Source organism: Lysinibacillus sp. PWR01 (assembly GCF_043359455.1).
GTDB lineage: Bacteria > Bacillota > Bacilli > Bacillales_A > Planococcaceae > Lysinibacillus > Lysinibacillus fusiformis_F.
In genome coordinates, this window is the sequence record NZ_JBHERJ010000080.1 from 1 (window position 1) to 57,671 (window position 57,671).

At 40.8% G+C, this 57,671-nt stretch carries 58 protein-coding genes and 1 riboswitch; of the genes, 13 read left to right on the plus strand and 45 right to left on the minus strand.

From position 1 onward, the window contains the following. Positions 1–359 precede the first annotated feature (359 nt). On the minus strand, positions 360–602 hold the full coding sequence (locus ACEVFT_RS17555; RefSeq protein WP_205442760.1) for a hypothetical protein: 243 nt from the start codon (positions 600–602) through the stop codon (positions 360–362). A gap of 231 nt (positions 603–833) precedes the next feature. On the opposite strand from ACEVFT_RS17555, the gene ACEVFT_RS17560 reads away from it, so the two are divergent. From ACEVFT_RS17560 to ACEVFT_RS17575, 4 genes are all read left to right on the plus strand, one after another. Further along, positions 834–1,445 carry a class I SAM-dependent methyltransferase gene (locus tag ACEVFT_RS17560; RefSeq protein WP_393950863.1) on the plus strand — a complete coding sequence of 204 codons (612 nt, stop codon included), beginning with the start codon at positions 834–836 and terminating at the stop codon, positions 1,443–1,445. 153 nt (positions 1,446–1,598) lie between these two features. Further along, complete coding sequence (locus ACEVFT_RS17565; protein WP_393950864.1) at positions 1,599–2,780, plus strand: DUF418 domain-containing protein; 1,182 nt, start codon at positions 1,599–1,601, stop codon at positions 2,778–2,780. Next, positions 2,740–3,852, plus strand: a complete 1,113-nt coding sequence (locus ACEVFT_RS17570; protein ID WP_393950865.1) for a sensor histidine kinase — start codon at positions 2,740–2,742, stop codon at positions 3,850–3,852. Before ACEVFT_RS17565 ends, ACEVFT_RS17570 begins: the two co-directional genes overlap by 41 nt. Continuing rightward, complete coding sequence (locus tag ACEVFT_RS17575) at positions 3,849–4,454, plus strand: response regulator transcription factor (protein WP_393950866.1); 606 nt, start codon at positions 3,849–3,851, stop codon at positions 4,452–4,454. The genes ACEVFT_RS17570 and ACEVFT_RS17575 overlap by 4 nt, the downstream gene beginning before the upstream one ends. A gap of 62 nt (positions 4,455–4,516) precedes the next feature. On the opposite strand, the gene ACEVFT_RS17580 is transcribed toward ACEVFT_RS17575, so the two are convergent. From ACEVFT_RS17580 to ACEVFT_RS17620, 9 genes are all read right to left on the minus strand, one after another. Next, positions 4,517–5,602 (minus strand): hypothetical protein, encoded by a 1,086-nt coding sequence (locus tag ACEVFT_RS17580; RefSeq protein WP_393950867.1) that lies wholly within the window; start codon positions 5,600–5,602, stop codon positions 4,517–4,519. A gap of 157 nt (positions 5,603–5,759) precedes the next feature. Beyond that, positions 5,760–6,458, minus strand: coding sequence for an ankyrin repeat domain-containing protein (locus tag ACEVFT_RS17585; protein ID WP_393950868.1), 699 nt, complete (start codon positions 6,456–6,458; stop codon positions 5,760–5,762). Positions 6,459–6,573: 115 nt separating this feature from the next. Further along, complete coding sequence (locus ACEVFT_RS17590; RefSeq protein WP_205442750.1) at positions 6,574–7,260, minus strand: response regulator transcription factor; 687 nt, start codon at positions 7,258–7,260, stop codon at positions 6,574–6,576. Beyond that, positions 7,238–8,716, minus strand: coding sequence for a sensor histidine kinase (locus ACEVFT_RS17595; protein ID WP_393950869.1), 1,479 nt, complete (start codon positions 8,714–8,716; stop codon positions 7,238–7,240). Before ACEVFT_RS17595 ends, ACEVFT_RS17590 begins: the two co-directional genes overlap by 23 nt. Before the next feature lie 167 nt (positions 8,717–8,883). Then, on the minus strand, positions 8,884–10,245 hold the full coding sequence (locus tag ACEVFT_RS17600; RefSeq protein ID WP_205442748.1) for a PepSY-associated TM helix domain-containing protein: 1,362 nt from the start codon (positions 10,243–10,245) through the stop codon (positions 8,884–8,886). A 176-nt stretch (positions 10,246–10,421) separates the two neighbouring features. After that, the gene (locus ACEVFT_RS17605) at positions 10,422–11,441 is read right to left on the minus strand and encodes a 2,3-butanediol dehydrogenase (protein ID WP_393950870.1); all 1,020 of its coding nucleotides are present in this window, start codon (positions 11,439–11,441) and stop codon (positions 10,422–10,424) included. A gap of 15 nt (positions 11,442–11,456) precedes the next feature. Then, entirely contained in the window at positions 11,457–12,086 is a 630-nt protein-coding gene (locus tag ACEVFT_RS17610; protein ID WP_393950871.1) for a TetR/AcrR family transcriptional regulator, read from the minus strand. 87 nt (positions 12,087–12,173) lie between these two features. Next, positions 12,174–12,341, minus strand: a complete 168-nt coding sequence (locus tag ACEVFT_RS17615; RefSeq protein WP_205442745.1) for a hypothetical protein — start codon at positions 12,339–12,341, stop codon at positions 12,174–12,176. A gap of 62 nt (positions 12,342–12,403) precedes the next feature. Continuing rightward, entirely contained in the window at positions 12,404–12,526 is a 123-nt protein-coding gene (locus ACEVFT_RS17620; RefSeq protein ID WP_279381284.1) for a hypothetical protein, read from the minus strand. 30 nt (positions 12,527–12,556) lie between these two features. Next, a riboswitch (cobalamin riboswitch) is annotated at positions 12,557–12,748 on the minus strand. A 776-nt stretch (positions 12,749–13,524) separates the two neighbouring features. Here ACEVFT_RS17620 and ACEVFT_RS17625 point away from each other — a divergent pair. Both ACEVFT_RS17625 and ACEVFT_RS17630 read left to right on the plus strand, forming a co-directional pair. Next, the gene (locus tag ACEVFT_RS17625; RefSeq protein WP_205442744.1) at positions 13,525–13,890 is read left to right on the plus strand and encodes a VOC family protein; all 366 of its coding nucleotides are present in this window, start codon (positions 13,525–13,527) and stop codon (positions 13,888–13,890) included. Positions 13,891–14,133: 243 nt separating this feature from the next. Further along, a complete protein-coding gene (locus ACEVFT_RS17630) occupies positions 14,134–15,489 on the plus strand; it encodes a C40 family peptidase (RefSeq protein WP_393950872.1) in 1,356 nt (451 codons plus the stop codon). A gap of 41 nt (positions 15,490–15,530) precedes the next feature. Here ACEVFT_RS17630 and ACEVFT_RS17635 read toward each other — a convergent pair whose 3' ends face one another. Then, positions 15,531–16,901 carry a UDP-N-acetylmuramoyl-tripeptide--D-alanyl-D-alanine ligase gene (locus ACEVFT_RS17635; protein WP_393950873.1) on the minus strand — a complete coding sequence of 457 codons (1,371 nt, stop codon included), beginning with the start codon at positions 16,899–16,901 and terminating at the stop codon, positions 15,531–15,533. Positions 16,902–17,058: 157 nt separating this feature from the next. Beyond that, complete coding sequence (locus ACEVFT_RS17640) at positions 17,059–18,453, minus strand: Mur ligase family protein (RefSeq protein ID WP_393950874.1); 1,395 nt, start codon at positions 18,451–18,453, stop codon at positions 17,059–17,061. 140 nt (positions 18,454–18,593) lie between these two features. Between ACEVFT_RS17640 and ACEVFT_RS17645 the strand changes: the two genes are divergently transcribed. Beyond that, positions 18,594–19,805, plus strand: coding sequence for an ATP-grasp domain-containing protein (locus ACEVFT_RS17645; RefSeq protein WP_393950875.1), 1,212 nt, complete (start codon positions 18,594–18,596; stop codon positions 19,803–19,805). Positions 19,806–19,881: 76 nt separating this feature from the next. Here ACEVFT_RS17645 and ACEVFT_RS17650 read toward each other — a convergent pair whose 3' ends face one another. From ACEVFT_RS17650 to ACEVFT_RS17700, 11 genes are all read right to left on the minus strand, one after another. Then, positions 19,882–22,074, minus strand: coding sequence for a YheC/YheD family protein (locus ACEVFT_RS17650; RefSeq protein ID WP_393950876.1), 2,193 nt, complete (start codon positions 22,072–22,074; stop codon positions 19,882–19,884). A gap of 79 nt (positions 22,075–22,153) precedes the next feature. Further along, positions 22,154–22,585 (minus strand): hypothetical protein, encoded by a 432-nt coding sequence (locus ACEVFT_RS17655; RefSeq protein ID WP_342443235.1) that lies wholly within the window; start codon positions 22,583–22,585, stop codon positions 22,154–22,156. Positions 22,586–22,735: 150 nt separating this feature from the next. Then, positions 22,736–23,395 carry an HAD family hydrolase gene (locus ACEVFT_RS17660; RefSeq protein ID WP_393950877.1) on the minus strand — a complete coding sequence of 220 codons (660 nt, stop codon included), beginning with the start codon at positions 23,393–23,395 and terminating at the stop codon, positions 22,736–22,738. Positions 23,396–23,752: 357 nt separating this feature from the next. Further along, a complete protein-coding gene (locus ACEVFT_RS17665) occupies positions 23,753–24,094 on the minus strand; it encodes a DMT family transporter (protein WP_393950878.1) in 342 nt (113 codons plus the stop codon). A 14-nt stretch (positions 24,095–24,108) separates the two neighbouring features. Beyond that, positions 24,109–24,432 carry a DMT family transporter gene (locus tag ACEVFT_RS17670; protein WP_393950879.1) on the minus strand — a complete coding sequence of 108 codons (324 nt, stop codon included), beginning with the start codon at positions 24,430–24,432 and terminating at the stop codon, positions 24,109–24,111. Positions 24,433–24,457: 25 nt separating this feature from the next. Continuing rightward, positions 24,458–24,676: a helix-turn-helix domain-containing protein gene (locus ACEVFT_RS17675; RefSeq protein ID WP_205442729.1), complete on the minus strand. Its 219-nt coding sequence runs from the start codon at positions 24,674–24,676 to the stop codon at positions 24,458–24,460. A gap of 11 nt (positions 24,677–24,687) precedes the next feature. Beyond that, on the minus strand, positions 24,688–25,326 hold the full coding sequence (locus ACEVFT_RS17680) for a DUF2975 domain-containing protein (RefSeq protein WP_393950880.1): 639 nt from the start codon (positions 25,324–25,326) through the stop codon (positions 24,688–24,690). A gap of 118 nt (positions 25,327–25,444) precedes the next feature. After that, a complete protein-coding gene (gene opuFB / locus ACEVFT_RS17685; RefSeq protein WP_393950881.1) occupies positions 25,445–26,965 on the minus strand; it encodes an osmoprotectant update ABC transporter permease/substrate-binding subunit OpuFB in 1,521 nt (506 codons plus the stop codon). Next, complete coding sequence (locus ACEVFT_RS17690; protein ID WP_393950882.1) at positions 26,955–27,911, minus strand: ABC transporter ATP-binding protein; 957 nt, start codon at positions 27,909–27,911, stop codon at positions 26,955–26,957. The genes opuFB and ACEVFT_RS17690 overlap by 11 nt, the downstream gene beginning before the upstream one ends. A 92-nt stretch (positions 27,912–28,003) precedes the next feature. Then, positions 28,004–29,800, minus strand: a complete 1,797-nt coding sequence (locus ACEVFT_RS17695) for a vWA domain-containing protein (protein ID WP_393950883.1) — start codon at positions 29,798–29,800, stop codon at positions 28,004–28,006. A gap of 3 nt (positions 29,801–29,803) precedes the next feature. Continuing rightward, the gene (locus tag ACEVFT_RS17700; protein WP_342534364.1) at positions 29,804–30,862 is read right to left on the minus strand and encodes an AAA family ATPase; all 1,059 of its coding nucleotides are present in this window, start codon (positions 30,860–30,862) and stop codon (positions 29,804–29,806) included. Between the two features lie 146 nt (positions 30,863–31,008). Between ACEVFT_RS17700 and ACEVFT_RS17705 the strand changes: the two genes are divergently transcribed. The 3 genes from ACEVFT_RS17705 (at position 31,009) to ACEVFT_RS17715 (ending at position 33,827) form a co-directional block, all read left to right on the plus strand. Continuing rightward, a complete protein-coding gene (locus ACEVFT_RS17705; RefSeq protein ID WP_393950884.1) occupies positions 31,009–32,397 on the plus strand; it encodes a hypothetical protein in 1,389 nt (462 codons plus the stop codon). 130 nt (positions 32,398–32,527) lie between these two features. Then, positions 32,528–33,286: a glucosaminidase domain-containing protein gene (locus ACEVFT_RS17710; RefSeq protein WP_393950885.1), complete on the plus strand. Its 759-nt coding sequence runs from the start codon at positions 32,528–32,530 to the stop codon at positions 33,284–33,286. A 190-nt stretch (positions 33,287–33,476) separates the two neighbouring features. Next, entirely contained in the window at positions 33,477–33,827 is a 351-nt protein-coding gene (locus ACEVFT_RS17715; RefSeq protein ID WP_393950886.1) for a hypothetical protein, read from the plus strand. Here ACEVFT_RS17715 and ACEVFT_RS17720 read toward each other — a convergent pair. The 12 genes from ACEVFT_RS17720 to ACEVFT_RS17775 form a co-directional block, all read right to left on the minus strand. Beyond that, positions 33,824–34,651: a C40 family peptidase gene (locus ACEVFT_RS17720; RefSeq protein WP_393950887.1), complete on the minus strand. Its 828-nt coding sequence runs from the start codon at positions 34,649–34,651 to the stop codon at positions 33,824–33,826. The two genes, ACEVFT_RS17715 and ACEVFT_RS17720, sit on opposite strands and share 4 nt — an antisense overlap. 13 nt (positions 34,652–34,664) lie before the next feature. After that, a complete protein-coding gene (locus tag ACEVFT_RS17725; protein ID WP_205442711.1) occupies positions 34,665–35,432 on the minus strand; it encodes a serine hydrolase in 768 nt (255 codons plus the stop codon). Between the two features lie 7 nt (positions 35,433–35,439). After that, the gene (locus tag ACEVFT_RS17730) at positions 35,440–36,372 is read right to left on the minus strand and encodes a S66 peptidase family protein (protein ID WP_205442709.1); all 933 of its coding nucleotides are present in this window, start codon (positions 36,370–36,372) and stop codon (positions 35,440–35,442) included. Beyond that, on the minus strand, positions 36,369–37,316 hold the full coding sequence (locus tag ACEVFT_RS17735; RefSeq protein WP_393950888.1) for an ATP-binding cassette domain-containing protein: 948 nt from the start codon (positions 37,314–37,316) through the stop codon (positions 36,369–36,371). The genes ACEVFT_RS17730 and ACEVFT_RS17735 overlap by 4 nt, the downstream gene beginning before the upstream one ends. Continuing rightward, positions 37,309–38,382: an ABC transporter ATP-binding protein gene (locus ACEVFT_RS17740; RefSeq protein WP_393950943.1), complete on the minus strand. Its 1,074-nt coding sequence runs from the start codon at positions 38,380–38,382 to the stop codon at positions 37,309–37,311. Before ACEVFT_RS17740 ends, ACEVFT_RS17735 begins: the two co-directional genes overlap by 8 nt. Then, positions 38,375–39,349 carry an ABC transporter permease gene (locus tag ACEVFT_RS17745; RefSeq protein ID WP_393950889.1) on the minus strand — a complete coding sequence of 325 codons (975 nt, stop codon included), beginning with the start codon at positions 39,347–39,349 and terminating at the stop codon, positions 38,375–38,377. The genes ACEVFT_RS17740 and ACEVFT_RS17745 overlap by 8 nt, the downstream gene beginning before the upstream one ends. Then, positions 39,349–40,281, minus strand: coding sequence for an ABC transporter permease (locus ACEVFT_RS17750; protein WP_393950944.1), 933 nt, complete (start codon positions 40,279–40,281; stop codon positions 39,349–39,351). Before ACEVFT_RS17750 ends, ACEVFT_RS17745 begins: the two co-directional genes overlap by 1 nt. Next, positions 40,169–42,175, minus strand: coding sequence for a peptide ABC transporter substrate-binding protein (locus ACEVFT_RS17755; protein ID WP_393950890.1), 2,007 nt, complete (start codon positions 42,173–42,175; stop codon positions 40,169–40,171). The genes ACEVFT_RS17750 and ACEVFT_RS17755 overlap by 113 nt, the downstream gene beginning before the upstream one ends. A 738-nt stretch (positions 42,176–42,913) precedes the next feature. Further along, the gene (locus ACEVFT_RS17760; protein WP_393950891.1) at positions 42,914–43,708 is read right to left on the minus strand and encodes a M55 family metallopeptidase; all 795 of its coding nucleotides are present in this window, start codon (positions 43,706–43,708) and stop codon (positions 42,914–42,916) included. Further along, entirely contained in the window at positions 43,705–44,436 is a 732-nt protein-coding gene (locus tag ACEVFT_RS17765; RefSeq protein ID WP_393950892.1) for a M15 family metallopeptidase, read from the minus strand. The genes ACEVFT_RS17760 and ACEVFT_RS17765 overlap by 4 nt, the downstream gene beginning before the upstream one ends. A 286-nt stretch (positions 44,437–44,722) precedes the next feature. Further along, positions 44,723–45,781: a DmpA family aminopeptidase gene (locus ACEVFT_RS17770; protein WP_393950893.1), complete on the minus strand. Its 1,059-nt coding sequence runs from the start codon at positions 45,779–45,781 to the stop codon at positions 44,723–44,725. A gap of 1 nt (position 45,782) precedes the next feature. Then, complete coding sequence (locus tag ACEVFT_RS17775) at positions 45,783–46,481, minus strand: aspartate/glutamate racemase family protein (protein ID WP_205442695.1); 699 nt, start codon at positions 46,479–46,481, stop codon at positions 45,783–45,785. Between the two features lie 225 nt (positions 46,482–46,706). On the opposite strand from ACEVFT_RS17775, the gene ACEVFT_RS17780 reads away from it, so the two are divergent. Then, complete coding sequence (locus ACEVFT_RS17780) at positions 46,707–48,104, plus strand: alanine/glycine:cation symporter family protein (protein ID WP_205442691.1); 1,398 nt, start codon at positions 46,707–46,709, stop codon at positions 48,102–48,104. 41 nt (positions 48,105–48,145) lie between these two features. Here the strand turns inward: ACEVFT_RS17780 and ACEVFT_RS17785 are convergent, their stop codons facing one another. The 3 genes from ACEVFT_RS17785 to ACEVFT_RS17795 form a co-directional block, all read right to left on the minus strand. Continuing rightward, on the minus strand, positions 48,146–50,107 hold the full coding sequence (locus ACEVFT_RS17785) for a methyl-accepting chemotaxis protein (protein ID WP_393950894.1): 1,962 nt from the start codon (positions 50,105–50,107) through the stop codon (positions 48,146–48,148). Positions 50,108–50,273: 166 nt separating this feature from the next. Further along, entirely contained in the window at positions 50,274–51,953 is a 1,680-nt protein-coding gene (locus ACEVFT_RS17790; protein ID WP_393950895.1) for a methyl-accepting chemotaxis protein, read from the minus strand. 155 nt (positions 51,954–52,108) lie between these two features. Further along, on the minus strand, positions 52,109–52,930 hold the full coding sequence (locus ACEVFT_RS17795) for a hypothetical protein (protein WP_393950896.1): 822 nt from the start codon (positions 52,928–52,930) through the stop codon (positions 52,109–52,111). Between the two features lie 95 nt (positions 52,931–53,025). Here ACEVFT_RS17795 and ACEVFT_RS17800 point away from each other — a divergent pair, with 95 nt between their 5' ends. Next, entirely contained in the window at positions 53,026–53,532 is a 507-nt protein-coding gene (locus ACEVFT_RS17800) for a delta-aminolevulinic acid dehydratase (RefSeq protein ID WP_393950897.1), read from the plus strand. Positions 53,533–53,574: 42 nt separating this feature from the next. On the opposite strand, the gene ACEVFT_RS17805 is transcribed toward ACEVFT_RS17800, so the two are convergent. The 7 genes from ACEVFT_RS17805 to ACEVFT_RS17835 form a co-directional block, all read right to left on the minus strand. Continuing rightward, positions 53,575–54,111, minus strand: coding sequence for a DUF1572 family protein (locus ACEVFT_RS17805; RefSeq protein WP_393950898.1), 537 nt, complete (start codon positions 54,109–54,111; stop codon positions 53,575–53,577). A 63-nt stretch (positions 54,112–54,174) separates the two neighbouring features. Then, positions 54,175–55,056 (minus strand): hypothetical protein, encoded by an 882-nt coding sequence (locus ACEVFT_RS17810; RefSeq protein WP_393950899.1) that lies wholly within the window; start codon positions 55,054–55,056, stop codon positions 54,175–54,177. Beyond that, a complete protein-coding gene (locus ACEVFT_RS17815; protein ID WP_205442683.1) occupies positions 55,049–55,564 on the minus strand; it encodes an RNA polymerase sigma factor in 516 nt (171 codons plus the stop codon). Before ACEVFT_RS17815 ends, ACEVFT_RS17810 begins: the two co-directional genes overlap by 8 nt. A gap of 115 nt (positions 55,565–55,679) precedes the next feature. Then, entirely contained in the window at positions 55,680–56,288 is a 609-nt protein-coding gene (locus tag ACEVFT_RS17820) for an SCO family protein (RefSeq protein ID WP_054550847.1), read from the minus strand. A 104-nt stretch (positions 56,289–56,392) separates the two neighbouring features. Further along, positions 56,393–56,515 (minus strand): YvrJ family protein, encoded by a 123-nt coding sequence (locus tag ACEVFT_RS17825; RefSeq protein WP_004229459.1) that lies wholly within the window; start codon positions 56,513–56,515, stop codon positions 56,393–56,395. Between the two features lie 65 nt (positions 56,516–56,580). Beyond that, positions 56,581–56,805, minus strand: a complete 225-nt coding sequence (locus ACEVFT_RS17830) for a DUF2922 domain-containing protein (protein WP_342443206.1) — start codon at positions 56,803–56,805, stop codon at positions 56,581–56,583. Positions 56,806–56,819: 14 nt separating this feature from the next. Next, complete coding sequence (locus tag ACEVFT_RS17835) at positions 56,820–57,035, minus strand: DUF1659 domain-containing protein (RefSeq protein ID WP_393950900.1); 216 nt, start codon at positions 57,033–57,035, stop codon at positions 56,820–56,822. 121 nt (positions 57,036–57,156) lie between these two features. Here ACEVFT_RS17835 and ACEVFT_RS17840 point away from each other — a divergent pair, with 121 nt between their 5' ends. Next, a complete protein-coding gene (locus ACEVFT_RS17840; RefSeq protein WP_205447381.1) occupies positions 57,157–57,585 on the plus strand; it encodes a DUF2621 domain-containing protein in 429 nt (142 codons plus the stop codon). Positions 57,586–57,671 lie beyond the last annotated feature (86 nt).

Genomic DNA, 57,671 nt, shown 5'->3' on the forward strand with positions numbered 1-57,671 from the left:
TCACTACTCTTTATGAAGAGGTGTTGTCACTACACATTGAAAATAAGAGCCTATCTAATTATACAAATCATGTGCTATTTTGATCGCTACGGCTAGTATGAAAGATAAGAAAAAGACACTTTGCAAAATGGTTGATTGGAGTGGAGCCAGCGTCACTCCTAGGGGATTTAGCGTCACAGAGGAGACCCTGGAGCGAACGCTAGTGAGTGAAGCGGCTCCTCAAACGCCCCCTGGAAAGGACGCTGGCGGAACGGAAATCAACCCCTCATCTTGCCAAGTTGCTTTTTCTGCCGTTGACATCCTCTTTTTTCAACAACATGACCCTCTTAAGACCATTTTCTTAAGAGGGTTTCTAGTTTTTATCTAAATAAACTTAGTAACGATCCCATCTGCCTCAACATATTAACTCCATTTGTAATCGTCCCAGCATGCCCCATAATCGTATTTAAATGATCTGGTAAATTTCCTAGTCTAGGGCCTTGTTGTTGTTGATTGGGAGAATAGTAAGGTTGCACCATTCTACCTCGAAAAGGTGGGCCAAAATATTGCCTATTGTTTGGCGGATATGGGCCCCTTCTAGCATTCGGCTGAAAATATGGCATTTATACACCCCCTATCTGAAAGCTTCTCACTAGTATATGTGCAAATATTAATAGCGAATTAGACTTTTGAAGAAGAGGTTAAAAATAATGAGGGAACCATACTAGTTTCCCTGTCATACTATAAGAAAAAAAGAAGGTGGTACTATTCAAGGCTCTCATTATCTTACCTTTTTAGCTAAGTTCGGGGTTGGAGGCGCACATCCAGGGGGCATCAATCTATCAAAGGCTGTCTTGCAAGCAGAGAATATCGAGCAAAACGCACATATTTTAGATGTAGGATGTGGTACAGGACAAACGGCCGCTTATTTAGCATCTTCCTATCAAGCAAACGTCACAGGTCTCGATATTCAGCCTATCATGATAGAAAAGGCTCGTCAGCGCATGCAGAAAGCGCGTCTACCTGTTAGTCTTCTGCAAGGCTCTATAGAACAAACCTCGTTAGCGAACGAGTCATTTGACTTGATTCTAGCTGAGTCGGTTCTAGCCTTTGTTAATCTACAGCTGGCTTTGCAGGAAATTTATCGTTTATTGAAAAAAGGTGGCCGCTTCATTGCCATTGAATTCACCATTCCCAAAACACTTCGCACTAAACTTACAGAGGACATCCAACAATTTTATGGCTTTCAGTCTCTCCTCACAAAAAAGGATTGGGTAGGACTACTACAACAGGCTGGTTTTCATGATATCCATATACAAAAAAACAAATCCATCTCATCCAAGCCGGAATTTCAAGTGTCCACAGATATGGAATCTGAGTTCTATGAAATGATGGATCAGCACATCGCCATGAATGAAAAATACGAAAAAATTTTAGACTATCGCATCTATATCTGTACAAAATAATGAGCCAGCATCCAAAGCGTTGCTGGTTTTTTGTGCTGTCACAGCATATTTTATGACACCTGTCATCAAGATCCTTTGACTGGTGTGAATAGGTTTTCTTTTGAGATTTTCTTATCCTTAAGGTAAGAAAACAAAGAAAGAGTGATCGAACTTATGCAAACGCAACAAAGACTTCCTTTTATCGATATGTTAAGAGGCTTTGCGGTTTTAGGAACGCTCGGCACAAATATTTGGATTTTTGCTTATTTAGGAGATTTATCGTATATCACAACAAGTAACTATTCTGGTTGGTGGTCCTCCCATGATTTTTTACGAATGGTCGTATTATTTTTCGTTAATGGTAAGCTGCTTGGACTGTTAACGATTATGTTTGGGGTGGGCTTACAATTAAAATATCAGCAAGCCTTACGTAGAGGCACAGCTTGGCCTGGCGTGTATCTGTGGACTATCGTCTTTTTAGGGTTGGAGGGGCTGCTGCATTACACGCTTGTGATGGAATATGATATTTTAATGAGCTATGCCGTCACAGCCTTCATCGTTGCATTTATTGTGCGTTTGGGAGACAAGGTCATGACAGGCGCCTTCTATCTTTTTGGTGGCTTTCACGTTCTATTGATTCTGCTTATTTTTATCAGTACCTTACAAGGAGCAGGAGTTTCCTTAAATGGTATGGCGTCCGTTGCCGCGCTCTATGAACATGGCACATGGCTTGCGCAGGTACAGCATCGTCTAACAAACTTTTTATTTTATCGCTCAGAAGCTATTTTTATTATCCCAATGAATGTCTTTTTATTTTTACTTGGCGTGAAGTTCATGCGTAATGAGGTATTTTCACCAACAGACAAAGGACGCCTTGCTCGACAAAAGCTATTTAAGATTGGTGTATTCATTGGCATTCCTATCAATCTGCTTATTTTTATTCCTGGTGGGCTTTTTGATTTACCTGTTCGCTATCTATGTGCCCCTATTCTATCTATTGGCTATATTGGAATTTTAGGTAAACTGGTAGAATATAAGAGGCTAGATTGGCTTTGGCAGCGCTTTGCCTATGTCGGCAAAATGTCTTTAAGCTGCTATGTCCTCCAAAACGTGCTTGCGTCGATCATTTTTTATGGCTGGGGGCTTGGCTTAGGCGGGCAAGTCAATAGCTTCACCGTCATTGGTATTTGGCTATCTCTATCTATCTTACAGCTAGTTATAGCATTCGCTTGGTTACAGCCATTTCAAATGGGTCCGATGGAATGGCTTCGTAAAAAAGCCCTTCAAGCAATGACACAGCAATCAGCAACAAAGGATGGTGCTAGTAATAAAAATATATCCAAGAGAACAAATTAAGCATTATTTAATCATTGATACAGCTTCTGTCATTTTCTTGATCACTATGGTGCTAGGGTCTTATTCCCTTCCCTTTGCTATGAAAATAGCAGTGCTCCTTTTATACCTAATAGCCTTCTACATTGCTTTATGGCATCGAGATGGGAGGCTACTTGTTGCATCACTAGTAGCCTTTGTCCTTATCACCTTACTTGGCATTTTAGTCGATCCTTTTATGCTTATTTTTGGCTTTACCTTTGCCGATTTACTAGGACGGGCAAAATCAAAAAGGCATATTGCCTGTGGAATCGTAGCCATCGCTGTCATGTTTTTGACAGTCATGTACATAACAACAGATTCCCTTTTACAAAAGGAGTCACAGGTGCTAGTACCGATTATGATGTTTCAGCTGGTGCTCCCGATTCTCATTTATTTTGTGGAAAAGTCGAAAAATCTGCAAGCCGAACTGGCAGACGTGAATACACAGCTTGTTCAGCAAGAGGAACGACAGCGAATTGCTAGAGACCTTCATGATACAATCGGTCATACACTCACAATGATTAAAGTGAAAACCGAACTAACGACAAAACTAATCGACCGAGATCCTTCAAGCGTGAAGCCTGAGCTACATGATATATTAGCCACTACCCGTACAGCCTTAAAACAGGTACGTGAGCTAGTGTCTGAGATGAATTTTATTTCATTACAAACGGAGCTTATCCATTGCCAGCAGCTTTTACAAAGTGCGAATATTACGACAACCCTGGCCAATCAATGTCCTCAAATCGTACTTTCTAGTGTGGAGGAAACGATGCTCGCTTTATGTGTACGTGAGGCCACTACGAATATTCTCAAGCATAGTCAGGCTAAAAAATGCCATATCACCATCTATTGTCATGCTGGACAATATACCCTTGTGATGAAGGACGATGGCATCGGTTTACAGTCACAAGGACGCGGGAATGGCATCCACTCCATAAAAGAAAGAATGCATATGTTGCAAGGCTATGCCATGATTGACAGTGACACACCAACAGGCACAAGCGTCACACTTAACCTACCAATTCAAGACGGAAAGGAGCCTCTAACATGATACGTGTATTACTAGCAGAGGACCAGCAAATGTTACGTGGTGCCTTGACTTCGCTCCTAGCATTTGAACCTGATATTGAGGTCATAGCCGAGGTGGCAGATGGTCAACAAGCATGGGAATTTATCCAGCAGGAACCACCAGATATTTGCCTCGTCGATATCGAAATGCCCCATCTGTCAGGGCTAGAGCTTGCTGAAAAAATACAACAGGCCAACCTCCCTTGCAAGGTGATGATTGTAACAACCTTTGCACGTCCAGGCTATTTACAGAAGGCAATCGATTGCGAGGTTCACGGCTATCTATTGAAAGATGAACCGATTGATTATTTAATCGCTACTATCCGAAAAATCATGCAGGGAGAAAAGGTGGTCAGCAAGGATTTAGCTGCTTCCTTATTTATGAAGGAGCAAAACCCTTTAAATGAACGAGAAATTGCGGTACTTCAGCTAGTCAAAGAAGGCTTGACTACAAACGAAATCAGTAAGCAATTATATTTAACAAAGGGCACAATTCGCAATTATTTATCAACCTCTATCCAAAAGCTACAAGTGGAATCCAGACAGCAAGCCGCTCAGGTAGCAAGTGAAAAAGGCTGGCTTTAAAAAAATCTCGCCACAGCCGTGACGAGATTTTTACGAGGTTAGACATTATTTTATGGAAACGATTATTTTCCTTGTAGCACTACATTTGTCGCTATAGCCCAGTTGTTTAATGGGATAACGATATAGCTGACATTTGCCTTCAACGTGCCACCGTTCGCTAGATCAAAAATGCCCACAGCACCTTTACGTGATGAATAACGATATTGTGCTTGCAATATGCTTCCATCATTTCCTTTTAGCTCTACACTTCGGCCAGCAAGTAAATCAGATGGTGGATCGTTTCTTAATTGTAATTCAATGGATTTTTCATCTATTGCTTTCGCTGATTGCAGGGTGAATGGCGCGATTTCATTCGCTACAAAGCTCTTTCCATCTATCTCCGCCCATTGTGCGTACACACGGTAAGTCACACCTGGTTTTAAAACTTTGCCAACAGGAAGTCTAAATTGAGGAGCTTGTCTGCCATCAGCTGCTTGTGTAAATGGTACATAATTAGCAACAAACTCTTCTCCCTCACTTGTTTTCACTGTCACATAGCGATCACGTAATGAAGAAATAACATCAAAGCGTTTTCCGCTAGCATCTCGATTATGACGATCTAAGCTAAATGCTAAATCTCCACGACCCGCGCGATAGGCTTCAATAATGTTAGCATAATCTACTACACCATCCTCTTGGAATGATTCCAACGTGAATGTATCGTTTGTGACTTGCTCCACATGGCGTACATACACCTTTTCATCCGTGCCCTCAAAAACTTGATTGCGTTGCTCTTTATAGCTCAAAGTATAAATAAAATCATCTTCTTGGAATGTTGTCGGTACAATATATGTACTCTTAGAACCTGTCATTAAGCGTGGCACATTGACAATCGCTAAATCTCCATTAAAAGTAAAATGTTTTTTAATGGCATCTAAATTATTTAGGTCTACATCAGCAGCTGCTAATGGCTGATTAAATGTAATTTGTAGTGTCATCGTATTTAATGGTTTGATGTTTGTTATTTTAGCTACTTGCTCATTTTCCGCTGCTGCTACCGCTTTATTGCTTGCTGCATCCACATTTAATGGCTCGCCTACGGTTACTAGACCTGCTGATAATACCGATAAAGCTAATGCTGCTGGGACAAGACGTTTTCTTAATTTCATTTGTTGAACTCTCCTTTATGGTGTTATTTGGTTTACAAAATTTATCATAAGGTCCATATCTAAACTGCCAATAAATAAATGATTAAAAAAGAATTAAAAAATAGGAAAAATAATTTAAGAACAAAAAAACTGTAGAGAGCCGTCTCTACAGTTTGGGTTATGTCGCGCCTGCTGCAAGGAGGATTTGTTCGACCTCTTTAAATCCTCGCTGTTTTGCATGTTGCAGTGGTGTCACCTTATTTTGATCGGGAATATTCACATCAGCACCATGTTCAATCAGCAGTTGTACCACGGTTTGCTGTGTTGCATTGCCGTTATTTAAGACAATTGCCTCCATCAGGGCTGTCCAGCCTAAATGATTCACATGATTGACGTCCATGTCAGTATTGCTCAATAGCTCCTCGATGACCTCCACATGACCATGTTCTGCTGCTGGTATGAGTGCTGTTCCCCCATATCGATTTAAAATAGTCGGATCGGCACCAGCTTGGATGGTCATTTTTAAAATAGCCAGATAGCCTTCCGCCCCTGCATAGAGAAACGGCGTATTTTGCTGATTATCCTGAATATTAACATCTGCTCCTGCATCTATTAATAATTTCGCTGCCTCTATATCCTGATTGTAGGTAGCAATCATTAAGGCTGTTCGGTTATTTGAATCCTGAGCATCGATATTCACATTTTGACTTAAAACATGTTGAAGCCCATCGATATCTCCCTTTTCAGCTGCTTTCAGCAACGCACTCGACCAATCTGTTTGCAGCACTTCACTATGCTGGATCGTCTCTGTATCATGTAAGGCACACCCTTGAAGTAAAAATGTTAATGTGATGATAACTGCCTGCCTCTTCTTCAATTTTCATACACCGCCTTTCTTTCCTCAGTGTAAGTGGTAATGCTAAATTGCCCATTAATGCATTCTTAAAAAAGTCTAAAAAAATCCCCCGCCACAAGGACGAGGTAGTTTGTACTTAAACATTGAAGCGGTAGCCTGCACCCCATACTGTTTCCAAAAACTTGGGCTGTGCTGGATCTCGTTCAATTTTTTCACGCAGCTTTCGGATATGAACGGTGACAGTCGAAACATCTGCAGCGGATTCATAGCCCCAGTTTCGCTCATAGAGCTGCTCTTTACTTAAAACTTGATTGGGGTGTTTGACAAAAAAGACGAGTAAATCAAATTCCTTAGTTGTAAAGGCAATTTCATCCCCATTGACAAACACCTTTCTAGCCGAAGTATCGATTGTAATGCCATGAATGGACATCATATGATTCGTTTGCTGATTGGTCGCCAGTCGCTCATATCTTGATAAATGGGCCTTGACCCTTGCCACTAATTCACTCGGACTAAATGGTTTCGTAATATAATCATCCGCTCCTAGTCCAAGACCGCGAATTTTATCAATATCCTCTTTTTTAGCTGAAACAAATAAAATGGGAATATTGTGTACGGCTCGAATCTGTTTACAAATTTCAAAGCCACTCATCCCAGGCAGCATAATATCCAAAATGATTAAATCATAATTGCCTTCAAGTGCCTGCTTTAGTCCATCCTCTCCATGATGTTGGATAGCTACTGTAAAACCATTAATCTCTAAATAATCTCGTTGAAGCTCTGCTATGCTCACTTCATCTTCAATTAGCAGAATTTTTTTCATGATGATTCACCTTCTCCTCATCTTTTTTCAATGAAATGACTATGCTCGTCCCCTTCGTTAATTCGCTCTTTGCCCAAATATCGCCGCCCATTTCAACAACGATTTGTTTTGCAATGGCTAACCCTAAGCCACTGCCACCTGTTTGCGAATTACGTGAAAGCTCCGCACGGTAAAAACGATCAAAAATATAGGGTAATGCGGCAGGATCAATGCCTGCACCATTATCTGTTACCTGAATAATTGCATCCTCTGCTCGCTCATGCAATGAAATAATAATTTGCTTATATGGCTTATCCATATATTTTTCGCTATTGCTTAAAAGGTTCGTCAAGACACGTCTTAATTTATCTCGGTCCGCCATCGCAAAAAGCGGCGAGCCTGCTGATATATATTGTAAATGAATGTCTCGTGCAATAAAATCAAAGCTCGCATCCTCTACATAATCATGCATATATTGCTGGAGATTGACGCTTTCCATTTGGAATGGAATCTTTTTTAAATCCAATTTAGAAAATAAGAATAGCTCATCAATTAATACATCCATATCCTTTGCTTTTGTATAGATAGTTGTTAAATATTTATCCATTTTTTCCTCTGTATTCGCCACACCATCTTTAATGCCCTCCACATAGCCGATAATAGAAGTCATTGGCGTTTTTAAATCATGGGAGATATTGGAGATGAGCTCTTTCCGATTTTCCTCATATTGGAGCTGAAGCTGGATTGATTCTTTTAATTTGACTCTCATTTCCTCGAATGACCGATTCAGCTGTCCAATTTCATCATTCGAGTGGGACGCAATCTCAAAATTCAAGTCGCCCGATTTAATGCGTTCCGCCCCTTTTTTTAATGCTGAGATCGGTTTAATAATACTTCTTGAGACTAAATAATTTAAAAAACCAATAATCATCATAAATAAGACAAATAAAATACCTAAAAGAATTGGTAAAAGTTCTCGCGTTACCTCCGCATGGGAACTAACCTCTCTCAAAACGAAAATACTTCCCGCTGTTTGATCGGGGAAATAAAAATCAAATTTGACATACGTATAAAAGGCCTGATTTATCATAATCGTGTCACGAGAATTAATATTGGTCGCTTCAAAACCAGGTAAACTTTGAAGCAATAATTGTTTATGCTCTTTCTGCGTTGAATAAACAATTTGATGATCTTTTCGTACCACAATCTCAATCGAAGGCTCATTGATTTTTTCTAGCTGTTCGAGATTTAAAAGCTGCTGGGGATTATTTTTAGCTAGCCATTTTAAATCTAGAAAGGCATTTTCCTCCACCGTCGTCAAAGGTTTTTGGACATAGGATTTTTTATAAAAATGCTCAATTGCTTTGACATCGCCCGTAATGGCAAAGGAAAAAAGAAATACGGCTGCTAGTAAAAGCGTGATGGCAATGATAATGACACCCACATATGATAGCAAAAACCTTGTTTTAATTGACATCTACATTCCCCCAATAAGCTGAAACTACTAGCAATGTACCATACAAATCTTAAAACTTTATAAAATCATGCTGAAAAATCTATAAACAATTTATAGTATTGCGCTCATGCTAGTGAAATAAACAAAAAAAGATACGGCACAATCCTGCTATGCCGTATCTCTATGCTTTATTTAGTTTCTTCTGCTCTTAACTTCTTCTTTGTTTGCCAGCCTAAAATGAGGAGTTCAATCAACACCACAGCGATTAATGAAGCACCAAATAGTGGCATTACAATCCCTAAAATCACAAGGAAAATGATGAATGGCATGGACATTTTATGAGAAATTTGCGGTGGTGCAGACAGCTCTCCTTTTTTTCTACGTAAAATCCAAGTGCGAATTCCCCACATTATTACGGCTAAAAAGGCTAGACAAACCACTAAATTTAATAGCTTATTCGGCCAGCCGAATAAATGCCCCTCATGTAATGGGATGCCCCATGTAAAGAATTTGGCTAACATGCCATAATCGTCATAATTCACTTGATCGATAAACTTCCCACTATACTGATCAAAATACATTGTGGCTTCGGCTGTAGGCTTCACATCCAGCCCTGTTACACCAGAATTACTAGCCTTTGCCACTGTATAGACACCCTCACCGTTTGACGGATAAATAATCGAATATGGCTTAGTGATATTCTTGGCATTGATTTCTTTTTCAAGTTGAGCAATCGTCATTTGGCTGTCGTTCGTATAACGGACAGCGCCACCACCATGATGCTGTGCATGTTCTCCTTCTGATGTGGGTGCCTCTAATTGACGAGTGGCCCATGGCATTTCAGAGACATCAGATGTTGGTGGCTTTTGTTGAAGTAATGGATACCCAAAAGTAGGATTTTCTGAAGCTATATCTGCTAGCATCGAACCTTGAAAAGCAGACCATAATAGCCCTGTAGAAATGAACATCACCATTGGAATCGTAATGATTGTCCCAACAAGTGCATGCAATCTCTTACTTTTTTGTCTCTTATTCTCCGACTTGCCCTTCTTTAGGAGATTTCCTTTGAATGTCATATAAAGCCCTGACAGTAATAAAAAGATCGTCCAACATGCCGCCAGCTCTACTAAATAGTTCACAAAGGTACCACCAATAAAGAGGGAGCTATGCGTATTTCTCATAATATTTGAAAATGTATAATCGGCATCCTGACTACCAACCATTTGATTGTGGTCATCTAAAAATACGTACTTTTGTTTAGTGCCATTTGATAAAGTTAAACGCGTATTATAAGGCTCCTCCAACATAATCACTTTTGTAGTAGAGTATCCAGCAAATGCCGCCTCCGCTTTTTCCACAGCCTCATCAATTGTTAAGACCTCTTCCTTATGGCTCTCACCAAAGAAATAATCGTCATATAATCGATTTTCTACATCTGTAAAAAACAAATAGCCAATCCCACTTAATGTGAGAGACAGCAATAAAGGCGTAATAAAAAGTGCTGCGAAAAAATGCAGTCGCCAAAACCTTGAATAAAGCAAATTTTTCATATTTGATCTCCAATCTCTCTATTTATAGCAGATTAATTATATAAATAAAAAGTGAAATATGAATGAAGTCCTAAAGGCAGTTTTATGACAAACAAATGTATTCCAATTGGTATTGTTATTAATGTAGCCAAAAAAATCATAGCCAAACCTGCAAGTTCAGCTATGATTTCGATAAATTACAAACTCATATTGACAAGAATTTTACATTGGCTACGGTCTTTCGTTAATGCCTCGAAGCCTTTTTCCACGATATCTTCTAAAGCAATTTGGCTTGTGATGACAGCTTGTCCATCAATCACACCACGAGCAAGTAATCGAATCACTTCAGGGAAAATATTCACATAGGCGAACGAGCCACTAATTTTCACTTCTGGTGAAACCACCGCATTTGGGTTAAATTCTACAGGTCTTTCCCAAACGCTGACGATTTTAAATTCGCCACCTGGATGAACCGCACTAACACCGCTTGTAAATGTTGCTTGCACACCTGCTGCATCATACGCAACATCTACCCCACCAGATGTTTTTTCACGAATAAACGCTACTGCATCTGTGTCGATTGGATTCATGACATAGGTCGCGCCTAATTCAAGTGCTTTTTGGCGTCGTTCATCCGAAACCTCTACGACAAAAATTTCGCTTGCCCCCGCAGCTTTCACAGCCTGCAAGACTAATAATCCAATAGGACCTGCGCCAAAAATGGCTGCTGTATCGCCAAGCTTTAATTGACTTTGACGAACTGCATGAACCGCTACGGCTGTCGGTTCAACAAGTGCGCCTAGCTCTAAGCTCATATTCTCAGGAAGAAGGTGAATATTTTCCTCTTGCACGACTGCATATTCAGCAAATCCTCCAGAAATCGTATAGCCATAAGATTGACCACGCTTACATAAGTTGGAATAGCCACGTCGACAATTATCACATTTACCACATGGGATTGGTGGCTCCACTGCCACACGATCACCTACTTTTGTTTGTGTAACGCCTTCTGCAACCTCTACAACGACACCTGCAAATTCATGGCCTAAAACGGGTTGTGTACGGAATGCATAAGCCCCGCCTACATATTCATGTAAATCACTACCACAAATTCCAGCAAAGGCAACTTTCACTTTCACCATGCCTGGTGCTAGTGCTGGCAGTTGTGCCTCCTCTACTCGAATATCTTTTATACCGTATAATTTTGCTGCTTTCATCTTATTACCTTCTTTTTATAATTTTGTTTGAAGACCATGTAACACGAAATTGACTGAAAGCTCCGCAATCTGTTCAGGCGTTGCTTGTAAGGAAGAACGATTTAAAAACGGATTGTTCAAGGAATACATTAAGGTCCCCATAATAAAGTTCAACGCAACATCAAGTGACTCGAAGTGAATGGTCTGCTGCTCCTGACAAGCCAATAAAATTGTCCGAAGCTGCTCCCAGGAAGGTAAAAACACATCCTTTAGCATCTCAAGCCTTGGACTATTCATGACAATTTCTTGCTGTAAAATATCAATTAATTCATGCTCATGGATTCGGTAAAGAACAAAGTTTCGACAAAAGCTACGAAGCGCACCGATTGAATCTTCAACATCATAATGAGCATTCATAAAGGTGTGGCGTAGCGGTTCAAATAATGCATTAAAGACATTTTCCTTACCACCAAAATGATAGGAAACAAGTGCAAGTGACACATCTGCTTCTTCACAAATTTGTCTCACCGTTGTGCCATCAAAGCCCCTTGATGAAAACAAGGCTTTTGCCGCTTGTAAAATTTGATCCTTTACCTCTTTATTTTTTTCTTTTTGATCGATCGTAATCACCTCTTTTTTGAACAAACGTTCAAAACAATTGTTCAACGAAATTGTACGCCTCCTATAAATAATTGTCAAAGCATGTGCTTATTAAAAAAGGCTACTTCGTTTTTCGAAGTAGCCAAACATATTCTATCCTATTAATTCTTTCAAAACATTGGCATACGCTGCTAAAATAGATGGCTCATGTGTAGCATCATGCCCAACATATTGTTCGACAAGCTCCTTTAAAGGTCTAGGCTCTTGCATAATTTCAAATTTGAATAAGCTTTCATAGTACTCAACAACTTGTGGATTCATGTGGACCGCTCCTTTAATTTTTTACATAAAAAAACATCTTTCCCTCATCAGAAAGATGTCTACTATGACAAATACACGACATAATACGATGGCTGCCAACTCGAAAGAAGCTTTCTATTAAACATAGAAGCTACCTTTTTAGCAATCATCGTACTATGAGCATGCAGGAGAAATTCTCTAGTCACACTCAACACCCCCTATCCGCGTAGGTTTTTTGGCTGTACTAGATAAAGGCAGGTCTCCTGGCTCATGTTCATCACACCTTTCACCTTCCCATTACGACTCGTAACAGTGGCCTTTTGAAATGTGCTCCCATTTACAGTTGCGGGACAGCGTCGGATTCACACCGATCTTCCCTTTTAAACAAATCCAAAAATCGGATTTGTACCTCTATCCTATTATTCCGTTTTTATTATTATACCATAGTATTAAATCTAAACAGCATAGAAATGTCGCGCTTTCCTTCACTTTTGAGGTTCTAACCACTAGTTTTGGCGTGCTATCCTTTACTTTTGAGGTTCTAACCACTAGTTTTGGAACGCTTTCCTCTACTTTTGGATTTCTATCCAGCAGTTTAAACTCTATCCTTCTCTTTGATGATTCTATCCACCACTTTTAGAACGCTATCCTCTACTTTTGAGATTCTATCCACTAGTTTAAACTCTATCCTTCTCTTTGATGATTCTATCCACCACTTTTAGAACGCTATCCTCTACTTTTGAGATTCTATCCACTAGTTTAAACTCTATCCTTCTCTTTGATGATTCTATCCGCCAGTTTTATAAAGCTTTCCTCTACTTTTGAGATTCTATCCACTAGTTTAAATTCTATCCTTCTCTTTGATGATTCTATCCACCACTTTTGGAGTGCTATCCTCTACTTTCGGAGTTCTATCCTCCTGTTTAAACTCTATCCTTCACTTTTGAGATTCTATCCACCTGTTTAAGCGCTACCCTTCTCTTTGATGATTCTATCCACCACTTTTAGAACGCTATCCTCTACTTTTGAGATTCTATCCAGCAGTTTAAACGCTATCCTTCTCTTTGATGATTCTATCCGCCAGTTTTGGAGCGCTATCCTCTACTTTCGGAGTTCTATCCACCTATTTACCAGCTTTCCTCCTCTTTAATTTCAAATATTTAGAAATTACTCTATAATTAAGGAAAAAAGGGGGCGTTATGAGATGATTATGGGTTTACATCACGTGCAAATTACGATTCCGAAAGGCTGTGAGGAGCAGGGGAAGGATTTTTATTGCCGTGTCTTAGGACTTCAGGAATTGGAGAAACCGGACTCACTTAAAGGTCGTGGGGGATTTTGGTTACAGCTTGGTCAGCAGGAGGTTCATGTGGGCACGGAAGATGGCTTCGATCGTTTGACAACAAAGGCGCATATTGCGTATCAAGTAGCGGATATTCAGTATTGGAGGAAGAAACTCGCAGAACATCAAATCGAGATACTCGATTCTGTGCCCATTCCTCATTACGAGCGCTTTGAATTCCGTGATCCGTTTGGCAATCGCGTAGAAATGATACAGGAAATCGTGTAAGCTGCCTCGTTTTGGGGCAGTTTTTTTCATGGAATTGTTCCATATTACATCTTACTGAAACATTTGTAATAAAACTGTAAATTCCCTTGATAAAGCCTTTTATAGCAAGTGTTGAGGCCCTACCTTCCGTTACCCTGGTAACATTTACCGCCCAGAAGCCCTACATTTTCATGCTACGATTATTTCCATGGCAAAGGTATACAGGAGAAATCCTACTAGATGCTTTAGGAGGTTATACACAACATGAATAAACGATTTTTATCTACAACACTTGCATTAACAATTGGATTTAGTTCATTTGGAATGGTGCAAACAGCGATCCAGCCGATACAAGTAGAGGCTGCGACAACCAATGCCCAGAACAACGCACAGGCGGTAGCTGCAAAAGCAGACCAATTAATTCAGACTGGTAAAAGCTTAATGGGGCAAGCAACATACAGCAATTCGGTTTACAAGCCTACATACCCATACAAATTTTCTTGTGCTTCATTTTTAATGTACATCTTCGAGAAAAACGGGGTAGACCTTGGTACGTATAATGAAAATTATATGATTCAGCAAGGGACCTATGTAGCGAGAAACCAATTACAAAAAGGCGATTTAGTGTTCTTTAAAAGTAAAAAAACAGGGACTGATCCCGATCATGTCGGTATGTATATCGGAGACAATAAAATCATCCACATGGCTGATACCAAACAAAATATTGTTATCTCTGATTTAAATAGTAAGCCGTATTATACGGAAAACTATGTATCTGCACGTAGAGTATTACCTACCCTACTATCTGCCAATCCAGCTACAAAAGGCGATAAAATTGTAGAGAATGCCCTCACATACAAAAACAAAGTAACAATTAGCTCAACAACAAATGAGGCTAGTCTACGCTTTACAGCTCCAACTTTTGTTGATTTCATCTATCGTAAAAGTGGTGTGACACTCGGCTCAACTTCATTAAACGACTTAATGAACCAAGGATCTACTGTGGCACGTGCTAACTTGAAGAAGGGTGATTTAGTCTTCTTTAATAGTGTCAAAGGCTCTAAAACACCTTCACTTGTCGGAATTTATGCAGGTGATCACCGTATCATTATCCCTAATTCAGATGGTGTGATGACAAGAGTGTTATTTGTAGATTATTATACTGAACATTATATTACAGCGAAGCGCGTTTTCTCTGATAGCACCTCTACACCCAGTGTAAGTGCACCTTCAGCAAGTACATCTGCCGATAAAATTATTGCCACTGCTTCGGGCTTAACAAGCAAAGCAAAATTCGGCTATACGTACAATGAGAGTGCACTGACTTTTACAAGTGCGGGTTTTACTTATTATGTCTTTAAAAAGCATGGTATTGATTTAAAAGATAAACTAGCAAGTAAACAGGCTTTAGTAGGGACACGTATTCAAAAATCACAGCTTCAAAAAGGGGATCTACTATTCTTCTCTACGAATAATGGTGGCCAAGAAATCACACAAACGGGTATTTATATAGGGAATAACCAATATATTAGTATGACAACTAATAATATTGTGAAACAAAACATTTCTTCGACTTGGGCACAAAAGAATTTTGTAACCGCTCGACGGGTTTTAAAATAAATTAGGATGGGGTGTCTCACTCATGTTGAGACACCCTTTTTCTATGCGTTTTTCAGTTTATTAGCAAATTCAATCATGGATCTACTAGACATTGGTCCTTTTATTAAGACAATCGTGTCTGCATCAAGCTTTGGTTTCAATAATTCTAAAACGCCTGCTACCTCTTTAAACGTATGAACCTCTGCGCTGGTTCCATCCTTTTGTGCTTGATCGGCAATTTTCTCTGCCCTTTTGCCGATGGTAATTAAGGTATCGATCTTTCTTAGCGCTACCATGGAGCCGATTTCGCGATGATATTTTTCTTCAAAATTGCCTAATCGCTTAATATCCCCTAAAACAAGAATGACTTTTTTGTCTTTTCCTACCGTATCTAACACTTTTAAGGCTGCCTCTACAGATGTCGGGTTATTTGTCCACGTATCATCAATAATCGTACTGTCACCAAGTCCTGTCGTAAATTCTAAATGTCTTGCCATCTGTTTAAACGTTCTTAGCCCTGCTATTGCCTGACGAATGGTCAGACCCATTTCATGACTGGCTGCGATGGCGGCTAAAGCATTATAGACCTGATGCTCGCCATAGCCAGGGACAAATACATTGTACGTTTCATCCGCTACCTCTAAAACAAACTTCATGCCCGTATTGGCAAACTCCACTTTCGAAGCCTTGTAATCAGCTGTATCCTGTAAGCCAAACTTGATAATCTTCCCTTTAAATCTTTTCAAGGAGATTTTTTTGGTATTGGCATCATCAGCATTGATGATTAACGTGCCATCTTCTTTAATACCTTCCACAATTTCTGACTTGGCCTTAATATAGCCTTCCAGATTGAGACAGCCATCTAGATGATGCACACCAATATTTGTAATAATCCCGATAGTCGGTTGATAGATCATACATTGATGTTTAATATTCCCCGTATTCCCTAAGCCTAATTCAAAGATAGCGGCTTGTGTTTTATCATCAATGCCCGTCAAATAAGGTAGTGATTGCCTTGGCTCGTTTTTACTGCTGACAGATGCTTGCACTTGCCAATGCTTACTAGCAATATGTTTTAACATCTCTTTTGTCGTTGTTTTACCACAAGTTCCTGTTAAAGCCACAACGGGAATTTGAAAGAGTCCACGATAATACTCGATAAATGTCCAGTAGGCCTGTGCAACACTTTTTACTTGTAAAACGGTTGTATTCGCTAGTGCATTTTTTAACTCTGTAGACGGTTTATCGGATATGATGAGAGACGGACCTTTCCGATCAATCTCTTGCCAATTGATTTGATCGTTTCGACTAACAAACATAAGTGAATGACTTTTTGTTAAATCATGCCGATTATAGTAGATTGCCTGCTTAACAGACCATTGATCTGATCCGTGAATGAGCTTTCCCTGTAGGACATTCCTAAGTTTTTGCACACTAATAGATTGCAAGTGTACTACGCCTCCTCTCTTTATCAATCTTGTAGATGACTTATTTTTTCTCTTGATCTAGCGTGCTGCCTTTTGATCAATTACTATACCTTATTAGCAAGCTCTTCTATGTGGCACAGTCAATATCCTATATGGAAAGAAGCTAATTTGCAGGTGGTGGAGGTTTTAACTTTAGCTCCGTTGCTAGTGTAGAAACCTGTTTGCTATACATATCTCCCTTAATGAGAATGATGGTATTTTCATCGACAATCTTCTGCAATAACGGATAGACTAGCGTACTATTTTTAAATGTATAAACAGGTGCGCTAAATCCTAGCTTTACTGCATGATCAGCCATAATCCTTGCATGCTCCCCAATGGTAATCAGGACATCCACGCCAATACGTTGGATTAATTCACCCGCTTGTTCGTGAATAATATAGCCCCACGAACCTAAATCGGTAATCGTACCAATAACAGCAATCTTCTTCTTGCCGTCACCTAGCTCATTCAACACTTTTAAGGCTGCCTCTAAGGAAGTGGTTGTAATACTCCATGTATCATCCAATAACATGGAATGATTAATGCCCTCAAAGAGTTGCAGTTGTTTTTTCAATTGACGGAATGATTGGAGCTGTTTTGCTGCGACTGGAATAGGCATCCCCATATCGTAAACTGCTGCAATGGCAGCAAGGGCATTATAAACCTGATGCTCCCCAAATCCTGGCACATGAATGTCATAGCTTTTTCTGTTATGGTGCAGGACAAATTTCATTCCCTTTTGATAATAGTGGATATGGCTCGCTCGAAAATCACAGGAATCATGCATTCCTACCTTAATTAAACGCCCACGAAATCTCGAAACATCTATTTTTTTCGTATTCACATCTTCAGCATTGATTATTAATGTACCTTTTGGATGAATGATATCTAGCATTTCTCCCTTTGCTTGAATATAGCCTTCTAATGTTTTGCAATAATTTAAATGATGGGCTCCGATATTCGTAATAATACCGATTGTCGGTTTAAAATATTTCCCCGCATTCGTGACATCTCCTGGTGAGCCAACTGCTGTTTCAAAAACGGCAGCCTCTGTTTCTTCCTCTATACCTAATAAATATTGCAAGGAAGCGGTTCTAGAATTACTGCTAAGTGTCGTCGCAGTCACTTTCCGATCAGCCGAAAGAATATGTTTAATCATCTCTTTTGTCGTTGTTTTACCTGATGTACCTGTGATCGCGACAATCGGAATATGAAACTGGCTGCGATAAAAATGAACAAATTTCCAGTAGGCCTCTTCTGCATTCGCTACCTGTATCATAATGACATGGTTGGGAATGTCAGTTGGTCGATAAGCTCTATCGGTCACTAGCACCAGAGGAGAAAGTGGCTCTAGACTTTTCCAATTGACAATACGTTTACTTGTAAAAAGGGCCGTATTGGACTTTTTCACTTGTTTTAATCGATAAGCGCCATGCTGAATCAGTGTATCCTCTAACCCGTGCACTAGATAGCCTGCCGTAATCATTGCTAAATTTTTCACCGAAAGAGGCTTCATATCTTTTCTCCCTCCTTTCTTTTCTAGTATATGTAACCTCTTAAAAGTTGCTTGGATGTAGACAAGATACATAACTAGAGGAAATCTATTTCATTGCATATATATAAAGGTGATTAAGTATCTAAGTACCAATAGAAGGAGTGATATACCTGAAAGCCATTGTATTTATCGGTACAAACAAATCTGGGTCTAGTCGTGAAGCAACAAGGGCAGCAGAAAAATTAGGCTACTTCACAGTACTTTTCACAAATAATGAAAAACAACTTCAGCAGCGCAGAGCCTACCCCGACATCCATAAAATGATACTCATTGATACTTTTGATATCGAGAGCATGAAAGATGAAATAGAGAAACTAGGAAAAACCGGATTAAATATTAAAAGTATCGTTAGTTTTGTTGATCCCTTTGTCCATGTTGCTTCAATGTTATGTGATGAATTTTGTCAGAACTACACATCCTCCAGCGCGATTGAAACCATGGAGGATAAAGAAAAAACAAGAAAGTTTTTACAAGACCAGCCATATTCGCCAAAGTTCTCGCTCATGAAACCTAACGAACCCATTGCAAAAAATTTGACCTTCCCATTAATCGTAAAATCTCCTAAATCAACAGGCTCAAAAGATGTTTTACTAGCAACGGATGCCGATCAGCTCCATAACCACCTCAAAGCACTACGCAGTAAAAATCCCTATGAAACCATCATGATTGAAGAATATCTAGATGGTCCTCAATATTTAGTGGAGGCGGTTGTCTATCAACGACAACCACATGTCATTGGTATTATTGAGCAGGAAATTACACAAGGAAAACGATTTATTATTACAGGCTACGGTGTACTAGTGAAAGCCCCTCAAAACATCCAATCAGGCATCGAGGAGGTACTTCATTCCATCGTGAAAGCCTTTGGTATTGAAAATGGGGCGCTCCATTTAGAGCTTCGATTAACCCAAAATGGTTGGAAACTCATCGAGATCAATCCTCGAATTTCAGGTGGCGCCATGAACAATATGCTACAAGCAGCTCTAGGTTTTAGTTTAGTAGAAGAAACACTGAAGATTTTGCTAGGAGAACAGCCTAATCTGCAACCAAGACACAAAAAATTTGTCTATACAAAATATGTCATTGTGGAAAGTAGAGGGATTTTAGAAAAGGTTATTGGCAGGGCAAGAGCGACAAAATCAACTGGCGTCGTAGAAGTGTATGTCAAACCAAGAAAAGGCACCCTCCTCACCCCACCTTTATCGATGGGTCACCGTTACGCCTATGTCATTGCAGAAGGTGCAACCTTGAAGGAAGCGAGAAATCACGCCATCAATGCAGCAAAAGAAATAAAATTTATTTTGAGAGTTTGAAAAAAATATCCCGAATAATTGCCGCTAGTCAGTGGACAGTTACTCGGGCTTTTTTATCTTCATAAGTCGTAATCGTTTATTCTTCTTTAAACGTTTGATCTAAAAATTTCACGGTTTCAAACATATTGGTTTTACTGGCACCTTTTACGAGAATGGTATCATGAGGCTTAATGAGCTTTTCAAGAAGGACATGCAATTGGTCCTTATTAATAAAATGGTGTACTCTGGCTGGGTCCATGCCCTTTGCGATGGCTGCATTACTCATTTCATCGGTCCTAAAGCCATAGGTAATAAATTCATCGATGCCTATTTCATGCACGTACTCCCCAACCTTGCGATACTCCTCTTCCCTCAAGACACCCAGTTCTCGCATTTGCCCAATAATGGCTACCTTGCGATTCGTCGCAATATTCGTCAACACATCAAGCGCAGCACGAACCCCCTGCGGATGAGAGTGAACCGTATCATCAATAACCGTTATATCATCACGGCAATCATAAATCGTTAAGCGTCTTGGCGGTTTTTTAAAGTTGAGCCCTGCCTGAATATCAAGGGGGCTAAACCCTAAAAGATCAGCCACTGCCACTGCATTCAGTGCATTGTAAACATGATGTTCTCCTAATATAGGAATATACAATTCTATTTCCTGCCCATGTAGCTTCATTTTAAAGGACATACCGACATCTTTATACTGCAGATCATACGCACGGTAGTCCGCTTCTTTTTTAATGCCCACCGTGATGATTTTCCCTTTGAATTGCTGTGTCTCTAAGTATCTTGAATTGTCATCATCTTGATTGACAATGAGCAAGCCCTGTTGATCCATACCATGAATTAATTCCGATTTCGCCTTGGCAACGCCCCTTACATCTCCATCAAAGTTCCCAACATGGGCTAAGCCTATATTCGTCACAATACTAATATTCGGCTGGATGATGCTACAGTGATTGGTAATAATGCCTGGATAGGCCATACCGTACTCTAATACAACGGCCTGATGCGTATCGTTGATCTCTTCCTTATGCTTTTTCGTATGCTCCGTCGTATTCCAATAATCCTTTGATTCAAATACATTCCACTTTTTCGATAAGATGGAGCCAACAAATGCCTTTGTCGTGGTTTTCCCTGCACTTCCCGTAATCGCAATAATCGGCAGGCTTTTCTTTGTCTCCACCTGCTTACTTTTTTGTTGGACAATATTCTTTTTCAGAGGTTTTTGATTTTTGGCAAGATACATCGCATAGCGGATGGAATGGATGACCACATCTAATTCCAAGTAAAAGGCAGGAGGACAGCCTGGGCGCCAATTGACCTCATACATCCAAATTTTTTGATTTTGATCTAAACCCACATCAATGCCAATTTCATCAATAACTTCCCCAAATTTCGCCATTTGAATTTCATCCAGATGATGCGCCAACGATAGCGAAAATTGCTCCAGCATTCGCCGAATATTATAGGCCTCTTCCTTAAACTCCTGTTCCAAAAAAGGATCTAAATAATTGGTATAGCCGCCATTGTTAATATTCGGTATGATGGAGCCATTCGGTGCAATGCGTGGATACACCGTCGTCACTACCCATTTACCTTCCCCATTTTTTTGGACATGCAGACGGAAATCATAGACCTGACCGGATCTAGTAACGGATTGAATATACGGCTGCATAATAAAGGTGCCAGACGTAAGTTGCTCCTTTATCAATGCATCCAATTGTGGTTTTGTATAGGTTGTCGTGATGCTATCCTTTCGAACCTCAAAATACTTGGCTCCCGCCTTCGTAATAAAATAAATGCCCTTCCCTTTTCGTCCATCAATCGGCTTAAACACAACCCGTTTATAATAATTAACGAACTTATGAAATAAATCGGCATCCTTTACAATTTCAGAGGGAATCAAATATTGGTCAAATTCCTTCGCTTCTTGTAATCGTTTCATCACATTCCATTTGTTCCCGATTGAATGGGTTGTAAATGGAATCTCCTCTTTTAAACGGTCAATAATCTCTTTCGATACAGATAATTTCTCAGGGCTTCCTGCATTATAAATTACATCAGGAAAAGGCATCGTTTTTTCCTGCCATTGCCCATCCTCATAGACCTTTGCTCGAATAGAACGTTTGGCAAAGTCCACACTTTTAGGTGTGAAATAAAAAAACGTTGCGCCTTCAGCTTTCGCAACTGCTGCAAAGGCATAGGACTTGAGCACTGTTGTTGGATCAAGTCGATGATGCAGCATACCAATAATCGTCATAGCTAAACTTCCTTTCATTAGATTCTCTCTCTATTACATTCACTTTGTATCCCTTGCATATAGACAGATGCTCTAGCTTTAGTAGTTTAATATGGCACTACCATTTCGGCTCTATGATAAATTTCCCCTTCAACATGTCTGGCTTTAAGAGCTGAATGGCCGATATCCCACTGAGTTCAATGGATTTTTCTATACTTGTTTTTTCTAACCTCACCACATCTGCAATCGAATTTGTATCGTTTCCTTCATAATCAAAAGCACGCAACAACGACACTGTGCCACGGCAACGCTCTCTATCAACAGCCTCAATGCGGAAAAACTCTGTCTCAAACTGTTTCACTGTATCCAACAAGCTTAAATGCGCACCACTATGGGTAATTAAAAAAAATGGAATCGTATCACTCCCGACAATTTTAGTAAGTAGCTGACCAAAATATTTAGAATGAAAATTCATCATGATATCCTGAAGATCCTTCAAATCACTTAAAGCTTCACATAAAAAGTGATTTTTTTTCTTATCACTATTCAATTCGTAGCCCCCTCTCTAGTTTGAATATGCGATTTGATCCGTGTAAGTTGCCCTCTCGTTATCATATGTTGCGACAAAAAATATGGCGACTTCTTCACAAAGAAACTAAAAAAACCTCCACCATTGAATGGGGAGGCTTTTGCCATAAGTTTATTTTGAAAAACATGCTAGGAAATCCTGTATAGTACAATGTTCTAATGTATCCACTGTGTTGTGTTTTGTATTGAACGGTAATTGCTTGGTAATCTCGTTCGGCATGACCACTGTATAAAGCCCTGCTGCTACTGCGGCTTGTGCGCCATTCGGTGAATCCTCAATTGCAATAGCTTCATTAGCCTCTACACCCAATTGTTCAAGCGCCTGCAAGTAAAGCTCCGGATCAGGCTTAACATTTGTTACAGTGTCAGCGGTACAAAAGCAATCAAAGTAATGTCGGATACCCAGTTTATCGACATATAGATCAATCCATTGACGACTTGAGCTACTAGCAAGACCGATTTGTAAACCCGCTTCCTTTGCCTGCTGTAGCAACGTTAAAATACCAGGTCTGAGCGTTTCCGTTTCCATCCATTGTGCATGGCGTTGCTGAATGGATGTTTGAAATGCCTCCACATCCAATTGTATTTGATGATGTGTAACAAGATATGTATAGGGATTAAAAGTTTGAAGATTAGTACCAAGGCACTTAGCATAGGTTGCCAACGATAAGTCAACACCATATTGTGCATAGGCATCTCTAAAAACGTTATACCATGCTGTTTCTGTATCAATAATTGTACCGTCAAAATCAAAAATTAGAGCTTTTATCATCAAATTCTCTCCATTCCATGCTTTGCGTTTTCATCGGTTGATTGCAGTGAGCTAAGCCTAGGTTTTGGCAGAAGTATCCGTTAAATTTGGCCTGCTAACCATTGATCTGCTATCTCTATCCTTCAATTTACACACGCTTTCCGCTACTTTCACATCTCTATCCTTCAATTTGGACCTGCTATCCGCTAATTTTGCATCTCTATCCCCTTATCCTCTTGATTCCAACTCTTTTGCGAAGCTATCCTTCAATTTGCTAATTCTATCCTTCAATTTAGACCTGCTATCCGCTACTTTGCTAATCCTATCCTTCAATTTGGACACGCTATCCGCTACTTTCGCATCTCTATCCGCCTACGCTCACGATTCCAACTCTTCTCCACCCTTATCCCCCTGATTCAACAAGATAACGCCTCCAATAATGAGGGCTATGCCAATCGCAGAATAAACAGTAAACATATCGTGCCAAATGACAATGCCTACCAGAACGGTTAAAGCTGTGCCGACACCTGACCAGATGGCGTAGGCTAAGCTTAAGGGCATGGTTTTCAAGCAGAGCGATAAGCTATAAAACGAAATACCATAGCCAATTGCGACCGCCAATGATGGAGCTAGTACAGTAAAACCGTTTGAGAACTTCAGCATGGTTGTTGCCAAGACCTCGCTTATAATCGATAGTGTTAAAAATAAATAGCCTTTCACTGCTGTTCAGCCTCCTAATGACCACCCGCAAGATTGAGTACCACGACACCCATAATAATGCATAGAATCCCTAATACCTTCTTGCGATTAAATCGTTCCTTATAGAGGACAACACCTACAATTGCGGTTAGCGCTGTCCCTAAACCTGCCCATATTGCATAGGCTGTGCCAATAGGAATTACTTTTAATGTTAAGGCTAAACAATAAAATGCCGTTCCATAGCCAACTACCACACCGATTGATGGCCCTATTCGTGTGAAGCCTTCCGTACGCTTGAGCATGGAACTGGCAAAAACCTCTGCTATAATAGCGAGCATTAAAAAACTAAAAGCCGTCATTCATAAAATCCTTTCTGCTTTGCTTCTAGATGTGATCTTCTTCCTCTACATATTCCAAGATGTCTCCTGGCTGGCAGCCCAAAGCTTTACAAATGGCATTTAATGTAGAAAAACGTACGGCTCTTACCTTGCCCGTTTTTAAATTAGAGAGATTGACAATCGAGACATCAACCTTCTCTGCAAGTTCACTCAGCTGCATTTTACGATCCGCTAGCATGCGATCTAAACGAATAATTATAGTCATGTTCTCACTTCCTAAGCTGTTGCATCATATTCATCCTGGAGAAATGCACCGTATCGGAAAATACGTGCAATGGTCCAAATCACCACACCACATAGTAATAGAGTCCAATGAATGCCTGTAAAATGATAGCTAATCCCCTTAATCAAACCCGACTCTACAAATCGGGACTCCAGTTGGAATTGCTGCATAATTAGATAGACGGTATATGTACGAAATGCATTCACAGTCAAGCTCAATACCATCACACAGTAGGCAATTCTCTCCATTTTTTTACTATTAGCGAGTGAAAATACAATACCTTTTGATAAATTACTTAAAATATTCCTTACTTGTACAATAATAATTAATAAAATAGCTATGTATATTGTAGCAGTAAAGAGGAAGGTCACGACATCTTTTTTTGAATAGTGAATGTCCCTTGTCACATGGTCTGCCAGCTTCATTTCCAATCCTTCTAACTGAACGGCAGCTGTCACACTCCCCTTCGCTAATAAATGATTCACTTGTTGCTCTGATACTACCATTGCCCCCACCATAAAAATCGCAAGCATCGTCAAGGCAAAAATCATCACCACCATGATGATGGTAAAAACGGTACGAAGCCCCTTTGTCATCCATCGAAATTCTTTACTTTGAATTGTTTGCCCCATTGTCAACATCTCCCTCCCTTCTTTCTATTATACATCCCTTTTTATTCCTATCAATAATTTTTTAACGTTTATCATTAATAAATTATTGATAAAAATAAACCCTCTAAAACTAGAGGGCTTATTTTAGTAATCCTATCTTTACTAAATATTCTTTTGCTACTTCTGCTGCAAGCTTTCCTTCTACATTCACTTGATAATTCATTTCTCGCATTTCATCATCTGTAATGCGATCAGCTAGTTGATTTAATGCTTTTCCAATCTCTGGATAGTCAGTCAGCGTTTCTTTCCTTAGTAAAGGCGCTCCCTGGTATGGTGGAAACAATGCTTGGTCGTCCTCCAATACGCGTAGCTTGTATTGACGAATTTCACTATCCGTTGAATAAGCATCGAGCAAATTAATATCACCTGATTGTATCGCCTGATAGCGAAGCTTTGGCTCCATCGTTGCAAGCGTTGTAAAGGCAATCCCATATCGTTTTTGAATGCCCACATAGCCATCCTCACGGTCATTAAATTCTAATGTAAAGCCTGCTTTCACCTTCTGCTCTATCGGCTTAAGGTCTGAGATTTTTTGCAGTTGATAGCTCTCAGCCAGCTCCTGTGATACAGCGAGTGCATACGTATTGTTATAGCTCATGGGACTAAGCATGACCATATCGAATTGCTCCTGCATCCCTTCTTTTGCCTGACGATAGACGTCCTCTTGGTTATGATTAATCGCTTCTTCCTTTAAAAATTCCGAAATGGCTGTGCCCGTAAATTCAGGATAAATATCAATACTGCCCGATTTTAATGCATTGAAAACAAATGAGGTTTTACCAAGCCCTGGCTTTAATTGCACTGTTAAATCTGTCTCCTGCTCAATCAATAATTTATACATATTGATAAGAATCTCAGGCTCCGCACCAAGCTTTCCTGCAATGACAATTTCATCTTGCTGTTTACTGCTTAGTAGCGGGAAGAAAATCATTACGAGTGCCGCTAAACTAATGGCACTCAAAGTCGTCATTGTTTTTTTAAAGGACAGGGTTTCTAATTTTTTGAGCGCTACATCAAAAATCAGGGCTAAAATAGCGGCGGGAATGGCTCCTATAAGAATGAGGGCTGTGTTATTTCGGTCAATCCCAAGTAAAATGATATCCCCTAAACCTCCTGCACCAATTAAAGCCGCTAATGTTGCAGTGCCCACAATCAGCACCATTGCTGTGCGAATACCAGCCATCATAACAGGCATAGCGAGTGGTAGCTCAACCTTTACTAAACGCTTTGATCGATTCATCCCCATCGCTAATGCCGCTTCCTTCAGTGATGGATCGACTTCATTAATCCCCGTGTAGGTGTTTCGTAGAATAGGCAACAGCGCATAGACGACTAACGCAATAATAGCGGGAACTTTCCCAATACCGAATAAAGGAATCAATAAGCCGAGCAACGCTAAGGAAGGAATTGTTTGTAGCACCGCACTGACCCCAATAATGCTTTCTGCTATTTTCTTTTTATTGGTTAAATAGATACCTAGAGGAATGGCGATGAGGACAGCAAAAAATAGTGCAATAAAAGAGATTTGGATATGCTCTAGCAATGCCGCCAGTAGCTGTGCCTTCCGTTCCTGAAATACATCCACCACATTAGCCACCATGTGCATGTCCTCTTTTCTTAGAATCCTCTGCTAAATAACGCAGCATAGAAGCTCTTGTCACCATGCCAATGCGCTTGCCATTCTCTTCGACACCCAACAAGTCATGCTTCGCTAATTTTTCAAGAAGCATCGTAAACGAAGCATCGACAGGAATCGTATCCCCAAAGTCGTTTGTCGCTACGATTGGTTGTAGCACATCATGCATCGTAAACAATTGATCTGTCTGCTTGCCACCAATAAACTGTTGGACAAAATCATTTACAGGATTTTGCAGCAATTGCTGTGGCGTGCCTATCTGAACAATTTCGCCATCTTTCATAATACAGAGGCGATCCCCTAATTTCAGCGCTTCCTGCATATCATGAGATACAAATACAATGGTTTTCTGAATGGTACGCTGCATCTCTAGTAGATCATCCTGTAGTTTGGTGCGACTGATAGGATCTAGCGCACTAAAGGGCTCATCCATTAAAATAATCTCTGGATCAGCTGCCAAGGCTCGAACAACGCCAACCCTTTGCTGTTCGCCTCCTGATAATTCCTTTGGTTTACGCTGACGATATTTTGCAGGCTCTAGCCCCACCAACGCTAATAGTTCGTCCACTCGCTGATGGATTTTCGTTTTACTCCAATTCTTCAACTCTGGCACGATGGCAATGTTTTCTTCAATCGTCATATGTGGAAAGAGGGCGATTTGCTGTAGTACATAGCCGATACTCCAACGCAGCTCATGGATATTATAATCGCTAATTCTTTTATCATTAATCCAGATAGTGCCTGCTGTTAAGGGGATTAATCGATTAATCATCTTCAATAAAGTCGTTTTGCCGCATCCACTAGGACCGATAATAACAAAGAATTCACCCTTTTTAATTTCTACATTTAGTTCTTTGACAGCTATTTGGTCGTTATCATATTGTTTTGAGACATTATCAAATGTAATCATCTGTCATCTCCTTTAGAATTTGCTCATGAAGTGCGTTCACTTTTTATATTTCACCAACAAAATTCATTTCAAACATTTGTAGATAGGTGAAGCTATTTCATTCTAAATACCTCGCCTTTGGGCACAAACGGTAGCTTGGCCCCCTGTGGTAGTACGAAGGCATGCTCTCTTTTAATGGCTAAACGATCACATTGACCATCTGTAATAATCAGGATAGGACCATCCTTGGGAAAATCCTGTGCTTCTTCAAGTAGCTGTATACCAGGCTGTAATACCGTGCCTCCTCTACCTCTTACTTTCACTTTCGTTAATAGTTCTTCAGGTGCTAGATAGCCTGCGTCATAGGCAACAGCATCACAAAATATAACGCGAACAAAGGGAACATCTCTAGTGATGCTATAGCTCGCTATTGTGCCGAGTGCTTTTCCTAGTAGGAGGCGATCCATGGAGCCTGATGTATCAATAAGGACTGCGAAAGTGCGCCCATCTTCCTCTCCGCTTTGATGAATCCATCTTGGTCGAGCGATATCCGGTGTCGATGCTTGCCTTCTACTTGGGCGTGCATACGTTCTCACTTTCTCTATTGGTTGAAACATCCGATCAAACCAATTGGCTAATGCCACATCCCAGGCAATAGGAGGCTGTGCTAGGCTACGAATTTCCTCAATGAGCCCTTGTGGCAAGTATCCTCTCTCTTGGGTCATATGATAGCTTAACCCTTGACTTAATGCCCTTTTATAAAAAGCATCCAAATCCACGCCTACCTTGCCTTCCCAAAAGTCTGGTGGATTCGTTTCGATCATATCTCCTATGCCCTGCCCTCGAAAGGTTCTTAATTTGCGATACATCCTAATATCCGTAACAATGCGATCATAAATAGATTCTGCCGAGAGCCCTTTTAATACTGGATCATATAGCCCGCCAAATGCTGGCATCTCGCCGATTTTCATATCGATGAGCCAGCCATTGATAACATAATCACAGGCAACATTCCATAAATAGGGATCACGTCCTTGTCTGCGTGTCGCATGGCTTAATCCCGCATGAAGCAGTTCGTGTGCCAGTAAAAACCGCATTTCCTCATCGGTCATGCCCACGGCCGTATTCAAATAAATCTCCTTTGTTTCCACTGCAATAGCCGCGACCGAGATATCCATTCTTGTACAAATAAGTGGATCTTCAATTATTGTAAAGTCAGCCGCTAAAGCCCCAAATAAGGGATAGGAGCTCATAAACCAAGCCTTTGCGCGCTGTGCTTGTGTTACCCTCGTTGTGCCTCCTAATGTATTTTCTACCCCACCTGCTACCCGAATGGCACTTTGCACTGCTTTCGATAAGCCTTCTGCAAATAACGCGGCGAAATTACTATTGCCTCGATAAAGATAGCCTGTTTTATTTTGTGAAATAACAAAATCCACTTGTCCTGGCATTGTACTATAGCCTTTCAAATCGTTTGGTACACCTTCGCGTAAAAATCTATCATACAATTTTTCCTCAGTGCTAAAGGCTTCAAAAAGTGGATTACTCATTTCCTTTGGGGCTTGACCAAATTTTAGTTCTGCTAAAAACTTTGTTATATAGCAGTCACAGGCGATATTCCAAAGCTCCTGCTGCTCTTTTGGTTGATGATGATGCAAGCCAAGGTGTAGCAAACAATGCGCTATCACATAAGCCCATTCATTTGGCTGGCCTTTTTTATCCTGATTCACATAGATGACACCTGCGCTTGTAACGTAAGCCCAATCTTTTTGTGGCATACTTTCGTATTGCATGTAAACAGCATGTCCTAATGCCTCGAACAGGGGATGTGTACAGACAATGTCATGCCCACGTGCAATGGCTTTCTCATTTTTATGCTCCTGCTGTGATGTTTTCTTTTTTTTGGCCATAAGCTAACCTTCCTTTTTGGCTACTAAACGTGGTAAATCTCGGATAACCTCCAGCATAAACCAGGCAGGTAACGCTTCACCCTTTTGCTCTGACACAACCATCTGTGCAATTTCTAAACTGATGGATGATAGGTCCTTGATCAAGTCCTTGGCACGAAAGGCTAATTGTCGTTGATTTCCCTTCAAAGTCGTATGCTCGTTCGGAAGCTCCTTCAGTAACTGAGCACGGAAGGATTGCGCCATGAAATAAAGCAAATCTCTTTCTTCTGGTTGATCTGGCCAACGTAATTCTCCTTGGATAATTTTGGCGAGATCATATTTACTTCGCACTTGCTTGATAAAGGCTTTAAATTGACTGGCAGTATGCGCAGATAGGCAGCTACTTGCTAAGAGATCGATTGTTTGTTCTTGCAAGCTGTTGCCGTATGCATACAAACAATCACTTAGCATATGCCATGAACGAGGTGTGGAGAAGGGTTCTTCTGTTTTCGGTGGTTCGTTCCATAAATGATCGGGACGCATTTGAATATACTCAATCACATATGGATGTAGTTCATGTGCATAGGCCCATTCAAGCCAATCTTTATGGGATGCCCTAAGCTGAACATGGACCATTCGATTGATTAATGCGGAGGACATCGGTTTAACAATCGCGTTATCCTGCGCTCGATTGCCTGCACCAATAACAATCGTGCCCTCTGGCAATCTAAACTCTCCAATTCTGCGTTCATGAATAAGACTATAAAACGCTTTTTGTACTTCCTGTGAGCAAGCATTTAATTCATCTAAAAAAAGGCAATAGGGTTCATCGCGTGCAATCATTTTAGGTGGACAGAAAACACTGTAGCCATCCTTAATCTGTGGAACACCAATAATATCCTCAGGTGCTAGCTGACTGCCCAATAACGACACACAGGGCAAGCCTAATTCACTAGCGAAATTTTCAACAATCGCGGATTTCCCAATGCCAGGCGCTCCCCAAATAAAGACCGGTCTGATTGTCGCTACATTCAGTAGAAAATCATATAGTTGTTTTTGTGTAACACTAAAAATCGTATTCAATCAAAACTCCCTTTCAACTCATTGTTTTAAAGGTTAATAATACCATTTTCTATGAAATTATTCTTGTCTCTACCATTCTATGAAATTGACTGCCAATTACTTGCTGTGAGAAGATAATAAAAATTGTAATAGAGAGGTCGTGACCTATGTATAATGGCTTTCAGTTTATGGCGATTTCACAACTAGCTCAAAGGTTTCCAACAGACTCTTGGTGGGCAAAGTTTTACAAGGATTTTAGTGAAGATGATCTAGTAGCGTACTATGAGGGCGATTTGACACTCTCCTCCCTTAATTTGGACTGGGATATGCCTTTTCCACAGCAAGATAAGACCATTCTCATTTTCATCAATGGCCATTTAACCGTAGACACCCTCTATAATTTAGAGACAGATGGTGCAATTGGGCTGATGGTGATGGGCAATGTAATGGCTAAAAATATAGCAGTAGGCGGTCAGGAAATCTATGTGCACGGGCATCTGACGGTCGAGAATATTTTATGTGGCTCATACAATCATGGCGAAACGATTGTGAATGGCAATCTTCAGGCGGCAATATTGGTTCAGGATGATGAGTATCGCATCAGCGTAAAGGGCCAGAAGTCGATTCCTTGTATCGTAAATATATGGCACGGAGATGGTGTTTTTCAGGAACTCCCTATCCGTATTGAAGACATTTTAATAGAAGAGATATTTTTACCTGAGGATGAGGATGACATCGGCTTTTCCTTCACTTCACTTGTGCAAATTCTTAAAGAAGGACGTTCCGCACTCACTCAATTTACAAGCGTTCCTCAAAGGACAATAGCATCTCCTATTTATTTCACGCACCCTTCGATTAATGCGGAAAACATGCTAAAGCTGACTTCATGTATTCTGATGACACCTGACAATCCTTCATTCGATTTGACGGAACAGGATGTTTATTTCATGATTCAGCGTGCACATACCAATGCTGATGGTGATGTACGCAATGACAGTGTTTATATGAAGTCCGCACAGTGTCACTATTTTATTTGGCTTAATGACGATCAATCCGTCTCCCTCCTGACAAAAACGCTAGATGAAGAAGCTGAATGGTGGGATATTACAGAATCATCGCAGGAGCATTTCGTGGATATTCAGGAGCACTGGTTGATGCTGTTAACTTGCATCAATGTAGCAGAGCTTTATTTGCATACGATTGAGGTGCGAGATGTACAACAAATGTTCCAGCATCCTGCAATTCAGGATTTAGACGAGGAGCATGATGGATTCTGGGATGGTTCCAAATGCTACAGCTTCCGTCAAGCCTATTTGGATGAGGATGGTGATAGGATACATGCTCGTATTGAAATTCATACGCCTGACGAAGCCTATTATTTTTATACGCTCGAAAATGAAGCCTATGTTTCCCGTCATTATCAGCCTCCTAACGATGTTGGTCGTCAAGAGCTATCCTATTTGAACACGACACAATGGGAAGCGTCCGAGCGATATTTTGAGAGATTCAAACAATTTATGTCTCAGAATTTTAAGATAGATATAGGAACTAATTAAGGCAAGAAACGTTCTATTAATGATGAAGTCTATTCAACTATACATCTCTTTCACTCTCTGTAATAATGAGAGATAGCTAAACTTTTAATAGAAGGGAGGGAGATGTGGTCACGACCAACATCCAGCTACAATGAAATACGTGCTAAATTTTTTTAAAGGACTTATGATTGCCGTTGTTGTTATTTGTATTTCGTTTTATATGGTGACACAGTTATTTAATACGACTGAAAGAGAAGAGTCTGTGGTTATTGATGATCGTCCAAGTGTGGAAGAATTTATCGGTGAGATTGCAGAAACGGCACGAGATCTTGGTGCTGACAATGACTTATATGCATCCGTGATGATTGCTCAGGCGATTCTAGAAAGTGAGCATGGGCAAAGTGGACTTGGCTCTGCCCCTAATTATAATCTATTCGGTATGAAAGGCAGCTACCAAAATAATTCCGTCACACTCGAAACAACAGAGGATGATGGGTCAGGCAAACTTTCCACGATCATGGCTGCCTTCCGCAAATACCCTTCCTATGAGGCATCCATGCAGGATTATGTAAAATTAATGCGAAATGGGGTTTCGTGGAATAAAGATTTTTACGCAGGCGTTTTCAAAAGCAACACGACGGTCTATACAGATGCGACGAAATTTTTAACAGGCTCTTATGCAACTGATTCGGCTTACAATGAAAAATTAAATACATTGATCGCAAAATATGACCTGCAACAATATGATAGTCCAGTAAAAGATAAGAAAACCATTACGGTGGCTGATGGCGATTCACTTATGAAGATTGCAGAAGCCTATAATGTGAAAGTGACATCACTGAAACAATGGAATCAACTTCGAACAGATCGACTGGAGGCAGGCCAACAACTCAATATTTATCATTATTAACCCAAAACGTCCATGACTCACCAACGAGTATGGACGTTTTTTCTCATGAAACTAATCCGTTTGGCAAACGTCTTCATGTAAAAATTACAGAAAGGACAGGAAAACAGTGAAGCGTACACAATTGCTCCGTCTTCTCGCCGTGAACCTTGTGCTCTTGCCATTGATTCAGCTTAGCTACAATCTATATTTCATGACAAAAATAGCGGAGGGTTCTTTTCATCTTATTATTTTCCCCACGCTTATTATTTTATTGAACTTCTTGCTATGGTGTAGTCGACAAAGAGTAGCATCTTCTATTCATTGGATCTTTATCTATGTCGGACAAGGCACCTCTTTAGCCTGTTATTTTGTGTGGCATTATTGGCAATTAGAGCCCTATCCAGATATGCCTCCAGGTGAAGCAGCCTTTGATTTATGCATGCGTACATTTTTAATCGGCTTATGGCAGCTCATCGGATTAGTGCTGTTCCAGCTCAGTACGTTCATCATCCTGAAAATGGGGATGGCCCTCAAGCATCATTCTAGTAGGGAGCTCAGCTAATCCTTCTGTGCGTTAAATAAAGTACCTACTGCTAGTATGGTCGTGGCTAAATCCTGTCGATAGAGGGGATGTTTGGCATCTAAACTATTAACCGTTACTTCATTACCGCCCAACGATGAGTGGACATACAAATCATCCCCCATATATAAAGCAATATGACCTGGAAAATAGATTAAATCACCCTTCTGCATCTGGTCTTGGTCGATGCTAACGATCGGGAAGCCCTCTACTATTCGGGCATCTCGATAAATATAGACACCGTTTAACAGATAGGCCATCGAACACAAACCAGAGCAATCAATACCGAATGGCGATTTGCCACCCCAGCGATAAGGGGCCGTTAAATAGCTGAGCGCTGTTTCCACAACATTTTCTCGGAACTGCTGCTCCGATAATGACTGTACTGTTATTTTAGGCTGTAGCCATTTTGTTCGAACATACCCTGTTTGTCCTGATACTAGTTGTACGGCTGACCATTCTTCAGGTACTGCTTCGTCTGACATAACACGAATGGATGAGCCTTTTACTAGCGTTAACAGCTTTGTACTTTGGATACGTGGTTGCTGTAAAACATCGGCAAAGCTTTGACAAATGACATGCTGTGCTTCTTGTTGCCACGTAGATGCAAGTGTTGCCTCTTGCAGTAAGTGTGCCCTCTGACAATACCCCTCGTAACGATAGGCTGTTCGGATAAAAACCCAAGCTTCATTGACATCACTGACGATCTCTACGGTCATCCCATACAGTACTTCATCGACTAATTCAGAAGCTTTATCTGGCATGGCATGCAAACTTGCCATCATGGCTGTAACGATAGCCATCATCCCTGTCCCCCTCTCACTTCACCAACTGGTCATAGACAACTTTTGATAGACGACCAATGAGTTGGCGCGCCTGATCATTGTCCGTCACGTTTGTTATAAAAACGCCCGTACTATAATCAACTGTGCTAGTGTAAAATATTCCCACATCATGATCGACGGTATCGAGTCCGCCTGTTTTATGTGCCAGTCGCACTTCATCTACTAGATAGCGCTTTAGGGAGTCATGTACACGCTGACGACTTAAAATAGCAATGACTAGTTTACTGTAAGGTGGTGATAGTAGCTCTTGCTGATAGATACGCGTATAAAGATGTGCCATATCCCTTGCTGATGTGCGATTATCTATGCCCTTTGCTAGACAATCTACATCCATCATTTTTCGCTGTAGCAGCGTGTCCTGTAAACCGATATGCTGAAAATAGTCATTCAAATATTCCATGCCAACTACATCGATTAAGACATTCGTGGCTGTATTGTCACTCGTAATAATCATCCAAACAAGAAGTTCATAGAAAGTGCTTTGAGTAAGTCTTTGCTCACTAATCACACTAAAATCCACCCAATCAGTTGGTGAAATTGCAAGCGTAGAATCAAGTGATCGTTTATTCTCCTCTAAATATGAGAGCAAGGCTAACAGAATCGGCACTTTGATTAAACTTGCACTAGAAAATGACGCCTCGAGCTGATGACCAATGAGCAACTGATTCGTTGTTAGATTTTTAATAAACAAATGTACGTTGTAGGGCGATTCTTGAATAAGTGTTGTAATCCGCTGCTCCATAGAACACCTACTCAACCACTTGGATGCGCTGATTGTCCGCATCCATCGTGACAGTTCTACCTAAAGGTAGCGACATCGTTGGTAAGCAATGACCACATGTCAACTCGGCAATAATTGGCTTCCCTAGAGGCACTAGAATTTCTTGAAAAATAGTTTGTAATGATAAGCAATGTGCTGGCTTTTCGGGATTTTCAGGTCCACAATTTGTCCAAGCTCCCAATAAAATGCCTGCCACGTCATCTAGCTTTCCTGCCAGTTTTAATTGTGTCAGCATACGATCCACCCGTTGCTCCGTTTCATCGATATCTTCTAAAAACAGAATTTTATCTCGTGTATCAATTTCATAAGATGTGCCAAGTGAAGCCGTCACTAATGTTAGGTTGCCACCGATGAGCTGACCTGTGGCTCTTCCAGTAACAAGTGTGGACATGGGCTGGTTAGAGGGATTTTCTAGGTAGAACTCCGTTTTTTCATTCGCCATAATCTGTTGAATGAACGACTGCCATGTATAGTCATCCATCTCCTGTCGAATAAATTCCGTGGATGGCATCGGTGTATGATAGGTTACAAAGCCACATAGCTGATTAAAAGCTATATGTAAAGCGGTCACATCACTATAGCCCGCAAATACTTTTGGATTGGCGCTAATCATGTCAAAGTCTAATTGCGCTAAAATTTTCGTCGCCCCATAGCCCCCACGTATACAAAAAATGCCATTAATCGTTGGATCTCCAAACATACGATGAACATCCGCTGCCCGTAAATCATCAGTGCCTGCTAAATAGCCATGTCTTGCGTGACAGGTTTCCCCAACCACCACATTCAGTCCTAGCTTTTCAATAGTCGCAATAGCAGGCTGCAGCTTTTCTGGTGGTGTGGCTCCAGAAGCACTAATAAGACCAATTGTGTCACCTTTTTTCAATGCCGTTGGACGAATCATACCTTTCCCTCCCTTTTCAGTGAAGTACGATAATGGACTAGTTCCTCTTCATTGGCTAAAATAAAATGACCTTCCTCAATTTCAACGAATGAAGGGGGATTTTCCTCATAACGATGCTGTGACGGATCATACACCTCTACAACTTTCTCCCGCTCCTTATAGGGATTTGGCTCTGGTACTGCTGATAACAGTGCCCTTGTATAAGGATGCAGCGGATGGACAAAAAGCTTTTCTGTTTCCGCTAGCTCCACAATCTTCCCCTTATAAATGACCGCTGTACGATCGGTAATAAAACGGACAATCGATAAATCATGGGCAATAAATAAATACGTTAAATGTTTACGCTGCTGCAGGCTTGCTAATAAATTCAATACTTGCGCTCGAATGGATACGTCCAAAGCAGAGATGGGCTCATCCGCAATGATAAATTCAGGCTCCATCACTAAGGCGCGGGCAATGCCAATTCGCTGGCGCTGTCCACCTGAAAATTCGTGCGGAAACCGACTGGAGAACTCTGGCAGTAGCCCTACATTTAATAAAGCAGCTCGAACCTTTTGCTGACGCTCTGCCTCATCCTTATATTTTTTAGAAGGGTACAGTCCTTCCGAAATAATATAATCCACTTTTGCTCGTTCATTTAGGGAGGCCATTGGGTCCTGAAAAATCATTTGGATTTTCTGTGTAATTTCTCTATCCCAATCTTTCGGGATTTTGCCCTGTATGCTTTTGCCATGGTACAAAATTTGTCCCTCTGTGACCTCATTGATGCGCATAATCGCTCGACCAATTGTTGTCTTCCCTGAGCCTGATTCACCTACAATGCCAAATGTTTCACCTTTAAAAATATGAAAGCTGACATCATCAATCGCTGTAAACTTATTTTTTCCTTTGCCAAAAACAACGGATAAATGTTTTACTTCTACTAGCACCTCTTTATCAGTCATTCGCATACTGCCTCCCCTCGTCAAAAAATGCTTGTAAGGCAGCTGGAGGCTCTACCTTTGGTGCAAGTGGATCTAATAACCATGTGCGGGCATAATGGGTATCACTGACCTGAAAAAAAGGTGGCCGCTCGATAAAGTCAATTTTTAATGCATATGGATTGCGTGGGGCAAAGGCATCCCCCTCAATTTCCTGAAAAAGATTCGGTGGTGTGCCCTTGATGGAATACAATTGTTCCCCCTTGGAGCCAAGCTGAGGTAAGGACGAAATAAGCGCCCATGTATAAGGATGTTTACTATGAAAGAAAATTTCATGTGTTTCCCCGACCTCGATGACATCGCCCGCATACATCACAGCAATTCGGTCAGCCACCTTTGCGACAACGCCTAAATCATGCGTAATATAGACGATTGTTAAGCCGTATTTTTGCTGAAGATTTTTTAAGAGCTGTAAAATTTGCGCTTGAATAGTTACATCTAATGCAGTTGTTGGCTCATCACAAATTAATATATTCGGCTTACAGGCAATGGCAATCGCAATAACAATGCGTTGGCGCATCCCTCCTGAAAATTCATGCGGGTATTGCTTATAACGCTTTTTCACGTCCGTTATGCCGACATCCGTTAGTAGTTTTAATGTTTCCTCATAGGCTTCCTTACCTTTTAAGCCCTGATGCATCACTACACATTCTTCGATTTGCTTCCCAATGGTTTTAAGCGGGTTCAAGGATGTCATAGGATCTTGTGTCACCATCGCGATTTCCTTGCCTCGAATACCCAACCACTCTTGCTCGGTCGTAAACTGCCCTAAATCCTGTGCATTGTAAATAATTCGCCCGTGCTTAATGCGGCCATTTTTATCAAGCAAGCCCATAATGGCTTTCATCAGCACGGATTTACCCGAGCCTGATTCGCCCACAATGGCTAAGCTCTCTCCCCTGTATAGGTCGAGTGAAATATCGCGGATCGCTGTTAAAACTCGACCACGTAGCGTAAACTGAATCACTAAATTTTGGATGACTAATACGCGTGATTTTTTAGCTGTCACTTGTTTCCTCTCCTTATACATGGTTTTTCGGATCTGCTGCATCAGCAAAGGAATTACCAATAATATAAAATGCAATTGTAATAACACTTAACACAATACTCGGGAAAATCAGCTGATAGCGTAAGTCTGGTGACATCATAAGGACGCGTCCTTCATTGATTAAATTTCCTAGGGATGGCTCACTGATTGGTAGCCCTAAGCCGATATACGTTAAAAATACTTCGGCCCCTATCGCAAAGGGTATGGCTAGACTCATGCGTAGCATAATGACAGAAATTAAATAAGGTAAAAGATTTTTTAGGATAATACGATAATCAGGTGTGCCTAAGCACTTTGAGGCTAGGTTGTATTCACGGTCACGCAAAATCACAATTTGATTGCGGATAAACCTCGCCATTTCCACCCAACCCGTTATACACATCGCAATAATAATCGTTGAAATACTTGGCCTTAAGATATAGGACATTAAAATGAGCACAATGGTTGTGGGAATATTATCTACCACATTATAAAGCTGTGTAATAGGCGCTTCTAATTTCCGCGAAAAGCCCCACAGCGTTCCAATCGTAATGCCCACCACTGCCTCCACTAAGGCGACAACACAGCCAATAAAGAGAGATGTTCGCGTCCCCGCCCAAATACGAGACCATAAATCCTGACCAATGGAATTCGTGCCAAACCAAAATTCTGCATTAGGCGCAATATTACGTGCCTGCATCCCTGTTTGTTCATCCAAGTAAATCTCAGTCGGTGATTTTTGCGCTGGTAAATAGGGCTGAAAAATAGTAAAGCCAACAATGATAATCACCCCTACTAATAAAAAAACGGCCAGTCGATTTTTCAAAAAGGATTGCCAAGTAGAGCGCCAATAAGAATAATTTGAATAGCCCGTTTCCTCTGCCTGCCTTGCGTCCACTTCCGCAAACTCAAACAAAGTTTCACGGGATTTATTTGAAATATTATTGATTTCATCTGTATACATCCCCATTAACGCACGCCCCCTCCCTTGCCTAATTTAATACGAGGGTCGACAAGTGCCATGGCAATATCCCCTAAAATAAGTCCGATGATACCAAGGGAAGAGAACACTAACACTAGGCCCTGCACAATCGTATTATCCTGTCGCTGAATAGCATCCACAAGCAAGCCCCCCATCCCCGGAATAGAGTATAACGATTCAATATAGATCGAGCCTGTAATCGTAAACAGAATCGTAGCAGGTAAATATTGCGCCATCGGAATAAAGGCATTACGTAATACATGCTTGAACATCAATGTCCGCTCCTTCACGCCCTTCGCCCTTGCTAGCTTAATATAATCCTTGTTCAGTTCATCGACCATATAGCGTCGCATCCACATCGCATAGGAGGCTGTTGGAGCTAAGGCCATGGACGTAAGCGGAAGAATCCAAGTAATCGGCCTATATTCATCAAACAGCATCGGTAATTGAAAAAGTTCTGTAATATACATTTGAATGACTAAGTAATAAACGGCTGCAGGGACCGCAACAACAAATACGATATAGCCTGTCCCAAGTCGATCCAGCCACCTCCCCTTACGATAGGCCATCAAAATTCCTAACGGCACACCAATCAGTAGTGATAAAGCGACTGCTCCTAAACCAAAGAGAAGTGAATACGTCATTTTATCTGCAATGATCGTCACAACCGGTACATCAGTACGATAAGTCACCGATTTGCCTAAATCCCCCTGCAGTAAATTCTTGTAAAAATTTCCCAATTGGACTAAGATCGGATCTCGCAAGCCCAGACTTGTTAAGTAAATTTCCTGCTGAGCAGGTGACATTTTATCGGCTGCCGCTCCTAAATAGCCTTCCTCTGGCATTAGCCGTAATAATGAAAAGACAATGGTGATGATAATAAAAAGGGTTAAAACGGATTGTAAGAGTCGTTTTCCTATATACTGCAACATCGCGCCATCCTCCTTTGTCAAAAAGACGAAAGGAGATGCCGACTATTCTTTTCGGTATCTCCTTTTCAGCATTGGCTAGGGCTTCCGCACGTTCTTGTTCCCAATCGGCAAGCGCCTTTTTAAATTCTTCATTACTCATTGGCTTTTCTAGCACTTGCTGACCTTTAAATTTCTCTGCTGTTACACCAAATGGCGAATATTGTGCCTCGAATGGATTTAATTTAGAAGCCATATAACCACTACCACCAACTGAATACGGAATGACAAAGGCTTCCTCAATTAAAAACGCTTCTGCCTTCGCAAATAGCTCATAGCGTTTGGCTGTATCGATTGTTTCTTTCGCTTGATCCACAAGATTTTGATAAGTCGTTTTTCCATTCGCCTCTTTATAACCCTCTGCTAATTCAGGCTTATTGTAAGTACCATCAACAGTGAATGGATCTGTATACGTAGAAGGATCTGCATAATCAGGGCCCCAGTTCGCTTCTAAAAGCGCAAACTTGCCAGGTCGACGCACCTCTGATAGGAAGCCTGTCGATGGACCCGCCTCTACGATAATGTCGACATAATCTGTCCCTAGCAATTTCTCCATTTGCTGCTCTACTACTTGAGAACGATTAGCCCAATCTGGACTGCCCGCATTATAGGGCATTAATACTTTTACAGGGAATGTAGCCTTACCTGCTAATGCTGTTTTTGCCTTTTCTTTGTACGCTAGAGCCAGCTCTTTATTGAAGGAATCTTCATTGGAGATTGATGTAAGTGGTGCTAGTTGTGTATAATCCACCCCTCCCACATCAACAAAGTTTTTCGGTGTAATGGTATTGCTCAGCAAATCTGCTGGATTATAAGGCTCAACCGTCAGCATCGCAGATACACGATCAAGCGCATGGAATAAGGATTTGCGGAAATCTTTATTATTGACAGCGACCTTCCAATTATCAGGCTCGTATTGTGCGTCAAATTGTGGGTTGAAGTTGAGTGCATAGAAGTAGGTATAGAAGTTATTTTGTGTTTGACGAACCTGTGATTTTTTCTTTTCATCTTTAAACCATTCATCAATAATGGAGGTTGGGATACTAGCCGAATCGATTTCGCCACGTAAAAATAGCTCAGGTGCCACTGTTGCTGCTTCTTTATTGTATTTATAGCGGATACGATCAATCAGCACCTTGTCTTTATCCCAATACGACTCATTTTTCACAAGCACGCGCTCATTTTGTGGCTCAAATTTATCTAAAATATACGCGCCATTATAAAGGAAATTTTCACGTGTCGTACCAAAGGCCTCTCCTTTTTCCGCAATGAACTTGCCATTCACTGGGAAGAAACATACATAGTTCAACATAGAAAGAAAATAGGGTGTCGGCGCCTCTAAAGTATATTCTACTGTATGTTTATCTAACGCCTTTATGCCAACTCCCTTGAAATCTGTCATCTCGCCGTTATAGAAGGCCTCCCCATTTTTCACCACTGTTGCAATCCAAGCTGTCGACGATTCATTTTTAGCATCAAGCACATAGTGCAAGCCATCCACAAAGTCTTGTGCCACAACATCTGCATAACCCTTGCCCTCATGTGTCACCCATTTTGCGTCATCACGCAGCTTGAACGTCCACACGGTAGCATCCTCATTCGCAGACCATTCTTTCGCTAATCCTGGCTGGACCACCCCATATTGATCGTATTCTATGAGCCCATCCACCATATTCGCAGCCACCGCAAATTCATTTGTTTCTGACGTCTTTAAATAATTTAACGTTTTAATTTCCCCTGAATACACCACACGATATTCCGATGCTTTTTCACTCGATGATTCATCATTGCAAGCTACACAAAATAATACGACCAGACATACGAACAGCAACCAATACTTTCTCACAAGCATCCCCCTAGTCATCTTTTTATAATGAAAATCCTATTGGCAGGATGGATTGTACCTTCAATAGGATCATTCAAACATAAGCTAGGTCCGTCTAAATCGACCATCTATCGATGAAATGAACAACGGTACATACCCGTTATCACGGTTATGAGATTTAATTGTTGGTTCTATCAACTATCAAACCACTTGGACAGCTTGTCCCACTGCTTTTTGAAGGTCTCTTTAAGTGGGAGGAGTTCGCTGGGTTGAGCTGGGTTGAGCGCTTTTCAACTATTTGTGAGCGGGTCCTTTATTTTTTTGATCACTTTTCCCTTGATTATGAGCGGGGTGCCCTACTTTTTGATCACTTCTCACATGATTGTGAGCGGGGGCCTACACTTTTTGATCACTTCTCACATGATTGTGAGCGGGGACCTCATCCTTTTGATCACTTCTCGCTCAATTGTGAGCGGGGTGCCCACTTTTTTGATCACTTCTTACTCGATTGTGAGCGGGGTGCCCTACTTTTTGATCACTTCTCATTCATTTGTGAGCGAGGACCTCCACTTTTTGATCACTTCTCACTCTTTTATGAGCGAGGACCTCCACTTTTTGATCACTTCTCACTCTTTTATGAGCGGGGACCTCCACCTTTTGATCACTTCTCACTCTTTTATGAGCGGGGACCTCCACCTTTTGATCACTTCTCACACCTTTTTGAGCGGTTCCCCCACCAAATTGATCACTCCTCACCTATCACGTTAAAAATTGCAGGAGACGTAGCACTTCATAAAAATCACCTGTTATGAACTCTACGGTATTATGTGGTTTGAATTTGGCATGAGGATAAAAAGAATTGCGATAGGCCCGTGTATGGTCGCGATAAATAATTTCTACTACAAAGTGTTCTGGCAACGTTACCTGTAATGCGGCACGGGGCACCTTCATAGAAGACGCTACCAGTCGTTTGGTTTCCATGATGGTTAGTTGCGGACTGACACTTATCGTTGCGTTGCCGATGCCTTCCTTAGTGGCGAATGTGACAATGTGTTCATTGATGGCCTGAATCTCTTCTGTCAATCCCACATCTCCACTCACGAAGGACACGGGCACACCGTGTAAGGCTGCTGCATACGTATTGATTAGAAATTCGCTCGCATATTCGCCATTAATTTTGACGTCGGCATACGTGCAAAGCGTGTGGGCTAGTGGGTTGCGCTCACTTCCTCCTTTACTGTGGTAGCCGATAAAAATGGCACGGTCAAAGCTTTGATCGAGGCCCGCTACCATACACATAGGATCGTATGTCCAGCCACGGATAACTTTACAATTGATTGGTAAATTGGAAATGTCTAGATTGCGGGCTGAATCATGGGCATCCTTTAATAAAATTTCGGTTGCTCCCCCTGCTATCGCTCCTTCAATGGCTGCTTCTACTTCTCGCGTCATTTGTCTTTGGAAAAATTGATAGTCAGGCGCATTTAACTCGGTTTCACTCCACGAAGTTGTTCCTGTAATCCCTTCAATATCTGCACTAATATAAACTTTCATAGAAATCGAAACTCCTTTACATTGTGATTTTGAATTGTTGCGTGTACTGCTCCATAATGGGCTACCTGTGCCTGAACACGTCTAGCCCATGCCACATTGCCATAATCGTAATGCCACCATTCCTCCGCATAATTCGTAAATCCAGCAAGTGTCATACAGTTATACAGCAAACGACGATGCTGACAGGCTAGCGGATTTTCTTCCGTATACTGTTCAAAATAACGGGTCGCAGATTTTTCATTCATTGCATCAAATGCTGTCCCAAGATCCAAGGCTTTACCATGAATATCAGCTAACGTCACGTCGATGGCACCGCCTGTTAAATGGGGAGCTAAATGGGCTGCATCTTTACTTGGAAAGGCTACATATTTTTTGGTTGCTTGCACAATCGCTTGTGGTGATAACTGCGGCATCATTTTTGCTAATTGCTGTGAAAAATGGCTAAACAAATACTGCTGTACTTGAAATGGACGATAGCCATCATAAAGTAATAAGCAATACTCCTGAGGTAATAATGTTAACGCCTGCTGCAAACGCTCATAGACACCTTCTCGCAGATAAATAGCTCGTAAACTATCAGGAATCTGTTGCTGATAGTAGATTGGCTCCATCACTATCCTAGGATGAGCAGCTGAAATCTGGATAAGCGGCTCATCGTTTTCACGTACAACTGGTGATGTTGAGGGGTTTCCATTTAGAGACGGCGCTATCGGTTGAAAAAGGTTCATAGTAATAGAGCCCCCTTAAAATAATTAGATAATTCAGTTTTTTAAGTTGAATGTTATCACATCTCTCTATCATTGACTACATAAAAAAAGAATAATTACAAAATAATGGATATACTCTTATAATGAAACATATTCCAGCAATTTACGGGGCGAAAAATCACTTTCATCCTCTAATTAAGGATTTTATTCATCTTATAGCTCGCTCATGCTAAAAAAATAACGAATCCTGTTTGGTGGCATAAAAAAAGCCATTGAAACACGAATATTGTCTCAATAGCTCTTCCTATTATGCCTGATGAAAGGAGTATGCTTCCACCGTATGGCCATTGCGACCAATTGTTGTCTGTGCCTGAGACAACGAATTAAGTATCGCTTCCTCTGTCGCTTCAGTAGCAGCTGTAAACAATTGATTCATGATAGGATGATCCTCCCGTAGCTGTGTTCTTGTCTCAACAAGCTGATCAGCGGTATGAGGAATACAATGTGCCGTCGTGAAGCCAATCACAATGTCGCCACTACCATGTGAAAAATGACTGCCTGTCCGTCCTAAACCGATACCACAACGTTTAATGACGCGTGTCAATTGTCGGCTACTCAATGGGGCATCTGTCGCAAGGACAATGATAATGGAGCCATCTGTTGGTGATAAGCTTGATTGGCTTTGAGCAGTTGCAATTTTGTAACGCTCGGCTAAAAACTCTGCGCTTTGTCCGAAATTACTAAGAACTAGGCAGCCTACTGTATAGTTGACTTCATTTGATTGTGCTTTGACGATGCGAGAGGAGGAACCAATTCCTCCTTTATAGCCGAAGCACATCATGCCCTTCCCTGCTCCAACAGCGCCTTCCTGTGCCATCTGTGTAGAGGCTTGACGAATGGCATCTATGGCATGAGCAGGTGTCACTGGACAAGCTCGAATCGAATTGAGATAACTATCATTACATTCACCCACAACGAGGTTAATGGTTCCCGTTGTTAGTCCAATGTCTTCATTCCGGTCAAGCATATAGCTTAATGTTCCTTGGGTAACAGCTGGTACGCCAAAAGTATTGGTTAACATGATGGGCGATTCCAGTACACCTAGCTCATTCACCTGCACAAGTCCCGTTGTTTTCCCAAAGCCATTTAGCACATAGCTTGCCGCCGTTACCTTTTGCTGAAATACATTGCCACCATGCGGTAAAATGGCTGTGACGCCTGTACACGCATAGGCTCCATTTTGATCTAATGGCTCATCCAATGTAACATGTCCCACTCGGACTCCTGCTACATCGGTGATGCAGTTTTTCTGTCCAACTGGTAACACGCCAATTTCAATGCCCAATTGCCTTACCTTTCCCTGCATATTATGCCTCCTCCTGAATCGCCATTAACACAGCAGCCTGTGCATGGATAGCTGTTGTATCAAATACTGGAATGCTGACATCCTCCTGCTGAATCAGTAAGCCAATCTCCGTACAGCCCAGAATCACCCCTTGTGCACCCGCTTGTACAAGCTCCTCGATCACTTGGATATAGTACGCTTTAGAGGCTGGTACAATAGTGCCGAGACACAATTCATCATATATAATTCGGTTTACTTCCATTCGTTTGATGCTATCTGGCACAATGACCTCAATATCAAAGCTCTCTACTCTCGCCTTATAAAAGGCTTGCTCCATTGTATATTTTGTGCCAAGAAGCGCTATTTTCTGGTATCCCGCTTCTTTAATTTGACTAGCTGTAGCATCTGCAATATGTAAAATAGGAATGGTAATGGCAGTCTCGATAACATCAATGACCTTATGCATCGTATTGGTACAAATGATGACTAAGTCTGCCCCTGCACGCTCAAGTGCTTGCGCTGCTTGTGCTAGCACCTCGCCTGCTTTGTCCCATTCTCCGTTAGCTTGCAAGTGCTCAATTTGCTGGAAATCTACACTATACAAAATACATTTCGCAGAGTGCAAGCCCCCTAATCTATGTTTCACCTGTTCATTGATCAGTCTGTAATATTCAGCAGATGATTCCCAGCTCATCCCACCAATTAAGCCGATTGTTTTCATGACAACAACACTCCTTTTTTCTATTATTATACGCCTATCTCGCACCGAAATAAGAGAATTTCCCAAAAGTAATATGCAAGACTTGGAAAATAGTAGATAAAAAGATTTTTCACAATTAAAAAATTACAAATCTCAAAATTTTATTATAATTCATTATTTTAGAAAAGTTGATTTTTTATAAAAAACCAGTGTAGACTAAAGCGTATTGTGAAAGGAGGACAACTTATGGAATGGATCTCAACGATAGTAGATAGCGGAAATAATATTTTATGGACATACATCCTCATTATCTTACTTTTAACAGCAGGACTATATTTTTCATTCGGTACGAAGTTTGTACAAATTCGTCTTTTTCCTGAAATGTTTCGTTTAATTGTAGAAAAAAGAGAGGGCGATTCGGGGGTTTCTCCGTTCCAAGCCTTTACCATTAGTGCTGCTTCACGTGTCGGCACAGGGAATATTACAGGTGTAGCCTTAGCCATTGGTGTAGGAGGACCTGGTGCAGTATTTTGGATGTGGATGATTGCGATTTTAGGGATGGCCACTGCCTTCATTGAAAGTACCTTAGCACAAGTGTACAAAGTAAAGGATGGCGATACGTTTCGTGGTGGTCCTGCCTACTATATGGAGAAGGCGTTAGGTCAACGAAAGCTTGGTATTATTTTTAGTATTTTATTAACATTAAGCTTTGGCTTTATTTTTAATGCTGTGCAGGCCAACACCATTGCCACTTCAGTTGGCGAAGCCTTCGATGTAAGTCCAAAGATCATCGGGGCGATACTTGTTATTTTAACAGCCTTCATTATTTTTGGTGGTGTCCATCGAATTGTAAAGGTGACACAAATTCTTGTACCTGTTATGGCCATCTTCTATTTACTTGTAGCCCTTTTTGTGGTGGTGACCAATTTATCGGAAATTCCGCATGTTTTTTCATTAATTTTCACTCATGCATTTGGCCTACAGGAAGCTGCTGGTGGCGCAATTGGGGCAGCAATTATGCAGGGCGTACGTCGCGGTTTATTTTCCAATGAAGCAGGGATGGGGAGTGTGCCGAATGCTGCGGCGACTGCTAATACCTCACATCCTGCTAAACAAGGACTTGTACAAAGCTTAGGTGTCTTTTTTGATACGATTATGATTTGTACAGCCACAGCCTTTATTATTATTTTAGCTGGGTTATATGATAAGGGTGAAAGTGATGGCATTATTTTGACGCAACATTCTTTAGCTGTTCATGTTGGTGATTGGGCTCCTTATTTTATTGCCATCTCCATCATTTTCTTTGCTTTTAGTTCGATCATTGGTAATTATTATTATGGTGAATCCAATATTGAATTTATGGACGCACATAAAGTTTGGATGTTTAGTTATCGTATTTTAGTGCTGTTTATGGTCATGCTTGGCTCCGTCGCACAAGTACAGCTTGTATGGAACCTTGCTGACCTCTTTATGGGGCTGATGGCGCTCATCAATATCGCCATCATTATGATTCTCGGTAAAATTGCCTTCCTTGTGCTAGACGACTTTACAGAGCAACGAAGAGCAGGCAAAAACCCTGTCTTTTATGCAAAATCAATTCCAACCTTAAAAAATACAGACTGTTGGGAAGAAGAAGATCGATAAAACAACTAACGCCACTCCGAAAATTGGAGTGGCGTTGTGCGTTAATATTTAAACTGACTAATTAGCAGCTTTAATTCATCGGCCATGTGTGCGAGTGCTTGCGCTGAGGCATTGATTTCCTCCATTGAAGCTAATTGCTCCTCTGTTGAAGCTGCTACATCCTCAGACGCTGCTGCATTGCCCTTCGCGGAGAATGCCAAATCTTCAGTTACTGCTGCTACCTCCTGAACTCCTGCTGACATTTGCTCAGAGGCGGAAGATACCTCCTCCATTTTCGGGGTAATTTCATTCATACTTGTCATAATGACTTGGAATTTCGCAATGGCTTCATCGGAAATATGCAAACCACTTTGCACATCCTCTGTTACCTTCGCCATAATACTGACAGATTGCTCCGTTTCTTGCTGAATACCTCGGATAAGCTCAAATATTTGTTTGGCTGATTCCTGTGATTGCTCTGCTAGCTTGCGCACTTCGTCTGCCACGACTGCAAAGCCTTTCCCGTGTTCACCCGCTCTTGCTGCCTCAATGGCTGCATTTAGAGCCAGTAAATTGGTTTGATCTGCAATGCTTGTAATCACATCTAAAATAGATGTAATTTGCTGAGAACGTTCATGCAACGTCTGGATTTTCGCATTGGAGTCTGCTACGGATAAATGAATGGATTGCATTTGATCCTTCGTATTTTGCACAGCTTGTCCTCCCTCGTCCGCCTGTAATGTGGCGTGCTGTGAAAGGTCTGTCACAGCAGAGGAGATTTCTGCAATATGCAGAATGGCAGTAGCAAGCTCATGTAATGAAGCTGCATTTTTATTGGCACTAATCGTTTGAGAATCAGCGCTTGTGGCAACATCCTGAATGGAAATCGCCACTTTTTCTGTTGCAATGCTAGTTTGATTGGCATTGGCGGTTAGCTCTTCTGCTGAAGAAGCAACCTCCTCTGCGTTTTGTTCGATTTTTTGAATCAGTGTCCGTAAGCTTTCTTGCATATCATTAAAGGCTTGGCCTAATTGACCAATCTCATCTTTCGACGTAATTGTCACCATTTCCGTGAGGTCACCTTTGCTGATTGTAACAGCACTATCCTTTAGGGCTTTAATGGGTTTAATCACGGCCTTCATTACAAAATAAAAGATGATGGTACTGATGATAATTGCAGCTATGAGGACAAGAATTGTATGATATAGGATCGAGGAAGCGGACTCATCAATTTCTTTAGCAAAAATTGTTCCTGTTATTTTCCAATTCGTCAGTTCATTTGTCGTATAGAATAATAGACGATCATCGCCATTAAAGACATACTCATACGTACCTGATGGACTTTCGTACATTTTATCAAGGAAGCTTTCTTTCAGCTCCCCTCCCGCTTCAAGGGTAGGATGTGAAATGACCATCTTGTCTTCTCCAAAAATAGAAGGATAACCATTTTTTCCGATGCGAATAGAATCTGCAATTTTTTGAAGATCGGTTAACTTAATATCAATTGCCACAACCCCAGCATGATCTTTCGTCTGCTTGGCAACTGTTACCACCATATCACCCGTCCCTGCATCCTTGTAAGGGTTGGTAATCAAGGTTTCACCTTTTAAAGCTGTCGCCTCTTTATACCAATCTCGATCTAATGGATTATAGTCTGCACCATTTAATTTTGGCTCCTGTGTAAATCGTCCGTCATTCATGCCAATATAAACACTTAACACATCAGCATTCAGCTTTGTATATTGCTGGAATTTAGACACGATCGATGCTTGTGCTTCTTCATATTGGCGCGCATCTATTTCACTACTGAACACATTGATGTCACTCATTTTCTCACTGATCGTTTTGTCAATGAGCTTATTTAAAATGCCTACACTTTCATTGGCACTAAATAAGATTTCTTCTTCAATCGAGTCTTTTGCAGATAAATAAGACAAACTCCCAACAGATATGACAGGGATTAGTAATACTAGCGCAAATAGCGTATAAAGCTTGCCCTTAAAACTGCTAAATAGTTTCTTCATATATCAATCTCCTTTTTATTTCTCTCCCTCTCTTTATCTGCTTAACATTTCTCCCAAAGCTTTTATCGGATGAAAAAAATTTTTTCCAACATTTTTACGATTTTCATATTATTCAGGCTTTATCGACAAATAAAAACCCCTGTAACGAGACAGGGGTCAGTTGAATTTAGTATTTAAACGACTGGATGGATTCTTGCAGGTCTATCGCCATCTTTGCTAGATGGGTAGAGGCTGCTGCTACCTCCTCCATAGCCGCATTTTGCTCCTCTGAAGAGGCTGCAACACTTTGCACATGATGGCTTGATTTCATCGACACTTCACTAATATAGTCGATTTCTTGCACTAACTTTTCAATATCATGATGGATTGTTCGAATGGCTGCGGTTACTACCTCGGTCTGTGCTTGTACATCATTAATCGCATCATCAATTTGTATAAAATTATCTCTTGCCACATTGACCTTTTCACGACCTACATGGACAGAATCATTACTGTTGACCATATCTTCTTCGATAATTCTCGTACTATCGGTGATTTGGGCCACTACTTTTTCTATATCGACGGCAGCAAGATTTGACTCATCTGCTAGCTTGCGGACTTCCTCTGCTACAACCGCAAAGCCTTTCCCATGCTCCCCGCTTCTTGCCGCTTCAATAGAGGCATTGATTGCCAGTAAATTGGTCTGTGTTGCAATACTCTTAATGACATTTACCGCTGATACAATCGCCGCCGTATTGTCATCTAAATCTTGCACCCGTGTGTTAAGCTCACTTGTATTGGCAGAGATTTCATTCATTTGCGCTGTAACATCATGCACAGAAGAACGACCTGTATTTGCCATATTTTTCGTATCGACTGTTGCCTGATTCACGCTTTGTATGCTTGCAGAAATATCATTCATTTTCTTCAAAATGTGGGCAGATAAATTTCGTACATCCCCTGTTAAAGTATCCTGCTGATCAATACCTTGCGCAATATCATGAATAGATTCTGTTACCACCTCTGTTGCCTGTGTAACCTCCATGCTACTTGCCGTTAGCTGTTCCGATGTCGCGGCTACTTGCTCGGAGGAGTTTCCGACTTGTTTCATCATCAGCCGAAGTTTCTCTGACATACTATTGAAGGAATCAGCTAAATGTGCAAACTCATCCTTCGTTTTAAATTGTAAATGCGTATGCAAATTACCTTCTGAAAACTTATCCATTTCTACCACTGTTTGTTGAATATTTTTTGCGATTCGTCTACCAAATATTGTCGCAATGATGATACTTATAAAAAGAGAAATAGCCGCTAGTGTCATAATTTCGATGCCACTTTTTTCTCCTTTTTGCTTGGTAGCTTCAATATGTGCTAGCATGTCTTCCTGTTGAGCCGTTGCCATCGTCTTTCCAAAGACAACCAATTTCTGAGAGCCTTCTCCTAGAATCGGTAAAGCCATTTGTTGTGCTTGCTGGTGATCTCCACGTTGATAAAGTGGCACAATCTGCCCATCTATGGCCTTTTCCCAATCGGCAAGCTGCGATAAAAATTGGTCAAAATCTTGATTGCTATCGCCTATTTCTTGAAGTCGATTAATTGACGTATGTAAGGTATTGCGGATTTCATGATGATTGTTGAGCATTTCTTCCTTGCCATATAACATATACCCACGAATAGCCGCATTCGCTCGTACAGTTTGGAACGAGATATCTTGATATAAATGAATTAATTCCGTATTGTCTTCGATTTCTGCTAATGTCTGATTATTATTATTCAAGTAGTACATAGCAATGCCTGAAATAAGCAGTAAAAAGACGAGGACAATACCAAAAGCAATTTGCAATTTCCGTTCCACAGTTAGTCTCATATGATTCCCTCTATTCTTCTATAATCCACTTGAGTATAGCCTACCTGAATCTATTAGCCTATAAAATCTATGCCTCTCCTCATAAACTATCGCTAAAATTTAACAATAATGAGAACTTCGCCTCCAATCTATTGACAATAATATCCACTATTTCGCTAGTTGAAATAGGAAGAAATCATTTGAAAACCGTAAAGATAACACCAAAAGAGCGGAAGAAGCAGGAGCATTTTCAGAAAATGACCTCTTTTTTCTACAAACTCCCGAATGCCTGAAGTCAGCATAATCGCACTCAGTAATAGTAAGCTATGCTGAGCCCCATAAATCTGCAAAGAGAATGTGATGACCAAGGGCAAGATGGCTGGATAAATAGAATCTGCTAGTGATCGCTTGCCCTTCAGATTGATGGGAATGCTTTCTTTCTCTGTAGATTTAGCGCCTGTTAGTTTCTTTGCAAGCATAAGGACAAGACTAAAAAATATAATCGTATAAACAATAAATAATAGCCACGGCATTGCGCTTTCCTCATTCAACAAACGAAAATAATCCACAGCTTCTTGCGCTTGCAGCTCATAATACTGTTTCGTCTTCTGATCCATTAGGAAGTATCGTTCATCCTCGACTATTACCTTCAAGGCCGTTTCCTTGCCATTATGGAAGCGTATGTATAAATCACTTACTGAAGAATTGTTGGCTGGTCGACTGCTAGGGTCCTTTTTCGTCTGTAAAACTTGCTGAAGGCGATCTATATCTTTCACCTCATAGCGATCGACATAGAACACTTGCTTTAATGGATACAAATGTTGCTCTTTGCCATTACTCCCAGATAAATACCAAGCCTCTTCAATGGATTGAATGGGACTATGCTGCAGTGGGACTAGCTCCTCCCGTTGCCTTTCATTGTAAATGAAGAGTAGTAGTGTGCTTAAACTAAGGATAATGCCTAGTATAAGTGTATAAATATAGCCTCCCTTGTGCATGCTTTCACCTCCTTTGTCATATATAGTAATTATTGTAATATACGGTTTACTCCCCCAATAAGTTTCAACTCTACTTAAAATAGAGGGGATGAAGTATGAGTAGACCAGAATTATACGTACATTTAGTAGTCGGTCCTGATTGTGATTTTGAATCCATGGCCATTCGAGCGGCACTGGAATCCTTTGGTGCAAGAGTGACACTTGATTTAATTGATGTTCTATCGGGCAATAATCTTCCTCATAAAGTGGATTATCTGATTTTGAATTTTCACGGCGATGAGGGGCGATTTTGTCTGCCTGAGTTAGGAGAAGAGGTATATGAAGAAAATGAACCAAGGCGTATCTATTGTCAGCTACAGGATGTCAAGGTCATTGCGGCAAGCTGTACATTAGGTTGGCAGCAGCTAGCGACAGCCTTTTTAGCGAGTGGCTGTCATTCCTACTTAGCACCTGATGATGATATAGAGGGTAACGCCAATCTCATGTTTCTGATTCGCTTTTTCTATGAGATAATCACAAATCATAGAAATCAGCAGGAAGCGTTTGAACTCGCTCAATCGATCGATACCGAAACAGCCATGTACAAGCTGTATTTTGCATAAAAAAGATCGTAGCACCTACTACTGGCTACGATCTTTTTTTCATTAGTGTTGATGTTTGTCTAGCATAGCTTCCGTAAAAGCCTGTGACTGTCCTTTAGGAATACTGAGTGTTTGCCAATCAGTGCCCTTTACCTGTTTCGCGATATAAATGATTTGACCGACGTGCTGTGCATAATGCGCCATTTGTCTTTCAATGGCATCGATGACCGCTAGCCGCTCCCCTCTAATCGTGACATCCCCCTGCAAATCAGATTCTGTTAAACTCGCCAAGGCCTCTAAAAACACTTGCCAGCCCTTGTCCCACGCTGAAATGATCGCTTCTTTGCTGTGAAGACTATCCTCAAACTCATCATCTCGATTTCTCGTAGGCTTTTCTCCATCTGTCGTTAAAAAATTGGTCCAGCGGGAAATCATATTCCCACTTACATGCTTCACAATCACTGCGATACTATTGGATTCTTCGTTATATGCCCAGTGCAGTTGTGCCTCTTCTAATTGGGCAAGCGCTTTATCCCCTAGCTCTTTCACACTTTGAAATCTTTTCTGGACAACTTGTAAATAGGTTTGCGCAATCGTCATAGCCAAATCTCCATCCCCTCTTTTCTATCATTCTATAATAGGTCAAAGCGAATGTCTCATTAATTAATCGTTAACAATAAAATCTCTTGCAAGGATCGCCATTTTTTCTTGAACCTCCTGTGGGTCCCCATCTAATTGATACCCGATATGATAGACATAGCCGTTATAGTAAGAATAAAACTCATTGGCTCTAGTCGTCATTTGAAAGATTCGCTTATCCGCTTCATCGTAATTATAATAAGTATATACATAACCTCGCTCTGGTGACATCTCCCGATAATACAGAGGATTCATAAAATTTAAGCCTATATTCGAAACTTTCATCCCTAGCGTTTCCTCCATATTTTTGGACTTCACATAGCTCGCTAAGGGATTATACTTTACATTTGTCACGGTAAAATTAATAAATTGTAAATCCACCCCCTTGGAGGATTTTTCTTTATAGCTAAATTGAAATTGTGTTTGTTTGCTACCATCCTCCATTTTTGCTGATACCGCATAGACCTCCTGAATATTTGGTTGAAATGGCAAATTCTCAGGTTCAATGAGATGAACGACGTCCTCCAGCGATGTTGCTACTGATTGCATTGCCTCTAAACCTTGAAGTGGTGCATAATATTGGATATGTTTTGCCTGACTTAAATAATTAGCAAGTGGAAGAAAATTACTGAATGCTGTGTCTTTTCCCTCCACTTCTGTTTGAAATAAATCCGTGAATGTAGATGTTTCCCCTTCATCGTGTGTCGCCAGCTCATCCATCGGTTTTGCGGCTTGCCAGGCAATGAAAAATAAAATAGAGCAGGTAATCATCATCGTAACAGCACGATATGTCCACTTCGACTTGGACATCGTAGGCTCTTGCTGAATTTGTTGTCGAACCTTTTGAATGATTGCCTCTTTATGTGCTGAAACATCTTGTAGTACCTGCATTGTATGCTTATCCATGGAAAAGCACCTCCCACTCAATATGTTGTAACTCTCCTTTTAATAGCTCCTTTCCTTTCTTTAAGCGTGATTTCACAGTACCTTCGGGAATCGCAAGTAGCTCCGCAATCTCTTTAATCGTCATCTCCTCCAAGTAAAAATAGACAATCGCTTCTCGTTGCTTAAGAGGTAAGCTTAAAATAGCATCATCTAACAGAGCTTGTTCATCTTGACGAATTAGTGTGTCCTGCAAAGTTGATTTTTGTTTGGTAAAAAACTTATGCTGCAATGTAATTTTCCTGTATGTCCAGCTTTTTAAGTAATCCTTGCATTTATTGATTGTCATGCGAGCTAAGTACGCCTTCATCTCTCCTCGTTCCTCATAGTGTTTTTGATGATAGAACTTAATAAAAACATCCTGCACAATATCCTCGGCTATTTGTAAATCCTTTGTATAGTAATAAGCAATTCGAAACAATTGCTCCGTATGTATAGCCATTAGCTGCTCTAATTTTTCATTATCAGACATGCCTTCTCCCTCCTTCTACACTATAAACGACTGCCAATCAGAAAAAGATTATTTTTCCAAATAGAAAAGCGCATAAAAAAACCGCCTCAACCATTTGAGACGGTTTACTGTTACTTTATAAATTTTCATCAATATATGTTTCAATATCAGATGCTATCGTATCAATCGGTACATCTTCAATATTTTCCGCATAGCCATTATACATTTTGACGAGTACACCATCTTTATCGACTAAGAAAAATTGATTACCATGAATGACTTGGTCACTGTTAGGGTCGTTTTTCACTAAAATCTTTGTATTTTTCACCGCAAATTGTTCGATATATTTCTGTGAATACCCTGTCAGAAGGTTCCATTTAGATTCATCTGGAACATTGTATTTACTAAGATAATCCGCTAACACATCTGGCTGATCAACGTCTGGATCTACTGAGAAGGCAACGATATTATAGTCCTCTACGCCTTTTTTCTGAAGCTTTTCTTGGACTTGTGCCATGTTTAATGACATGGGCGGGCAGATAGACACACAGTTTGTGAAAATATACATGCCAATCCAAGGCTTACCTTTTAAGCTTTCAAGTGAAACCGTTTCACCACGTTGATTAACATGTTCAAAATCAGGTATTTCCAGACTATAATCTGCTTTAAATTTTGAATTTCCACATGCGCCTAGCACAGATGCACAGGCTAAAAGCAACACTAGCCCTATTAATTTACGTTTCATGTCAACACTCTCCCTAACCTACACTATCCCCATCCTAACGTAGGTTGTAAGCGTTGACAAGAACTTCTAAGTGACAGCTTTCGTACATCTTTGTGAAATCCATTTCATTTTAATGAAACGAGTGCAGCATGAATCGCATCAAGCTTTACTTCGACGCGGTGCAATAAATAAAATGACACCAAAATCGGAAAACCGATATCGGATATCATGTTCAACCACTGTTCCATTCGTCTCCTCCTCTCTTACGCTAAAAATGGTCTTTGCACTGCTCATTGCAAAGACCATTTTTGAATTATTCTGTTGCTACTTCAAATTCTGTTACTTGACGATCTACAATACGGGCTCCCTTGATGGCTGACAGAGCACCACCTTGCCCAGTAAAAACATTTTTAGCCATGATCGTTGCCATTGCCTGCTGAATTTCAGTCACTGTGATATTCGGCTTGGGTGCATCAATCGAAAGAGTTGTCGTTTTCCCATCAGTTGTTACGAATTGTAACTCTAGAACTTGTGTCATTCTGTAATCCCTCCTTAAGATAAATCGTGTGTTTCCTGCTTAGCAATGCCAGCCAGTGACTGTGATGAAAGACTAGCAATGGCATGAGCAACAGCTAGCAAATCGTCCGCGCCATGTGTGTTGTTCACATTTCGATACAATTTCGTTGTGAACGTAGGCTCATTGTTCTCATCATAGCCATCCACATACTTGAGACGCAGTGTAGCATTTACAAAGTTAACGTTAGCCATCAAGCATCACCTCCCTTCTGCACACTATATAATGGCGAATTGCTAAAAAAGGGACATTAAGGATGAATTTTTTTTCAGAAGCTTTTATAATAGAGTGAGAGAAGGCAAAGAGGTGAACGATTTGTTACAAGGTTGGTTTTTATGGTTTATTTTATTTTGGGTTGTCGTCCTCATTTCATTGATGGCTATTGGCGGATTCTTCATGTTCCGCAAATTCCTTAAGGCACTCCCAAAGCAGGATGGAAAATCAGATTTAGATTGGCAAGAATATTATTTAGATAAAACCGTTCACTTGTGGGGACAAGCTGAAAAAGATTTACTCTATGAACTCGTAAGCCCTGTCCCAGAGCTTTTTAGACAAGTGGCTAAGGAAAAAATAGCAGGAAAAATTGGCGAGCTCGCATTAGAGGAAAAAGCAGCAGCCATTAACAATGACCTCATTATTCGCGGCTATATCCAAGCAACACCAAAACGCGACCACAAATTTTTACGCAAAAAATTAGAGCAAATGCAAATTGACATCTCCCCTTATGAGCATTTATTCGAATAAGTAAACGCTGCACAAAGGTTTGTGCAGCGTTTTTACGTAGCTTCGGGATGCTATGGATCGTTGTTGGGCGTTTTAACCAGTGTTTT

Excerpts from the sequence above, each read along its gene's own strand:
- ACEVFT_RS17775 (WP_205442695.1), bottom strand. The coding sequence starts at position 46,481 with ATGAAAACAATCGGCTTAATTGGTGGGATGAGCTGGGAATCATCTGCT.
- opuFB (WP_393950881.1), bottom strand. The coding sequence starts at position 26,965 with ATGGTGGCTAATGTGGTGGATGTATTTCAGGAACGGAAGGCACAGCTA.
- ACEVFT_RS17675 (WP_205442729.1), bottom strand. The coding sequence starts at position 24,676 with ATGACTATAATTATTCGTTTAGATCGCATGCTAGCGGATCGTAAAATG.
- ACEVFT_RS17625 (WP_205442744.1), top strand. The coding sequence starts at position 13,525 with ATGATTATGGGTTTACATCACGTGCAAATTACGATTCCGAAAGGCTGT.
- ACEVFT_RS17805 (WP_393950898.1), bottom strand. The coding sequence starts at position 54,111 with ATGACGATTGCGCAAACCTATTTACAAGTTGTCCAGAAAAGATTTCAA.
- ACEVFT_RS17600 (WP_205442748.1), bottom strand. The coding sequence starts at position 10,245 with ATGAAAAATTTGCTTTATTCAAGGTTTTGGCGACTGCATTTTTTCGCA.
- ACEVFT_RS17800 (WP_393950897.1), top strand. The coding sequence starts at position 53,026 with ATGAGTAGACCAGAATTATACGTACATTTAGTAGTCGGTCCTGATTGT.
- ACEVFT_RS17760 (WP_393950891.1), bottom strand. The coding sequence starts at position 43,708 with ATGAAAGTTTATATTAGTGCAGATATTGAAGGGATTACAGGAACAACT.
- ACEVFT_RS17745 (WP_393950889.1), bottom strand. The coding sequence starts at position 39,349 with ATGGGGATGTATACAGATGAAATCAATAATATTTCAAATAAATCCCGT.
- ACEVFT_RS17575 (WP_393950866.1), top strand. The coding sequence starts at position 3,849 with ATGATACGTGTATTACTAGCAGAGGACCAGCAAATGTTACGTGGTGCC.
- ACEVFT_RS17565 (WP_393950864.1), top strand. The coding sequence starts at position 1,599 with ATGCAAACGCAACAAAGACTTCCTTTTATCGATATGTTAAGAGGCTTT.
- ACEVFT_RS17825 (WP_004229459.1), bottom strand. The coding sequence starts at position 56,515 with ATGGAACAGTGGTTGAACATGATATCCGATATCGGTTTTCCGATTTTG.
- ACEVFT_RS17630 (WP_393950872.1), top strand. The coding sequence starts at position 14,134 with ATGAATAAACGATTTTTATCTACAACACTTGCATTAACAATTGGATTT.
- ACEVFT_RS17555 (WP_205442760.1), bottom strand. The coding sequence starts at position 602 with ATGCCATATTTTCAGCCGAATGCTAGAAGGGGCCCATATCCGCCAAAC.
- ACEVFT_RS17795 (WP_393950896.1), bottom strand. The coding sequence starts at position 52,930 with ATGCACAAGGGAGGCTATATTTATACACTTATACTAGGCATTATCCTT.
- ACEVFT_RS17835 (WP_393950900.1), bottom strand. The coding sequence starts at position 57,035 with ATGGCTAACGTTAACTTTGTAAATGCTACACTGCGTCTCAAGTATGTG.
- ACEVFT_RS17590 (WP_205442750.1), bottom strand. The coding sequence starts at position 7,260 with ATGAAAAAAATTCTGCTAATTGAAGATGAAGTGAGCATAGCAGAGCTT.
- ACEVFT_RS17780 (WP_205442691.1), top strand. The coding sequence starts at position 46,707 with ATGGAATGGATCTCAACGATAGTAGATAGCGGAAATAATATTTTATGG.
- ACEVFT_RS17690 (WP_393950882.1), bottom strand. The coding sequence starts at position 27,911 with ATGATTACATTTGATAATGTCTCAAAACAATATGATAACGACCAAATA.
- ACEVFT_RS17670 (WP_393950879.1), bottom strand. The coding sequence starts at position 24,432 with ATGACGGCTTTTAGTTTTTTAATGCTCGCTATTATAGCAGAGGTTTTT.
- ACEVFT_RS17735 (WP_393950888.1), bottom strand. The coding sequence starts at position 37,316 with ATGACTGATAAAGAGGTGCTAGTAGAAGTAAAACATTTATCCGTTGTT.
- ACEVFT_RS17730 (WP_205442709.1), bottom strand. The coding sequence starts at position 36,372 with ATGATTCGTCCAACGGCATTGAAAAAAGGTGACACAATTGGTCTTATT.
- ACEVFT_RS17725 (WP_205442711.1), bottom strand. The coding sequence starts at position 35,432 with ATGGAGCAGCGGATTACAACACTTATTCAAGAATCGCCCTACAACGTA.
- ACEVFT_RS17830 (WP_342443206.1), bottom strand. The coding sequence starts at position 56,805 with ATGACACAAGTTCTAGAGTTACAATTCGTAACAACTGATGGGAAAACG.
- ACEVFT_RS17615 (WP_205442745.1), bottom strand. The coding sequence starts at position 12,341 with ATGAATCCACAAGTTGTTGAGTACTATGAAAGCTTATTCAAATTTGAA.
- ACEVFT_RS17715 (WP_393950886.1), top strand. The coding sequence starts at position 33,477 with ATGACAAAAATAGCGGAGGGTTCTTTTCATCTTATTATTTTCCCCACG.
- ACEVFT_RS17595 (WP_393950869.1), bottom strand. The coding sequence starts at position 8,716 with ATGTCAATTAAAACAAGGTTTTTGCTATCATATGTGGGTGTCATTATC.
- ACEVFT_RS17605 (WP_393950870.1), bottom strand. The coding sequence starts at position 11,441 with ATGAAAGCAGCAAAATTATACGGTATAAAAGATATTCGAGTAGAGGAG.
- ACEVFT_RS17740 (WP_393950943.1), bottom strand. The coding sequence starts at position 38,382 with ATGTATAAGGAGAGGAAACAAGTGACAGCTAAAAAATCACGCGTATTA.
- ACEVFT_RS17640 (WP_393950874.1), bottom strand. The coding sequence starts at position 18,453 with ATGAAGCCTCTTTCGGTGAAAAATTTAGCAATGATTACGGCAGGCTAT.
- ACEVFT_RS17650 (WP_393950876.1), bottom strand. The coding sequence starts at position 22,074 with ATGAAAGGAAGTTTAGCTATGACGATTATTGGTATGCTGCATCATCGA.
- ACEVFT_RS17580 (WP_393950867.1), bottom strand. The coding sequence starts at position 5,602 with ATGAAATTAAGAAAACGTCTTGTCCCAGCAGCATTAGCTTTATCGGTA.
- ACEVFT_RS17710 (WP_393950885.1), top strand. The coding sequence starts at position 32,528 with ATGAAATACGTGCTAAATTTTTTTAAAGGACTTATGATTGCCGTTGTT.
- ACEVFT_RS17720 (WP_393950887.1), bottom strand. The coding sequence starts at position 34,651 with ATGATGGCTATCGTTACAGCCATGATGGCAAGTTTGCATGCCATGCCA.
- ACEVFT_RS17705 (WP_393950884.1), top strand. The coding sequence starts at position 31,009 with ATGTATAATGGCTTTCAGTTTATGGCGATTTCACAACTAGCTCAAAGG.
- ACEVFT_RS17815 (WP_205442683.1), bottom strand. The coding sequence starts at position 55,564 with ATGTCTGATAATGAAAAATTAGAGCAGCTAATGGCTATACATACGGAG.
- ACEVFT_RS17765 (WP_393950892.1), bottom strand. The coding sequence starts at position 44,436 with ATGAACCTTTTTCAACCGATAGCGCCGTCTCTAAATGGAAACCCCTCA.
- ACEVFT_RS17790 (WP_393950895.1), bottom strand. The coding sequence starts at position 51,953 with ATGAGACTAACTGTGGAACGGAAATTGCAAATTGCTTTTGGTATTGTC.
- ACEVFT_RS17695 (WP_393950883.1), bottom strand. The coding sequence starts at position 29,800 with ATGGCCAAAAAAAAGAAAACATCACAGCAGGAGCATAAAAATGAGAAA.
- ACEVFT_RS17785 (WP_393950894.1), bottom strand. The coding sequence starts at position 50,107 with ATGAAGAAACTATTTAGCAGTTTTAAGGGCAAGCTTTATACGCTATTT.
- ACEVFT_RS17660 (WP_393950877.1), bottom strand. The coding sequence starts at position 23,395 with ATGATAAAAGCTCTAATTTTTGATTTTGACGGTACAATTATTGATACA.
- ACEVFT_RS17820 (WP_054550847.1), bottom strand. The coding sequence starts at position 56,288 with ATGAAACGTAAATTAATAGGGCTAGTGTTGCTTTTAGCCTGTGCATCT.
- ACEVFT_RS17570 (WP_393950865.1), top strand. The coding sequence starts at position 2,740 with ATGGTGCTAGTAATAAAAATATATCCAAGAGAACAAATTAAGCATTAT.
- ACEVFT_RS17770 (WP_393950893.1), bottom strand. The coding sequence starts at position 45,781 with ATGCAGGGAAAGGTAAGGCAATTGGGCATTGAAATTGGCGTGTTACCA.
- ACEVFT_RS17680 (WP_393950880.1), bottom strand. The coding sequence starts at position 25,326 with ATGGGGCAAACAATTCAAAGTAAAGAATTTCGATGGATGACAAAGGGG.
- ACEVFT_RS17810 (WP_393950899.1), bottom strand. The coding sequence starts at position 55,056 with ATGGATAAGCATACAATGCAGGTACTACAAGATGTTTCAGCACATAAA.